Raw genomic sequence first — 57,671 nt, 5'->3', positions numbered from 1 at the left:
AGGTGTGGGTGGTGACGAAGTCCACCGGCACCTGCACCGACTTCGCATAGGCCAGGAACGGCACCACCCAGTCGGCACCCGCCGTGGCCGGACCGCCCACACGCAGCGCCGGGTCAACGGCCTTGAGCACCCGGGCCGTGTCCGCATACAGCGCGAAATAGGCCGGCTGGTCGGCCTTCTCCCAGAACCCGTCGAGGTTGGGTTCATTCCACACCTCGAAGTACCAGCTGCGGACCTCCGCCGCGCCATAGCGCTGGATCAGGTGCCGCGCGAACGCATCCACCAGCGCGCGCCAGGCGGCGGGCTCCGGATGCGAGGTGTTGCCCTTCCAGTAGAAGATGGTCTGCGGCGAGGTGGCCATCGCCGCCGGGGTGAAGCCCAGTTCGACGAAAGGCTTGATGCCGCGCGCCAGCAGGCCGTCATAGAGCCGATCGATGCCGCTGAAGTCGTAGACCGTCTGCCCGTTCTTCACTGTGACCGTGCCCAGCACATCATGGAAGATGGCGTGGAAGCGGATGAAGCGCATGCCGAGTTCATCGACCATCGTCTTGACCTGGCCCAGGCTGTCCTCGCGGCCCAGGGTGCCGGGGAAGTCCGCACCGATGGAGAGGTCGTGCGCACGGTCCATCGGCTGCGTCGCCGCCTTCAGGTCCAGCACGAAGGTCCGGGGTTGCAAAACGGGTGCGGCCGCGCCGCCGCTGGTCGCACCGAACGCGGCGGGCGCCGTGGCCGTCGCCGCCAGTGCCACCATCCAGGCGAGTGCGTGAGGTGCGCGCGACCGACGCGGCAATGGCAATCCGCCCGACACATCGCCTGTCACGCGGCTCGCAGCCCCAGCCGCGGCGTCAATGCGCCGCATGCGCGCCTCCCGCGTTGGCCGCCCTGCCCTCGCCGCCCTCGCCCTCGCCCTCATCATCGGCGCCCAGCGTCACCGGGAACGGTGCCAGCCACGCCAGCACGATCGGCGGAATCGAGAACAGCAGCACCAGGCCGAAGAACGAGGCGTACTGCTGCCCCACCGCCGCATAGACCCAGCCGCTGACGCTGCCGGTGGCCCACTTGGTCAGCGCCATCACGCCGGTGGCCATCGCATAGTGGGTCATCTTGAACGGCCCCGGAGCGATCTGCTGCATCATGTAGAGCATGTGGCCGACCGAGCCCATGCCGAAGCCGAACTTCTCGATGGCGACGATGCCGCCGATCACCCACAGGTCATTGGGCAGCGCATGGCTCAGGTAGTAATAGGTCAGATGCGGCAGGTTGAGCGCAATCGCCAGCAGGAAGAACGAGCGCCGGAGCGTCATCTTCGCTGCAATGAAGCCGCCCAGGAAGGCGCCCGCAATGAAGGCCACCGTGCCGGCGGTGCCGTAGATGTGCCCCAGCGCCGCGTTGTCCAGGCCGAGCCCGCCCACGCTGCGCGGATCCAGCAGGAACAGCGGGCCGAACTTCTCGATGAAGCCCTCGGCGAAGCGATAGAAAAACACCACCGCCAGCATCATCCAGATCGACGGTTTCTGGAACAAGGTGACCCAGGACGCCCGCAGCGCCACCATCGCGGTGGCCAGGTCCTTGCCGTGCACGGCGGCCGGTGCGCCCGGCGGCAGCACCCGCAAGTGCCACAACCCGAAGCCGCCCATCATGCCGGCCGCGCCCAGCATCACCGCCATCCAGCAATGCACCCAGCTCCAGCCCAGGGACTGGTGCAGCCAGCCAGTCAAGGAGACCAGCAGGCCGGAGGCCACCACCGCCCCCAGGTTCCAGCACATGCCCTGGAGCCCGGCGTAGCGGGCCTGCTCCCGGGGCGGCATGGTGGTCATGAAGACGCCGTCGGCGACGATGTCCTGCGTGGCCGAGGCAAAACCGGTGATCCAGAAGAACGCCAGCGACGCGCGGAAGAACCCGTCCAGCGGCAGGCAGAAGGCCACCGCGCCCAGCGAGGCCATCATCAGGAACTGCATGGTGATCACCCACCAGCGCTTGGTCCGGTAGGGCTCCAGCAGCGGGGACCACAGGGGCTTGAGCACCCACGGCAGGTACATCTGCGAGGTGTAGAGCGCGATGTCCTCGTTGGACACGCCCATGTTCTTGTAAAGGATGGCGGCCACCGCACCGACCAGCACATTGGGCAACCCCATGGCCAGATACAGCGACGGGACCCAGGCAAGCGGATGGCGTTTCATCTCGGCCTCGACAGGAGGAGTGGCGGGCGTGGCGCCATCCGGCGTCATGCCGGACGGCGCAGCGCCGGGGACGGCGGTGGTGGAGAGGTCGGCGCTCATCGCGTTCCTTTCTTGGGCGGCGCGTTCAGCGCCTGCAGGGCCGCCGACACATAGACGAGCGGCGCATTCCAGTTGATGGCGACCTCATTGCTGGCATAGCTGCAGAAGTGGTCGAGGTAGGACAGCGCCGGCGCGCTGGCGGGATAAGGCACCGGGCAGTCGGACTTGTCCTGCTGCCCCGGATTGGCGCCGCCGACGATGAAGCCGGGGATCGGCGCCGCCACGCCATCGGCCTGCGACGGCCGATGATGCGGATGCATCGGTGACACGCTGCCGAAGCCGGTGACCATGGACAGACCCAGCGGATTGCGGCCCATGACGTAATCGAACAGCGACTGGGCCGCATCCAGCGCGTCCTTTCGGGCCGGCGAACCGGCCGGCGCCAGGCGGGCCGCCTGAATCAGCATCAGCGCCTGGTTCAAGACGGTCGAGTTGCTGCCCCAGTCGAAGTCCTTGGCCTGCATCGACACGCGCCAGGCCGAGTGCCGCCATCGCCCGACCAGCTCATCGCCCAGCGTCCGCAGGCGACTCTCGATCAGGGCGCGGTCGGCCGCCGGGGTCAGCGCCGCGCGGTGCTGAGCCAGCGAGACCCAGGCCAGGCCCTTCACATCGCCCCAGGCCGGCACGGTGGCCGCGGTGCTGGCCGGTGCCATCGCCTGATAGAAGCGGTCATCCCGGGTGGTGATGTAGAGCTCGGCGGCGGCCCAGGCGAATTCATCATCGAGCTTGTCATCGCCGTACTCACCGGTGACGACATCCGGCGGCTGCCGATAGACGGCGTCCGGATGGGCCTTCGCCCACGCCCACGCCGCCTGAGCGGCCTTCAGCAGCCGGGACGAGCGGCCGGGCGATTGCGCATCGAACGGCGCCAGCACCCGGCTGGCGGTGGCCATCACCGCCGCAAAGTCCAGCGTGGCCGCAGTGCTCTTCTGCACCACGTAGCGCTCCGCATCGGCGCGGTCCGGCATGACCACGCCGTCGAACTTCAGGTTGGTGAGCTTGTGATAGACGCCGCCATCGGCGGGGTCCTGCATCGTCAGCATCCAGTCGATGTTCCAGAGCGCCTCGTTGAGCAGATCCGGCACGCCGTTGCCGCTTTCCGGCAGCCCCACCGTCAGGGACTGGAACAGCGCCGGATAGTGTTCGTAGGCGGCCAGCAAGGTGTAGACGCTGATGCCGGAGTTGACGATGTACTTGTTGTAGTCGCCGGCGTCATACCAGCCTTTGGGACTGTCGATGACGCTGCCTTCGCGCCGCTCCGGCCCCACCGCCGACGCATGCAGCCGCACCTGGGTGTCCGCATGGCCGGCGGGCCGGGCATACACCCCGGCCAGCGCCGGTGTGAGCGCGAGGCTGGCTCGATTGAAATAGAACGCCCGGATCGCGGCGGCGCTGAGCGGCAGGTACGCGTCCGCAGCGATGCGGAACACCGCCGACGAGCCCACGCCCGGCACCTGGACCCGGTAGCGACCCGGCGTCTTCAGCGCGGACAGATCCGCCAACTGCACCTCGATCTGCGCCGGCGCCCACAGGGCCGGCGCACCCAAGGCCCCCCTCAGAACCACCTGACCGGTGCGGTCATCGAGGACCTCGAACCGGCGACCGATGGTGCGGGGCTTGCCGCCGCCGGGCTGGCCGACGGGCTCGCCGCCGGACGTCGGTCGGCTGGACCCGATCGTCGGCACCACGGCCCATTTCGCTGCGCCGGGCGGGAAGCCGAGCTGATTGATCTGAATGACTGGCTGCGCGGTCAATACCGCTGCGGGCGCGGACGCGGACGCGGACGCCACCTTCGCCACAGGCACAGCAGGCGCCTGCGCCCACGCCGCGGGCAGCGCCACGGCGGCGCCCAGGCCCGCGAGCCACGCGCAAAGTCCGCTCACCGGCGAGCGGGACATCGCCGCGCCACACGGCGACAGACGCTGGCCGACCACGGCCGTGTGCCCGCCACCGCAGGTCGCGGTCGGGCCGGTTCGACGATTCCGGGAGTGCACCCGCATCGTGTTGTCTCCTGTTCGACGGCGCCTGTGTCGGCGCTCTTGATCGTGGAAAGCCGGCCGCCCCATGACGGCCGGAAAAAGTCCTCAATGCATGCGCGCATCCCTGCAGCAGGGCCGAGCGGCGCGCCCCGAGCACCGGAGGCGAGAACGGCAGAGACGGCGGTGCATGACCACCCGCCGGTCTGCGTCGCTCGCGGGACCTCGAAGCGCGCCACCCTGGATCATTGCGGCGACCAGTCCAGCGAAGCGCCCTCGGCCTGCACCGGGCTGCGCACGCCGTCGACCTCGATCGACCAATCCCGCAACAGGCCTTCATCGATCACCGCGCGGTACCGGTCGCCATGACGCTCGACCTGACCCCGTGCGGCGATCGATCCGTCCAGCGCCGGCACCACGAAGGCGGCGCTGGCGCCGTCATCGAGCGCAAACACCCGCAGCACCACACCGCGACCGTAGTCGTAGTCCGGCCGCTCCGTCTCCGCGCCCCACGGCAGCACCGAATTCGGCGCGGCATAGAGCGGCAGGCTCAGGAAGTCGTGCGTCTCGCGCCGCCAGCGACCGCCCTGCACCACCTCGCCGCTGAGCAGATGGGTCCATCGGCCGTCCGGCAGATAGACATCCACCTCGCCGCTCTCGGTGAACACCGGCGCGACCAGCAGGCCATCGCCGAGGTGATATTGGCGGTCCAGCGTCGCGCAGGCCGGATCGGCCGGATGCTGCATCACCGGGCTGCGCATCATCGGCACACCGGTCTCGGTGGCCTCGATGGCCACCGCATACAGGTAGGGCATCAGCTGGTGCTTGAGGCGGGTGAAGCGACGCAGGACGTCGCAGCTTTCCTCGTCCACCAACCATGGCACCCGGTAGGAGCTGCTGCCGTGCAGACGGCTGTGCGACGACAGCAGACCGAACTGGATCCAGCGCTTGTAGACGGCCGGCGGCGGGTTGCCCTCGAAGCCGCCGATGTCGTGGCTCCAGAACGCAAAGCCGCAGCTGGTCAGCGACAGGCCGCCGCGCAGGCTCTCGGCCATCGATTCGAAGTTGGACCAGCAGTCACCGCCCCAGTGCACCGGGAAGCGCTGACCGGAGGCATAGGTCGAGCGGGCAAACACCACCGCCTCGTCGCCCTTGACCTCCTTGAGCAGGTCGAACACGACCTCGTTGTAGCGCAGCGCATAGAGGTTGTGCATCTCGACCGGATCGGCGCCGTCGTGATAGGTCACATCCCGGTCGGGAATGCGCTCGCCGAAATCGGTCTTGAAGCAGTCCACCCCCATGGCCAGCAAACGCCGCAGATGGCCCTGGTACCAGGCCACGGCAGCGGGATTGGTGAAGTCCACGATGGCCATGCCCGGCTGCCAGAGGTCGGTCTGCCAGACCCGGCCGTCGCGGCGCTTGATGAAGTAGCCCTCGCGCGCGCCTTCGGCAAACAGTCGGGACCGCTGGGCCACATACGGATTGATCCAGAGGCTGATCTTCAGCCCCTTGTCGCGCAGCCGGGCCAGCATGCCTTGCGGGTCCGGGAAGCCGCGCGGATCCCATTCGAAGTCGCACCACTGGAACTCGCGCATCCAGAAGCAGTCGAAATGGAACACCGCCAGCGGCAGCTCGCGTCGCGCCATTTCGTCGATGAAGTGGGTGGCGGTGGCCTCGTCGTACTGGGTGGTGAACGAGGTCGTCATCCACAGGCCGAAGCTCCAGGCCGGCGGCAGTGGCGCGCGGCCGGTCAGCGCGGTCAGGCGCCGCATGACGTCCTTGGGCGTCGGACCCGCGACCACGCAATAGTCCAGGCTTTCGCCCTCGCGGCTGAACTGCACCCGCGAGGTCTTTTCGGAGGCCACCTCGAAGGAGACGGGGCCGGCCTCGTTGACCAGCACGCCGTAGCCGCGGTTGCTCAGGTAGAACGGCACGCTCTTGTAGGCCTGCTCGCAAGCGGTGCCGCCGTCCTTGTTGGTGTTCTCCACCACCTGGCCGTTCTTGATCCACGGCGTGAAGCGCTCGCCCAGGCCGTAGACATACTCGCCCACGGCCAGGCTCAGTTGTTCATGCACCTGGGTGGTCGGGCCGGGACACTGCAGATAGCCCAGCGCACGCCAATCGCTGCGGGTGAGCACCCGGTCGCCCTCGCGGAAGGTCAGGCCGTAGCCCTCGCCCTTCTTGACGTCGACCGACAGCGCCCCGCTGGTGATCGTCACCCGCGTCTCGGTCTCCTGCACCTGCAGCGCCACCGCAGTGGCGCCCGGCATCGGCACGTGCAGACGCGGCGCCTGCGAGGCGATGTAATGGGCGACGCTGACGCGGATCACGCCCTCGATCGGCGAACGCAGGGTGACGGTGAGCACCGGTCCCTGCAGGGTGTCGCCGCGATGCTTGATCGGACGTGTGGTGACCAGCAGCACCACGCTGTCCTCATGCACATCCACGGCATAGGTCTCGGTGGCGTAGTGCGCCGCCACACCGGGCTGCAACAGCCATTGCCCGTCGGTGAACTTCATGGGTCTCCTTCTTTTATCTCGCTGCAAGCCGCGTGTTTAGCGATAAATCAGCGTAACTATGGTACAAACGACGGCTCGTTGGCACGCCTTGAAGCGGTCGCGAGCATAGAGCATTCGCGGGAGCGATCATCTCCGGACAAGCGAGCATTCCGGCCTGTGAAGGCCGTCTCGTTACCCACCGTTTCGTTCGCTCAACCTCCCTGTGGCCAATCATGCCGATTTCGATATCGAAGTCCCGGAACAATTGATTGGATCTGGATCGGCGACCTGCCTAGCATGTCCGCCAACCGGGCTACCGCCCCCAGTGACCCTCGAACCGCAGAAAGACCCATGACCGAGGCAAAGAAGATCAAGCTCCGTTCGGCCGAATGGTTCGGCACGCAGGACAAGAACGGCTTCATGTACCGAAGCTGGATGAAGAACCAGGGCATTCCGGACCATGAGTTCCAGGGCAAGCCGATCATTGGCATCTGCAACACCTGGTCCGAGCTGACGCCCTGCAACGCCCACTTCCGCAAGCTGGCCGAGCATGTGAAGCGCGGCATCCTGGAAGCGGGTGGCTTTCCGGTGGAGTTCCCGGTGTTCTCCAACGGCGAGTCCAACCTGCGCCCCACCGCCATGCTGACCCGCAACCTGGCGAGCATGGACGTGGAGGAATCGATCCGCGGCAATCCGATGGATGCGGTGGTGCTGCTGGTGGGCTGCGACAAGACCACGCCCGCGCTGCTGATGGGCGCGGCCAGCGTGGACCTGCCCACCATCGTCGTGACCGGCGGTCCGATGCTCAACGGCAAGCTGGGCGGCAAGAACATCGGCTCCGGCACCGCCGTCTGGCAGTTGCATGAGCAGGTGAAGGCCGGCCAGATCTCGATGCACGACTTCATCGCTGCCGAGGCCGGCCATTCGCGCTCGGCCGGCACCTGCAACACGATGGGCACGGCCTCGACCATGGCCTGCATGGCGGAATCGCTGGGCACCTCGCTGCCGCACAACGCGGCGATTCCGGCGGTGGATGCGCGCCGCTATGTGCTGGCGCATCTGTCGGGCATGCGCATCGTCGAGATGGTCTGGGAGGACCTGAAGCTGTCCAAGGTGCTGACCCGCGAGGCCTTCGAGAACGCCATCCGCGTGAACGCGGCGATCGGCGGCTCGACCAATGCGGTCATCCATCTGAAGGCGATCGCCGGACGCGTCGGCGTGCCGCTGGAGCTGGAGGACTGGACCCGCGTCGGCCGCGGCACGCCCACCCTGGTGGACCTGCTGCCCTCGGGCCGCTTCCTGATGGAAGAGTTCTATTACGCCGGCGGCCTGCCGGGCGTGCTGCGCCGCCTGGGCGACCATGGCCTGCTGCCGCACAAGGACGCGCTGACCGTCAACGGCAAGAGCCTGTGGGAGAACTGCCACGACGCGCCGATCTATGACGAAGAGGTCATCCGCCCGATCGCCAAGCCGCTGATCGAGGACGGCGGCATCTGCGTGCTGCGCGGCAACCTGGCGCCGCGCGGCGCGGTGCTCAAACCCTCCGCCGCCACGCCGGCGCTGATGCAGCACCGCGGCCGCGCGGTGGTGTTCGAGGACTTCGAGGACTACAAGGCGCGGATCTTGGATCCGGAGCTGGTCTGCGACAAGGACTCCATCCTGGTGATGAAGAACTGCGGCCCGCGCGGTTATCCGGGCATGGCCGAGGTCGGCAACATGGGCCTGCCGCCCAAGCTGCTGGCGCAGGGCATCAAGGACATGGTCCGCATCTCCGATGCCCGCATGAGCGGCACCGCCTACGGCACCGTGGTGCTGCATGTGGCGCCCGAAGCCAAGGCCGGCGGCCCGCTGGCGGTGGTGCGCGAAGGCGACTGGATCGAACTGGACTGCGCCAACAACCGCCTGCACCTGGACATCCCCGATGCCGAACTGGCGCAACGTCTGGACGTTTGGCAGGCGGCGCAGCAGCCCGACCCGGCGGATGCCAGCGGCTACCGCAAGCTCTATGTGCAGCATGTGCTGCAAGCCGACGAAGGCTGCGACTTCGACTTCCTGCGCGGCTGTCGCGGGTCGGCGGTGCCTCGGCACTCGCACTGATCGGGCGCGTCGGACCGATTGCGGGGGTCGCACTGGTCGCACCGATTGCACCAACCGCACCAACTGCACCAATCGAACGAATCGCAGGGATCAAGCGCCAGGACCGACCCAGTGTCGGTCCTGCGCGGGGTGGCCATCGCCAAGGGGCTTCGATCTTTGCCTTCTCAGCCGCTGGGCTTTCGTCTGCAGGTCTGGGGACCTGGAGAGGCGCCCGGTTCGGCGCAGGATTCGCCAGAGGTAGACAAATAATTTGCTCGAAAAAATAACGCATGCGGCAGCTGGCAATGTTAATAATATATTCGAGCAATTTCCCGAAATTAAACTGCAAGCCATTCCAAGGATATACCATCAGCGCAAAGACTAGGAAAATCTGAAAAACGCTCAAATCCTTTATCAATTCGACGCACTTAAAGGCCGAGCGACTGCGCAATGCAAGTTTCGAAAAACGGTCTCTCACAAACCTGCTCTTGGAATCGCAACATACTGATGGATAACTCTCAGACTTCCCCATCAAATCTCCATCGGCCGATAATTCCAGGAAGCCAGAAGTCGCCAACGGCAACTCGCGGGGATCGACAGACCTTCAGGTTTCTCGCCTCAGCTCGCGATCTCGATCGCTCCATTTCTCTCCTTCAGGAAGTAACCATTTCCTAACGGCAAACTGGGCTTGGCTGGCTTTCAAAAAATCCAATAAAAACTCTTCGTTGTAGCGATAGTGCGCCGCTCTCTTCAGCGAATTGAAACGTGATTAATTGAGCATGGCAAGGTGAAATATGCTTCAATGTCGTATTTGCTTTGGGCTTGGCCTCTTTACGACGTATCCATTTGCGCGCATGGCCGCAATGAACTCCTCCCTGCGCTCAGAATGACTAGCCAAATATATCTCGCAGCAATCAAAAAACATTCTTGAGAAGTCTTCCTTCTGGTATATCACCAAAGGCAAAGGAAAATTCCATTCTCTCGGATCAGCCCAAGCAAAGTAGCTGCCTTCTCTTACGTCACCTGTGACCTCTGATGTGACTATTGAACGCTTTGCCCAGGCCCCAATTTCTGTACGTTGCTCCGTGTCAAAAGTAACTCCATGCTTAAGCAATCTAGTCATGTGATCCATAACCATTCCTGTTTTGAAGTAGCCATCAGCACCGTCGATGACGAAAGATACAGCTGCGCCGAAAGCGGCGTGCTGCTTAGGATCATATTTTGAAGACAACAAATAAAAGCTGGCCGTCATCTTTTCCAGAATTCCAATAAATAGCCGCCACTTATCCAGAGGAAAATTTGGTTGAAAGCCACCTTGCTGGATCTGTACCGCTTGTAGCGGCAAATTCCGGTTGTACTGCACCGTGATCACGCCATCGAGGCCAAATCCGTTAGACTCAACGAATTCAAGGAAATTAGCAAGAACATAAGCAATAAGGAAAGATGAGAAATTGTATACCGAGCAAAATTCCTTAAAATTGATTCTCGCGTGGTTCTTTGCCAATCCTGAAGAGGCCGCTTCTAAAGAGAGTCTTCAACCGATTTCGCCGGGAAGAGAATGTCTCGAAGTCATCTATAACATCCCCAATCTTTTTGGTGACGCAAAACACACATGCATCGTGCTCCTGCTCCTCAACAGGGAATCCGTTCAGTTGCAGCGCTGTGCGATCAATTTCTGCAACCAATTCAGGGCCAAAGTAGTTCGCCCAGGCAATGTTTGCAAGTCCACGTTTCTCCAGCCCGATTGGGGGGAGGCCATCTATGAAGTCACTTGTTGCGAATGACAAATCAGCGTCTTGGCCAAATACTCCTTCGGAAGTTTCTTTACCTGTGAAAAGATGAAGTGTTCCGTAGGTCGCCTGCAGCAGATTACAACTCTCCTTAAATAGACGAAACCAATTCACTCGTGGGTCATATTTATACTCCAGCAATAACCATGCTGGATTTACTTTTCCTTGGACATTTACCGAGCGATGCGTCATATGCCCTCGTCCTTTAATTGCTTTACTTCGCACCCATAAAACATTAGACTTTGCAACAAAGGAAACTCCTGAGGAGCAAATTTTCACCTCTGGTGCCCAGTATTTTTCGGCGGAAGATATTCCCGAGAAAATATTCTGTAATGGTTCGGAATTGCCAATTCTCTCTGGGAACAACCGCGAATCTGCCGACCCCATCATGCGAAGGAGAGCTTCCCCGATGGCCCATTTTGATGAGTCAACTTGACCGATGATTGAAATACGAACTGATTGCATACCTACATCAGCCTCAACTACTGGAGGCATTGGATTCGCTTGTCAATAAAATGTCACGCATTTGAGAACAATAATATTCGTGCACGGCATGGGCGAGCACGGCTGCAAATCAGCGAATCGGGATGATAAACTACGAAAAGCCAATAATCTATTTAAGAAGATTGCCGGAATTAAAGTTGACAGGCCATTCCGAGTATATTGGATCAGTCCATAAATCGGGAAAATCCGGGAATCGCTCGAATCCTTTATCAATCCGCCGGACGTAAATTTCAAGCGGCATCGCCGTATAATTTTCTAAGAACAAATTTTTCCAAACCAGCTTCTGGAATGCTGAAATATTAACCGAAAACTCTTCTAAATCTCCAGTCAACTTCCATCGATCGTTAATTCCAGGAAGCCAAAAGTCGCTGAATGCAACGGCCTGGGATATACAAACCCTTGCGGCCTCTCGCCTCAGCTCACAACCTTGTGCGGTCCAGTTTTTTACTTCAGGGAGCAACCATTTCCTAATGGCAAACTCGGCCTGACTTGTATCCAAAAGATTTAACGAGAAAAATTCCTTGTCGTAGCCGTAGTGCGCAGCTTCTTCTTCGCAGAATGGAAACATGATTAATTCAGCATGACAAAGTGAAATTTGCTTCAAGGTCGAATTCCTTTCGGATCTGGCATCTTCACACCGGATTTGAGCTCGGGGAACGATGTATAAGCCTTTCCGGTAGCTTTATCAATGCTCACTACAACACTCTCGGTCCATCTGTACTCTCCGGCGACACCTCTAGCTTGATTGCTTGGCGTATTTGCCAAATAACCTTCGCCAACAGGCCTTCCAAAATCAACCACAACTTGGCGGTTGGGAAAAGCTGCAGGATTGGCGGCGTATTTTTCTTCCGCCTGCTTTATCGCTTGATCCATATCGACAGAATTAAAGAATTTGGAAGCGTTTACCGGCCTACCCGGCTGTCCGGTTTGCGGATTAGTACCATTCATCGCTCGATCGTACTGATCCGACAGCTTTGTATATACCCCATGTTTTTCAATGTAATGCGGATTGCTTGTGCCATTTTGTTCATCTAATGAAACCTTATTACGCAAGGCCAACTCAGCGTCCGCGTTAGCAGGTTTAGCATACGGCTCAACACCTCCATCACGCTGAGCATTCTGTGAAATCCTCGCAAGCGCTTTAGCCTCGATTTCGGAGGCCGCCTCACTCGCCAGCTTCTTCCCAACGCCCACGCCCACTTCCAGGGTATTCCCAACCACGAAGCCGGCCACTGCGAACCCACCTTCGGTCCCCGCCTCCTTGACCTTCTCCGGATCGTTCGAACTCACCTTTTCCAAGTGGTTCAGCATGTTTCCAACCGGCGAGATGTTCATCAGCGCCGTCCGGACATCTGCGCCGGTGATGTCCATGAACTTTCCGTCGGATAGCCACTGGAAGGTCTTGGAATCGAAGCTCGGCCCGTCGCCGCTCAAGGCGCCTGAATTCAGGTAGTTGTTGATGACCTGTCTTGCGTACCCTCCAGGCACGGTCAGCATGTCCTTGTAGATGGAAACGCTTTCGCTGCCCAACGCCCAGCCCGCATCCACAAGCTTGCCCGGCGCGGCCAAGGCGCCTTGCCCGTAGTACTTCGCCGTCAGTGCCACAAGCGTCGTCTGCTGGTCAGGGTGAACCTCGACGACTTGGAACGTGCCATCGCGCTGTGGCACTCGCATATACGCCACGTCGCTGCCATCGATGAACAGATAAGTGCAAGGTCCGGCGGGCGATTCGCACCCTGGCACTGGGAACTGGGTGGTCCGCTTTGCTCCATCGGACCATGGTGTTGTCGAAGGCCGTACCGCGAGCCAAGTACCGTCGGCCTGTTCAATACCACCCGAGGGCACCTGGCCCACGAGCTTGTAGCTGTCGCTGGTCTCGTTGAGGAACTCGGTGTTGACGGTGTGGTCGAAGAACGCGGCGGTGCCGCGAGCGTCCATGCTCACGCCAGATTCACGCGACATACCGGCCAGGATCTGCTCGGCGAGCGGGTCGTTGGTCAGGTTCCCAAAGGCTGTCTGGTAGGCGCTGTCGTTTTGGAAGAGCAGTTGCTGAGTCAGCCGCTGTTCCCACTCCACTTCACTCAGCCCCCGCATCCCGGCAAGCTTTTTGGCCTGTTCCTTCACCAGCGCGGTCTGATCGGGGTGCAACTGACGATTGTTGTAATCCTGGTTCAATCCAGCCACAGCGCCGTCAACACCTCCGCCTACAGCGGCGCTGATGCCAGTGGCCAAGGCCGCCGCCGCGAGCTTCGAGAGACCCGCAGCCCATTCATTCACTCCGTTCTTGCCCGTGAGCCCGGCCTCTTCCAATGAAGCTTTCAAGCTGGTTTGAACTTTCCCCAATTCACCAGCCAACTTGGCGCTGGAAGCTGCCCCCAGCGCGCCGCCCACACCGCCGGTGACCGCACCAACGGCCGCATGTAGCGCCACACGGTAGTCGCCGCCTTCGTCCCAACGGCTGGCCTCGGCGCTAAGCTCATCAGCAGCTTTGCTCTCTCCAGCCGCTCTGGCGGCCTCCGCTTGGGTGCGTAGGTTCTTGGCCTTGTCGCCTGCAAAATCCCCCACCTCCTTCGCCGCCTGCGCCCCAAACTCCGACACGATCTGCGCATTCACCTTCACCTGCTCGGCCAGCTTCTGCCCATCCCAGCCTTGCGCCAGCTTGCCGGCTGTCGCATCGTTGGTCGCCCCCCGGTCCAGCTTGTCCAAGGCCGCTTGGCTCTGCGCATCCCCGCTGGTGATCGTCGTCACCCCCGAACTGATCGTGCTCTTGGTCGTGCTGCGCTCGTCCCCGCTGGCCTTGTACGCGCCGGCCATCCCGCCGCTCGTCCCCGCGCTCACCGTCACCGCGCTGGCGCTGTACTGGCTGCGGTTGTCGATGTCGCTGGTGGTCAGCGTCCCGGTGCTCAGGCTGTTCTTGCCCGCATCGATCGCCGCCTGGCTGCTGGTGATGGCACCGCCCTTGAGGTCGGTGTTGCCCTTCACCTCCACCTGGAACCCGCCATCTCCTGCGCGGATGCCCGCCTGCGCGCCAACCGCCGCATAGTCCGCATCCACCTTGGACTTGCTGTAGTTCGCGCTACCGCCAGCGCCGTACCCCACCGTGACGCTGCCGCCGACGGTGCTGCTCTTGCTGTCGAACTTCGCCGTGTCCTGCAGGCTCTCGATCTGCAGATCGCCGCCCACCTGCGCTTTGACGGTCGGCGCAGTGACGACCGCCCCCTGCAAGGTGGTGTCGCCGCCGGACTGCAGCGTCACGCTGGTGCCGCCCTTCAGCTCGGTGGCGGTGAAGCTCTTGTCCACGCCGTCGGAGTTGCCCTTGGTCACGCTGCCGCTGGCGGTGAACCCGACCCTGTTGAACGCGCCCAGTTGGAAGCCCACGCCCACCGAGGCACTGCTGCTCTTGTTGCCGCTGTGCTGCTCGCTGGTGTTGGTGGCCGCCACCAGGTTGATGGCGTTGTCCGCCTTGATCAGCACCTCCTGACCTGAGAGCGATCCCCCGCGCACGGTGACGTTGGACGACTGGTCCCCACCGGTGGCGACGAGGCTGAGCTTGTCGCCCGCCAGGATGGAACTGCCCGCCGCCTGATTCGATTGACTCGACTGCTGCGTGGTGCTCTTGCTGCTGCCCACCGAGATGTTGAATCGGATGCTCTGCTTCTGGGCCTCGCTGCTGAGCTGCTCGAAGTTGGCGATCTCCTTCTGGGCCTGCATGGCCTTGGAGATCGCCGTCGCCGCCGCCAGCGCCTTCATCCGGTCGTCTTCGGTCTGGGTGACATGCTCACCCGCCTTCACCGCTTCCATCGCGGTGGACACGCCCGGAATGCTCAGCGAGACCGTCACCCCGCTCTGCTTGAACTTCGTCTGCGTGTCCTGCGCCTGCTGGTTGCGCGATTCCAGGACATCAATACTCTTGCCTTGGATGCTCACATCCCCGCCCGGCGCAGCGATGTCCGATCCGACTTGCCGGTACGCGTTACCCGCGACGATGGACACATCCCCGCCCACGCTGGCCACGGTCGAGCCTGAGTTCGTCTCCTGCGTCGTCTTGGTCGTCTGCGCCAGCGACTGCTTGCCGATGCTGAAACCAATGCCGCCGCCGCTCATCAAGCCGGACTTCACCGTCTTCTTGAACTGCTCGGTCTCCAGTGTGTTGGTCGCCCCTTCGATGCTGATGTCCCGCCCCGCCTGCAGCGCAGTGCCCGTATCCGACACCACATTGGCCGCCACTAGCTTGAGGTCCTGCCCCGCCAGCACATCCACCGTATCGCCAGACACCGTGGTGCCGATGGCGGTGGTCTCATCCGACTTGTTGTAGGTCGTGGTCGTCTTCTTCTTGACGACGCTCTTCTTGGTCTTCTGGGTCATCTGTTCGATGACCTGGTTGGCCTCGCCCGCCAGCAGCGACACATCGCGGCCGGCGGCCAGCGTCACGCCGGCATCGCTGCTCTTGAGCGCCGCAGCGGTGGCCGTGAGGTCCTGACCGGCTTTGAGAACGACCACGCCCTCGCCCTGCACCGTGGTGCCGACGTCCTGTGTCAGGCTCTCCTTCTTGAAGTTGGTGGCGTTCTTGATCTCGTCACGCGAGCTGGCAATCTGCACCGTGCTCAGCGTCAAATCACGCCCGGCCTGGATGACCACTCCGCCGTCCGTCCCCTTCCCGTCTTGCCCTTGCGTGATCTGCGTCGCCTGCAGCGACACATCCCGCCCGGCCTGCACCACCATCACGCCACCGGCGCTCAGTGAGGCCACCTGATCCAGGATGGTCGCTTTTGTCGTCACATTGCCGCGCTGCGTTCTGCCGCTGGCCGTGGTGGTTTCCATCACGATGTCACGCCCCGCCGTCAGGGCCATGTCCCCCCTTGCCGACAAGGTACCGCCGACGCTGCGAAGATCGTCGCGGGCGCTGAGCGCCAGCGAAGTGCCGCGCATGTCCCCGGTGTTGGCGATGTTCTGCGCCGTGATGGCCACATCGCCGCCGCGTACCGAGCCGGTGTTGTTGAAGTCTCCGCTCAGCGCCATCTCCACCCGATTGCCGGCGATGAGCGCGCCGCTGGGCAACAGGTCCCCGTCACGCGGCACCAGATAGACCTGCGGCACCAGCACACGTTGCGTCGTGCCGTCGGCCAGCGTCACCGTCTGCTCCACCAGCCAGACCAGGTCGGTGGTGAGCTGCGTCATCTGCTCAGCCGTCAGCGCGATGCCGGGGCGCAGTTCATGCGCCTTGGCGAAGCTCGCGCCGTTGCTGAGCAACGCACGGTACATCGCCTCGTCGTCGGCATAGCCTTCCAGGAAGGTGGTGCCGGTGAGTTGGCCGATCTGCTCGCGCACCAGGCGCTGCTCGTAGAAGCCGTCGCCCAGGCGCTTCTGCGTGGTGGCCGGATCCACGGCAAGCTGCTGCAGCAAGTAGTCGCTGGAGAGCCAGTCGCGGTAGTTGGAAAAACGCGGATCGGTTTCGATCAGGTAGCGCGAGGTGGGCTCGCTGTGCAGCTTGAACAGGCTGTTCGTCGGCAGCGTGAGGCTGACGCCCACGCTGTGCGCCAAGGGCTTGCCGTTGAACGTGGCGTTGGCGCTGTTGAGCGTCACCAGCCGACCTGTGCCGGGCCGGTCCTGCGCCGTCGTCGCGCCGCCGGTGCTGACCGCTTGCGCTACGGCCGCTGCCTTGGCGCGACCGTCCGCATCTGCGCTCACCACTGCGGCGGAGGCCTCACGCAGCATCGCGATGAGGCCGGCACGGCCGGACTGCTGTGAGGCCGATGCGCTCACACCCGCCTGCCCGGACTGCGCTGGGCTTACCGCCTGCGCCGATGGCTTACCCCCCGCACGCCACGCGATGTTGACTGCCGTGTTAGCGGACGCCCCATTCGCCGCGTTGACCTGACTGGGCATCCGGGTGAAGAGCGCGCCCAGCCCGCCCCCACCGCTGGCGTTAACCGCGCTGCTGCCCTTTGCCTGCTGAGACGCCGCGGCACCACCGGTACTCACCGCACCGGATGACGTCCGCACCGAGGGCGTCACTCCGGCTGGCGCATAGGACGTCGCCGTCGTCGGCAGGGTGAGCACCAAGTCGCGCTGGGTTCCGTTCGACGGATCGGTCACGCGCACGGTGCGCGTCACGTTCTCCACCGCAGAGCCGATGATCGCCACGCCATCAGCGCCGATCACTTGGCTCATGTCGTTGGTGATGGCGCCTCCCGTCACGCTGAGCGTGCCGCCCACGATGATGCGGCCAGCTGCGCTTTGCGTGACTTCCGCCGTGGCGGTGCCGGCAGCGAGCTCGTAGCCTAGAACAAAGACGATTTGTGGGTCCGCCTGCCTGAAGTCTTCGATCGCCTGCTCGGGCGTTCTGCCGTTCAAAGCCAGCACCGCCGATCTCGGGATCAGGAAGGAAAGGCCGCCGCTCTTGGAGCGATAGTCCAGGATGATCGTGTCAGCCGGTCCGACACCACGGGCCCACATCAGATACGGATTCAGGTTCTGAATCGTCCCCGATGTCATCGACAGATCACCCCGCGCCTCGATCGTCGCGCCGCTGTTGAGCACGCTGCCGGCGTGGATCAGCATGTCGCCGCCGCTGCTGATGAAAGACTTGCTGGCCAGGTTGCCCAGGCCGGTGCCCTCGCCGGTGCTCAGCCCGTCGTAGACCGTGCGGTTGATCAGGCCGTTGCGGGTGCTGATCTCCAGCCACTGGCTCGACTCGATGGTCGCGTTCTCGTTGAGCAGGCTGTCGGCCACCAGCCGCATGCCGCCGTCTGCGTACATCAGCGCGCCGTTGCGGTTGATGAGGTCGCGGCTCAGTTGCACGTCCAGGGTGTTGCGCGCCGCGATCACTGCGGCAGCGCCCCCCTCCTTGTCGTTCACCAACTGGCCCGCCGTCAGGACGATGTCCCCACCGTAGATCCGACCGCTGCCCAGGTTGAGCAGGCGGTCAGCGGTCAGGCCGACGGCGTCCCCGTCGATGAGACCGCGGTTGGTCAGCGTGCCGCTGGCGTTGAGCAGCGTCACCGTGCCGCTGAGCTCGCCGCTGGCCTGGTTGTCGATGCTCGATGCCCCGATGGACAGCGTGCCGCCGCTGCGCAGCGTGCCCTGGTTGGTGAAGGCGCCGGAGACCGTCAGCACCGTGTTGCCAGAGGACTGCAGCTGGCTGCCGGCGCCGTAGGTGAAGTCACCCGCCAGCGTCAGACTCAGGCTGCCGCCGCTGCTGATCTGGCCCGCCACGCCGCCGGTGAGTTCACGCACGCCGACGCCCATCGCCGCACCCGACCAGATGCGGCCCGAGGCGTTGTTCAGGGCCAGCGCAGACGCCGAGGCGGCGCCCCCGTCGCCGATGGTCTGCCGGCCCACCGCACCCAGCTGCCCGTTGGCGTTGTCCAGCGACTGACCCACCGTCAATGCCAGATCGCCGCTGGCCAGCACTTGGCCCGCGCGGTTGTCCAACTGCGTCGCGATGAGGCTGACATTGCCGCCCTGCAACCCTTGCCCGGTGCCCGAGGTGTTGCTGTTGTCGATTCGGGTGCCACCTCGCAGCGTCAGCGTCTGGCCGCCGTAGATCAGCCCGCGCTGGTTGAGGACTTGCTGAGCGGTGGCATCGAGCTTCTGCGACCCGATGAGTCGACCGCCTTCGTTGTCCAGCGTCCCGGCCACCGTGGCGGTGAGCCCCGTGCCGGCGGACAGCTCCGCCCGGTTGGTGAGCTGGCTCGCGTCGATCTGCGCGCTGCCGGCCGCACTGATGCCCGCTTCATTGACCAACGCGCCGGCATTGAGCGTCAGATTGCCCCGCGCGTGGATCCCCGTGGGCGTGCCCGCTACTGCCCCGGTTGCGGACCGTGCATTGCTCAACGCCCCGCCCTGCGTGCGCAGCGTCAGGTCGCCCAGCGACTGCACCAGCCCGCCCGCGTTGTCAAAAGCTCCGCTCACCGAGCTCAGCGACTGGCTGGCCAGCATCTGGCCGTCCCGGTTGTTGAGCGCCAGGCCTCGGGTGTCCAGCGTCAGCACCGTGCCGGAAAGCTCACCCTGTTGATTGGTCACGCCCGACCCGGTCACCGACAGCCCCTGCGCCGCCTGCACCCGGCCTTGCGTGTTGTCGATGGCCCCGCCGCTGCGCAGCGTCACCGCGCTTTGCAGGCTGCCGATGCGGCCGAGCTGATTGCCGATGGCGCTGGCATCGATGGTCATTGCGCGCTGCGACATCAGGCTGCCGCTGCTGTTGAGCAGCTCCGCCGTGCTTTGCACCGTGAGCGCTCCATCCGCACCGGCCCAGCCGCTGCGGTTGTCGATGCGGCCAGCGGTCAGCGCCAGATCGCCACCGGCACGGAGCTTGCCACCCTGGTTATCAAGAGTCCCGTCCACTCGGAGCGTGGTCACACCATCGCCTTGAAGCAGACCGTTGGAGGCATTGACCAGACTGCCGCCGTGCACGTCCAGCGTGCCCGCGCTGGCCACCGTGCCGGCGCTGTTGTTGATCTGGCCAGTGACGTCGATCGTCGTGGTGCCGGTGCTCAGCAACTGGGCGCCTTGATGGTTGAGCGACGACGCGGTCAGCGTCACCCCGCTGGCTTGCGTCTGGGCCTGGCTCAGGTCGACTGCGCCCGTGGCCCGCAGCGTCAACTGTCCGTTGGTCAGCACTTGGCCCGCGTGGCCTTGCAGCGTGCCGACGCGCAGCGTGGTGGTGCCTGTAGCGGCTTGAGCGAGGCGACCCAGCGTGTTGTCCAGGGCCTGCGCGTCCAGGCTCAGCGTGGCACCGGTGGCCTGGATCTGGCCGGATCGGTTGTTGAGCGTGCCGCCGACCACGGCCGTGAAGGCCCCCGTCGATCCGGTCTGCGTCACCCCACCGCCGACGTTGCGCCAATCCTGGGCACGAATGTCGACGCTCGATCCGCTGAGTTGAGCGCCATCGGTGACGAGGACGCCCTGCGCGCTGGTGAGCGCCAGTGCCCCGGCGCTGGCCAGCACGGCACGGTCCAGTTGAAGTGTTCCCCCTGACGCGGTCAACGTCGCTTGAGCGCTTTGAAGACGGCTGTCCTGCAATTGCAGCGAGGCACCTGAGAGCGTCATCGCGCCCGCAGCGAGCATCGAGCCGCTGTTCTGCAGCGCCTGCTGCGCTCGCACCGTCAGATCGCCGCTGGCGGCCAGCGTGTTGTCAGGCTTCAGGCCGGCCACCAACGTGCCGGTGCCGGACAGCGCATCAACCTCCACGGTCAGCGCGCCCTGCGCCGCTACGGTCCCGGTGTGCTGCAAGGTGCCGCCGACCTGCACCGAGCCAATGCCCTGCGTGTAGATCAGGCCGCTGTTCTGCGCGTTGCCGGTGACAGTCAATCCCACCGCGCCGACGGATTGCAGCGTACCGGCGTTGGCCAACTCGCCGCTGGTGAGGGTCAGCGCCCCCTGCGCTGACACCAGCCCCTGCCCACCGTTGCTGAAGGTCGTTGTTGTGAGCTCGATGGCCCGCGCGCCGATCTGCCCGTCTCGGTTATCCAGCGCGCCGGCTTGCAGATGCAGATCCGCACTGCTGTGCAGGACGCCGCCGGTGTTGTCTGCGCTGCCGGTGATCTGGAGTCGGGCATCGCCGACGCTGATGAGCTGGCCGGCTTGATGCTGCAAGCTGCCGGCGTTGAGCGTCACCGTGGCCGCCTGGGTCTTGGAGCCGTTGAGCAACGCGTTGCCGACCACATCGAGAGCGAGCGCACCCGCGCTCAGCACCTGACCTTGTGCGCCGCTGAGATCGCCCACCTCCACGTGCAAGGCGCCGCTGCCCGCGTGGGTCAGGTTGCCGCGCGTGTTGACCAGCTCGGTCGCCCGCAGCGTCAAGTCCTGCGCGTTGGCGGCAATGACGCCGTCGGTGTTGTCGATGCGACCCTGCAACGTCGCGCCGAGGCTGCCTGTGGCGGAGGTCTGCGCCAGTTGGCCGCCGATGTGGGTCCAGTCGGTCGCGCGAAGCTGCACCGTGCTGCCGCTGAGCGTGGCACCACTGGTGGTGAGGCCACCTGCGCTGTCGAGCGTCAGCGTGCCTGCAGTGACCACCTGCGCTCGGTCCAGGCGCAGCTCGCTGGTCTGAGCGCTCTGCGAGTTCTGAGCGCCTAGAGCGTTTCGGGCGATCAAATCAATCTGCTGCGCCAGCACCCGGCTGTCCTGCAATTGCAGCGAGCCCGCCGTGGCGCTCAGGCGACCGGCCGCCGTCAACTGCCCGCTGTGTTGCAGCGAGTCGGTGGCGCGCAGCGTCAGGTCCCCGGTGCTGGCCCAGGTGCTGTCGGACTTCAACCCCGCAGCGATGAGCCCGCTGCTGGCGATGCGGTCCGCCTGAAGCTCCACCGCGCCCAGCGCAGCGAGCGTGCCTGTGTGGGTCAGCGTGGTACCGGCATGCACCGACAACGGACCTTGGGCATAGACCTGACCGCTGTTGGTGACGGCACCTGTGGCGCTGAGCGCCATCGCCGCGCCAGCCTGCAGCGAGCCAGCGTTGGCGAGCTGTGCGACATCAACGCTCAACCCTTGCCGAGCCGCGATGAGGCCCTGCGCGCCGTTGTTCACGCTGCCACCCGCGAGATGCACGCTGGCCCCGTCGATCTGCCCGTTGCCGTTCTCCAGCACCCCGGCCTGCAGCTGCACGTCGCCGCCGCTTTGCAGCAGTCCGCCGACGTTGTTGACGGCATTGGCGACCGAGACCTCCAAGCCGGACACGCCGATCAACTCGCCGCCCTGGTGGTTGAGGCTGCCTGCCGTCACCGAGACGCGCTGACCTTGCGTCTTCGCTTGCGAAAAGTCCGCCGCACCGGTCACCGTCAGCGTCAGCGCGCCGTTGGTGAGCAACGAGCCGCTGGCGCCATTGAGCGTGGTCGCATCCACCGCAAGGTGACCTGTGCCCGCATGCACGATGGCGCCCTGCGCGTTGTCGAGCGTCTGCGCCCGCACGGCCGCGTTCGTGGCATTGGCCTGAATCTGCCCGGCGGCGTTGTCCAGTAGGCCTGCCACCTGGATGTCCAAGCGTCCGGCGGCTGACGTCTGGGCGATCTCGCCACCCGCGTTGCGCCAGTCGGTGGCGGTGATGGTCACGTCGCTGCCGCTGAGCTTGGCGTCCTCGGTATGGAGCGTGCTCTGGCTGGACAGCGCCAACAAGCCGGCCGTGGCGATGGTCGTGCGGCTCAACTGAAGCTCGCCCGTACGCGCGCCGATCGTGAGTTGCGCGGCCTGCAACTGGGTGCCGCGCAAGTCCACCGTCTCGCCGTCCAGGGTGAGGCGGCCGCCCGCCAGCGCCGCGCCGCTGTGCTGCAGCGCTTGCGTGGCATGCAGCGTCAGATCGCCTTGCGCGCCGATCGTGTTGTCCGCGAGCAGGCCGGCGGCCAATGTGCCGCTGCTATAGATGCGCGTGGCGTCCACCGACAGCGCGCCTTGCGACGCCATGGTGCCGCTGTGGCGCAGCGTCGCGGCCTGCACTTGCAGTTGGGCTGGGGCCTGACCTTGTTGCTGACCCTGCGCCCGCATCAGCCCGCTGTTGTCCAACACCCCGGTGGTGCGCACCAGCAGATCGCCGTTGGCCTGGATGCTGCCGGCGTTGGTGAGCTGCACGCCGTCCAGGCGCAGCGTGCCGGCGGTAGCAGCGATCACGCCGGCGCCCGCGTTGTCCAGCGTCATCGCCTGGATCTGCATGGATCGTGCAGTCACCTGGCCGTCGCGGTTGAACAGCGACTGGGCGTTCAGATCGAGCAGCCCGCCGGCGCTGAGCAGCCCGTCCTGGTTCTGCAACTGGCCCGTCTGCACTCGCATGGCGGCGCCGCTGGTGGAGAGCACGCCACCGGTGTTGTCCAGCGACTGCGCGCTGACCGACGCCGCGCGGCTGTTGGTCTGGATCACGCCGCCACGGTTGTCCAACTGGCCTGCCAGCGCCACCGTCCACGCGCCGTCACCGCTCACCGCCACCGTGCCGCCCGCATTGCGCCAGTCCGTCGCCTGCAGCAACAACGACCCACTGCGCAGCGTCGCACCCTCGGTGATGAGGAATTGCGTGGACTGCAACGTCACGCCATGCCCGACCGAGATCTGGCTGCGGCTGAGGTCCAACTGCTGAGCGCTGAGCGCAGCGTCGGCCGCCAGCACTTGGCCTTGCACTGCGGCTTCGTTCGCAACCACGGTCAGCGTGCCGCGCTCCGCGATGCGACCGTCGGTGAGCAGACCGGCGGCCATCGTCGATGTCGACGACGCTCTCAGTGCACGTCCAGCCTGCGCCGAGGCATCGCCTTGCGATCCGAAGAGACCAGTGATGGACAGATCAGTCCCGGACGTCGCGCGCAGCGAGGCGCCTCCGTAAACCGATCCGCCGAAGGTGGCAGAGTCGACCGTCGCGAGCGTCGCCGATGTTCCTGCGCGCAGCGCACCCTGGCTGTTAACCGTCCGCGCATCGACCGTGAGATCCCGCGCGGCCACGATGCTCGATGCGCCAGCCGCGCCCTTCCCTTCGCTGTCTTGAACCAGCCCGCCTTGCAGCCTCAACTGCACATCCTGCCCGCTGACGAGCCCACCGTGCTCCTGACTCAGCGAGGCCGCTTGAATCGACACCGCATCCCGCGCCGCGATCATCCCCGCCCGATTGCTCAGCGCACCTTGACCGGAGAGACTCAACCCGCCTTGCGCCGCCTGGAGCTGACCGCCATCGTTCTGGATGGACGAGCGCACCTGCACGGCGAGCCCCGCATCCGCCAGCACCTGCCCGCCACGGTTGTCGAGGCTGTCCGCGCTCAGCGACGTGGCACCGCTGCTGCGCACCACCGCCTGACGCAGCGACAGTGCGCCCTCAGACTGCAGCTGCACGCTGCGGCCCAGCACGTCCGCGCTGTCGAGCTGCAGCCGGCCGGCCGACACCTCCAACGCGCCGTTGGTGCTGAGGGCGGCGCCTCGCAGATCGGCGTCCACCGCGCTCAGGCGCATCGCGCCGCTGCCGTAGTGCTCCAGACGGGCTTGCACGCCGCTCAGTTGGCCGGCCGAGAGCACGAACTCCCGCCCATTGCTGGCGATGCGGCCGCCATCGGTCATCAGGTTGCCGCTCACCGACACCGACAGCGCCTCGCTGCCCAGATGCAGCCACTCGCCTCGGGTGTTGTCCAGATCGGTCGCTGCGATCAGCAGTTGTTGCCCAACGAGGGACGCGCCCTGCGTGCTCAACAGACCGCCGGAGCGAAGGTCCAGCGTCCCGGTCGAGAAGAGCTGCGCGTTGTCGGCGCGCAGCGCCGCCGCGGACAGCTGAATGCGCGCCGCCTGGAACTGCGCACCCGTGGCATCGAACGAGTCGCCGGACGCCTGCAGCGCCGCACCGGCCAGCACTTGGCCGGCCTGGCGCGACAGGCCCTCGGCCGTCAGCGTGAGGTTGCCCGCGCCGGCAGTGAGTGTGCCGTCGTCATTGAGGCCTGCGGCCGTGACGCTGCCCGCTTCGCCCTGCAGTTGCCCGCCGCTGAGGGTGGCCGAGCCCTTGGCCGCCAGCCAGCCAGCGTTGCGCACGCCCTGCGACATCCGCACCGTGAGCGCCGCCTCGCCGTTGGCGGGTGCGGCGTCCTGCGCATAGACGGTGCCGGTGTTGTCCAGCCAGCCCTGCGCATTGAGCGTGAGCTGCCCGGCGATCAGTTGCCCGGCCTGGCGCACCCCCAGGCCATCCTCGGTGCCGACCAGCGTGATTCGCTGCGCATAGATCCCGCCCAGGGCGGTGCTGTCCAGCGCGTAGCGAGGCCGCTCGCCGGTGGGCGCCAGGGCCTCACCTCCCGCATTCAGGTTGGCACCCATCACCTGCGTGCCGGTGCCGATGCGCACGTCCTTGGCCCACAGGCCCGCATTGATCTCCACGGCGCGGGCCAGGAGCGCGGTGTAGTCGGTCTGGCTCGCGTCCAACCCCTGACCGTCGATGCGGATCAGGCCGCCCTGCACGCCGAAGCCGGTGAGGCTGCCGTCCGCGCCCCAGCGCGCAGTGCCGGTGGTCAGCGTGGCGCTGCTGGCGTTGATGAAGCCTGCGCCATCGACCACGATGCCGGCCGGGTTGGCGATGACCACCTCGGCCCGGCGTCCGCCCACCTCCACGAAGCCCTTGAGCTGGCTTGGGTTGCTGCTGTTGACCTCGTTGAGGATGACCCGCGCCTCGCCCTTGGCCAGCCACGGATTGCCCTGCACCCAGCCGCCGAGCTGCGTGCTGGTCTCCCCCCGCGAGTTGTTGAGGATGACGCCCGACGGGTTGACGTCGAACTGGCTGTAGGTGTTGCGCGAGACCCCCGCCGCACTCGGCGTCTGGATGTTGACCAGCGGCGTGCCATTGGGCGCAGTGAGCACCGTGGGCTGCTGGTTCTTGGGCGCGGTGGCGTCGGGCTTGATCTGCGCTTGCGCGTCGGGCGAGAGCGTCAGCGCCGCAGTCAGCGCCATCGACATGGCCATGGCCGCCACCAAGCCCAGCAGCGCCGGCGGGCCACGAGACACCGCAGGCACCGACGCCTCGGAGGTCAGCGCCCGGCGCGATGGGCCGTCACTCTCGCCCGCGGCGCCCTTGCCCTGGCTGCGCACCGTCTCGGCCACCGCCATCAACTGGCCGCGTTGCTGGTTGAAAACGATTCGGTATTGAAGGCGGTTCATCGCGACAGACTCAGGTTGAACGTGCACCCAAGACCGCGCATCACGCCGCGACGCTTCATCACGATCCGGACCGCGCCGAACCGGCAACCCCGCTATCTCCAGGAACGTGTCGAGCAGTCGACAGGTCCGAGAGACCGGTGGCTTTGCGTCACCGGTTCACACCGGTTTTGCCCTGGGCCGCCAGGCCGCCGATACACCGACCGCCTCGCAAGAAGCCATCGATGCTATCGAGCAGCAAACCCGGAAATTGATCTGTTTAAAGGTGATTGACGCCGTCAATCCCGATGCATTAACCCGGCCGAAGAGCGGGCTTGGCGACCGCCTCACTGCCGGCCATCGATGCGAGAGAACCTCGATGGGGACGCGAATCGCCGCAAGGGCTCGATGGAGGGGCAAGAACCAAAATGAGATGTCGCCCGCAAATCTCATTCCCCCGATCGAGCGCGCTCGATCCCTCGTGAGTTCACCCCTGAGGGGGAAGTGAAATCTTGAGCAATCCCAGGTGGGTCGACCCCAACGGCGCGTACACACGCCACAGCGTTGAAAGAATGCGACGCCCGCCGTCGCTCGACCGCGGGCGGCTCAACAAATGAGTCAGTCGACCATGATCGACCAAATGCCTAAAGGCCCAATGGTCCATGGGCCGGATAGCCGGATAGCCGGATAGCCGGAATCCGAGATCCGAGATCCGAGATCCGATAGCAGATAGCAGATAGCCAAGGGCAAAGGGCCCGCTGGAGCGCTCCCGCGCTCAATCGCCTTGCTGGCGCGACAACAGATGGGCGGCCAGACGCAGGCGCATCTGCTTTTCCAGCGCATCGGACGGCACATCCGGCTTCGGGCCGCTGAAGGCGCCGGCGATGTTGCGCACCACCTGCACCGGCGTCATCACCAGGCCCCAAGGGAAGCCCCACCAGCCCAGGACCAGCGAGAACGCCGCATCGCCCAGCTTGCGCTTGTTGCCGCAGCGTTGGCAGCTGATGATCGGCCGGCTGGACCATTGGGTCATCAGCACGGCGGACCAGACACGGTGCGAGGTATGCACATCCACCGGCCCCTGGCCGCTGCATTGCGGGCAGTTGCCGCGGTGGACCAAGGTGACGTGGTAGCGGACATCCGCATCGCTCAATTGCGCAGCCGCCTGCGCCATGGCGCCGTTGGCCATGCAGGTGTTGTTGCAGTAGCGCCGGTCGCCTTGCGACTTGCCGCCGAAAAGAATGGTGGTGTCGCAATACGCGCAACGAGCCATGGTGCGGTTCTCCCTGTCTGAACGGGGTCGTCTCGACCCTCCGGCCGGGAGTGTCCGCGAGCCCGCCGCCCTCAGGCCGAACCCTTGCAGCTCAGGCGCGACAAGTCTGTTCCGTCAACGACCGCCATCGGGAATTCCGCACAAAGCACTCACATGGATCAGGTCTGTCCCCCCAAGGAAGGATGGTCGGTGCGCCCGGACCACGATTCCTGGCGACCCGCATCCTGGGTCGCGCCCGGCCACCGGACGCGCCGTCCCGTCGCTCGCAGCACGACCAGGATCAGCAGGCCCGCGATCATCAGGACGAGGGATGAGACTTCCGGGACCACGGCCATGAACCACACCCCGGGCGATGCCGACAGCGACCCCGACCGCACATTCCAGGTCTCGAGCTCGCCAGAAATCGAATCGCGGGTGTTGGAGGTGCTCAGGCTCAGTTGCTCGAAACGTCCGGTCGGCGCGATGGTCAGTTGGTCGATCGAGAGGCTCCAGACCGTGGGCAACGCGAACATGCCGGTCGCACCGATGGAGAAGCTGCCAACGGTTTGAACCGAGCCGCCGCAGCAGGGATCGCCCGGTCCGGGAAACGTCAGGGTCTGTCCGGGACCGCCGCTGGCGGGCAGCAGCGTGAGCGAAAAGCGCAGGATGTCGTCCTGGGTGGCGCCAGCTGCCAGGATCTCGGAGGTCCAGATGTCGGCCCGGATCCGGTACGGCGCGACGACCAGGTCATTGGGAGGATCCTCCCGGATCAGGCGGGTCTGGACATCGAACAGCTGCCCGACGTAGGAGTAACGAAACTCCAGTGCATGCGCGGGCGTGGACGCCAGGAGCAACAGCCCCCAGGCAGCCAGCGCCGCCAGGGCGGCCCGCAGGCCACGGGCGCGTCCCGGTGAAAACATGAATCCGGTCATGAGCGGCCTCCTTGGGGTCTTGTTGAAGTCTTGCTGAAGTCTTGCTGAAGTCTGGTCGACGCACGGCGGCGCCGCACTGACGATAGGCCGCCGCTCCGGCGCCTTCCAGTGCATGACCCCGGCATCCGGGGCGCGGTCCGGGTTTGCGCGGCGGCGGGCACGCCAGCGCAGCTCCCACGCCGCAGGCAACACGGCGGGCGGCGGACTCGCACCTTGGCCGAACGTCCGCCCGTCGTGGACGGCCCCTGCGATGCGTGGCACCTGGGAACAACCCGAATATCAATCCCGACGCTCCGATACCGATCTCGACATCACCCCATCCTCAAATGTGATTGGTTGCACGGAACGTCCGTGCCTACGATGCCAGCCACCTCTCGAGGCTTGTCCGGCGTCCTGTCGGGCATGACCTCCCATACCAAGTCGAATGAGGAGACAAGCATGTTGAAGACTCGCCGCCATCTTCTGGGCGCGACCGCGCTCGCCCTGACGCTCGGCCCGGTGCTGAGCGTTCACGCTGCCGATGCACCCTTGGTGCTGGGCTTCAGCCAGGTGGGTGCCGAAAGTGAATGGCGCACCGCCAACACCGCCTCGATCAAGGACGCCGCCAAGCAGGCCGGCATCACGCTGAAATTCGCCGATGCGCAGCAAAAGCAGGAGAACCAGGTCAAGGCGATCCGCAGCTTCATTGCGCAGAAGGTGGATGTGATCGCGTTCTCGCCGGTGGTGGAGTCCGGCTGGGACACGGTGCTGCGCGAAGCCAAGAACGCCAAGATCCCGGTGATCCTGACCGACCGCGCGGTGAACGTGACCGACCCGTCGCTGTATGTGACCTTCATCGGCTCGGACTTCGTCGAGGAAGGCCGCAAGGCCGGCCGCTGGGTGCTGGACTGGGCCAAGAAGACGGTGCCCCAGGGCGAGGTCAACATCGTGGAGCTGCAAGGCACCGTGGGCTCGGCGCCGGCGATCGATCGCAAGAAGGGCTTCGAGGAAATCATCAAGGCCGATCCGCGCATCAAGATCGTGCGCTCGCAGTCGGGCGACTTCACCCGTGCCAAGGGCAAGGAAGTGATGGAGGCCTTCCTCAAGGCCAAGGACAAGAAGATCCACCTGCTCTATGCGCACAACGATGACATGGCCATCGGCGCCATCCAGGCGATCGAGGAAGCCGGTCTGAAGCCGGTGAAGGACATCGCGATCGTGTCGATCGACGGCGTGCGCGGCGCCTTCGAGGCGATGGTGGCCGGCAAGCTGAATGTGACCATCGAATGCAATCCGCTGCTGGGACCGCAGCTGATGCAACTGGCCAAGGATGTGAAGGCCGGCAAGACCCTGCCCAAGCGGATCACGACCGAAGAAGGCGTGTTCACGGCGGACGTCGCCGCGCAGGAACTGCCCAAGCGCAAGTACTGAGCACAGAGCCCGCGAGGCGGCCGACCCGGCCGCCGACCGGGTCGAGAGGACACGGGGTGCGACGTTGAAACGGGAAAGCGCAGATTCGCCGCTGCTGGTGCTGGAGCACATCGACAAGGGATTTCCTGGCGTGCAGGCCTTGTCCGGTGTGGGCCTGCGCCTGTTCGGCGGCGAGATCCATGCGCTGATGGGCCAGAACGGCGCGGGCAAGTCCACGCTGATCAAGGTGCTGACCGGCCTGTATGCGCCGGACGCCGGGCGCATCCGGCTGAGCGGCCAGGACATCGCCCCGCGCAGCACGGCGGAGGCTCAGGACCTGGGCATCAGCACCGTCTATCAGGAGGTGAACCTCTGCCCCAACCTGTCGGTGGCGGAGAACCTGTTCATCGGCCGCTATCCGCGATGCTTCGGCCAGATCGACTGGAAGCGGATGCGCGAGCGGTCGCGGGTGCTGCTTGCGGAGCTGGAACTCGACATCGATGTGGATGCGCCGCTGGCGCGGTATTCGCTCTCGGTGCAGCAGATGGTGGCGATCGCGCGGGCGCTGAACATCTCGGCCCAGGTGCTGATCCTGGACGAGCCCACCTCCAGCCTGGACGAGGCCGCGGTGCAGCATCTGTTCCGGGTGATGCGCCGGCTGCGTGACCAGGGCATGGCCATCCTGTTCGTGACCCATTTTCTGGAGCAGGTGTATGCGGTGTCCGACCGCATCACGGTGATGCGCAACGGCCGCACCGAAGGCGAATACCACGCGGCCGAACTCGGTCGCCTGGAGCTGGTGCAGCGGATGGTCGGGCCGCATGTGGCGTCGGGCGCCGAGCGCACCGACGCCTGCGCCGCCGAGGGTCCGCCGGTGCTGCGCACCCATGGGTTGGCGCGTCGCGGTGTCTTGCAGCCCTTGGATCTGGAAATCCGTCGCGGCGAGGTGATGGGCCTGTGCGGCCTGCTGGGATCGGGCCGCACCGAGACCGCACGGCTGCTGTTCGGCGCCGACACCGCCGACGCCGGTGAGATCGAGATCAATGGCCGGCGACAGCGCATGGCCTCGCCCCGACAGGCCATCGCCGAAGGCCTGGCCTTCTGCTCCGAGGACCGGAAGGTCGAGGGCGCGGTGCTGGCGCTGTCGGTGCGGGAGAACATCATCCTCGCGCTGCAGGCCCGTCAGGGCTGGTGGCGCGCGATGCCGTTGCGTCGGCAGCGCGCCCTGGCGGAGGACTATGTCCGCCGCCTCGGCATCAAGACCGCCGACATCGACACGCCGATCGGCCTGCTCTCCGGCGGCAATCAACAGAAGGCCCTGCTGGCGCGCTGGCTGCTGACGCGACCGCAGTTGCTGATCCTGGACGAACCGACCCGCGGCATCGACGTGCGCGCCAAGGAAGAAATCATGGATGAGGTCCGCCGCCTGTGTGCGGTGCGGGAAGACCCGGCGACGCCCGGGACGAATTGGCGACAAGCCACGCCCGGCGCGAGCGAATCCGCCTCCGCCATCGCCGAGCCCGCAGTCTCGGCGGAGGATCGCCGGATGGCGGTGCTCTTCATTTCGTCCGAGCTGCCCGAGGTCCTGCGCTGCAGCGACCGGTTGATGGTGATGCGGGAGCGCCGCGCCGGCGGTGTGTATTCACGCGGCGAACTGGATGACCAATCGGTGCTGGAAGTGATTGCAGGCGATGGCGGAGCCCGACGTGATTGAGTCGCTGCCCTTGCGTGTGGAGCCGCCTCCCGGCCCGCTGGCGCGCCTGCTGCGCGGTGCGCGACGCGGCTGGGCCGTGGGTCGCGCCCATCCACTGCTGCGGCCGGTGGCGGCATTGCTGATGTTGTTGATCGTGGATGCGATCTGCCTGCCCGGCTTCTGGCATCTGGAAATCAAGGACGGCCACCTCTATGGACCGCTGATCGACATCCTCAACCGCGCGGCGCCATTGATGCTGGCGTCGCTGGGCATGAGCCTGGTGATCGCCACGCGGGGGATTGATGTGTCGGTCGGCGCGGTGGTGGCGATTGCGGCCACGGTGGCGGCGATGCTGGTCAACGCCGGCCAGCCGATGACGGTGGCCTATGCGGCGGCGCTGGGCGCCGCGCTGCTGTGCGGCGCCTGGAATGGTGTGCTGGTGGCGGGGCTGAAGCTGCAGCCGATCATCGCGACCTTGATTCTGATGGTCGCGGGTCGGGGATTGGCGCAACTGCTGGCGGACGGGCAGATCCTGACCGTCTACCAACCCAGCTTCTTCGTGCTGGGCGGCGGCTACTGGCTGGGCCTGCCGATCTCGCTGTGGGTGGTGGCGGCAGTGGCCGTGACCACCACGACGCTGCTGCGCAAGACGGCATTGGGACTGTTCGTGCAGGCGGTCGGACTGAATCCGGTCGCCTCGCGACTGGCCGGTCTGCGCACCGGCACGCTGATCTTCGGCACCTATGTGTTTGCGGCGACCTGTGCGGGACTGGCCGGTCTGATGATCGCCTCCAACATCAAGAGCGCCGACGCCAACAACGCGGGCCTGCTGCTGGAACTGGATGCGATCCTGGCGGTGACCCTGGGCGGGGCGTCGTTGGCGGGGGGCAAGTACCACCTGGCGGGCAGCCTCGTCGGTGCGCTGATCATCCAGACCCTGACCACCACGATCTATTCGCTGGGCGTGCCGCCCGAAATCAACATGGTGGTGAAGGCGATGGTGGTGTTCCTGCTGTGCATCTTGCAATCGAGCGAGCTGCAGCCGATGGCGCGCCGCGCGCTGCAGGCGATCCGTCCCACCAAGCGGCCACCACCCGGAGGCCCGCGATGAACCGTTGGCTGCATCACCCGGCCTTCAGCGCCCAGGTCACCGTGGCCTTGCTGCTGCTGTTGCTGATCGCGGGCGGGATCCGCTATCCGGGCTTCGCGGCACCGCAGGTCATGCTCAATTTGCTGATCGACAACGCCTACCTGCTGGTGCTGGCGGTGGGCATGAGCCTGGTGATCCTGTCCGGCGGGATCGACCTGTCGGTGGGCGCGGTGCTGGCCCTGTCGACCACGGTTGCGGCCTGGCTGCTGCAGCAGGCGCAGTGGTCGGCGCCCGCCGTGATGGTGGTGGTGCTGGCCGGGGGCGCCTTGTTCGGCATGCTGCAGGGCGCACTGATCCACTTCTTCCGGCTGCAGCCCTTCATCGTGACGCTGGCCGGGATGTTCCTGGCTCGGGGCCTGTGCTATGTGATCAGCGTGGACTCGATCACCATCAGCGAAGCGAGCTTTGTCGAGATCTCCCAGACGCAGTGGTCGGTGCCGGGCGGCTTTGTGTCGCCGAGTGCGGTCATTGCCGTCGTGGTGCTGGGTGTGGGCATCTGGCTGGCGCACCGCAGCCCGTTCGGTCGCGCGGTCTATGCCTTGGGCGGCAATGAGCAGTCCGCCTTGATGATGGGGCTGCCGGTCGGCCGCACCAAGCTGCTGGTCTACGGCTTCAGCGGGTTCTGCGCCGCGCTGGCGGGGCTGCTGTTCGGGTTCTACATGCTGTCGGGCTACGGCCTGCATGCGCAGGGTGCCGAGCTGGACGCCATCGCCGCCGTGGTGATCGGCGGCACGATGCTCAGCGGCGGCTACGGCTATGTGGCGGGCGCGCTCTCAGGCGTGTTGGTGCTGGGGGTGATACAGACGCTGATCGCCTTCGACGGCACCCTCAGTTCCTGGTGGACCAAGATCGTCATCGGCGCCCTGCTCTTCCTGTTCTGCGTGGTGCAGCGCCTGCTGTCGCGGCCGGTGTCGCCCACGGCGTGAGAGGGCCGCGGCCCAGGCGGGCGGGCCGAATGACCGAATGACCGAATGACCGAATGACCGAATTGTCGAGTGGTCCAGTGGTCCAATGGTCAGGTCGCCCGACCTCAGCCGACTTCCTTCGCGACGCTGCGGACCTGCTCCAGCAAGGCCCGCGCCCCCGGCGACAGCAGATGCCCTTCCCGCGTGATGATGCCGAACGCATCCATCGCGCAGGGCAGCTCGATCGGCAGGATGGCCAGCGCATTCAGCGAGGCGTAGTAGCGGGCCACTTCCAACGGCATGACATGCAAGGCGTCGGTGTGCTGAAGCAAGGCGGTGATGACCAGCAAGGCGGTGGTGTCCACCACATCGGAAGGCGGCGCCAGCGCCGCCCGGCGGAACATCAGCTCCCAGCGGTGCCGCAGAACACTCCCGGGCGGCGGCAGGATCCAGGGCTGGGTGGCCAGGTCGGCCAGGCTCAGGTCCCGGCGCAACAGCAGCGGGTGACCGAGTCGCGCCACCGCGCACGCCGGCTCGCCGGTGAGCTCCTCATAGTGCAGCCCGCCGGCGCCGTCCTCCTCGATGATGCGGCCGATCATGAAGTCGAGCTCGCCGCGCTGCAGCAGGTTCAGAAGTACCTTGCTGGTGTCCATCTGCACGCCGATGCGCAGCAGCGGCGCCGTCGACTTGATGCGGGCGATGGCCTTGGGCAGCATCGACATGCCGGGGGTCATGATCACGCCGACGTCCACCTGCCCGGTCAGCCCCTTCTTCAGCGCCACGATGTCCTCATGCGCAGCGGCCAGGCTGGTCAAGGCCATGCGGGCATGGCGGATCATGGTCTCGCCGAAGAGCGTCGGCTCCATGCCGCGCGGCAGGCGCTCGAACAGCTTCACCTCCAGCATGTCCTCCAGGTCCTTGAGCTGCTTGGAGGCCGCGGGCTGGGTCATGCACAAGGCCTCGGAGGCCCGATGGATGTTGCGGTGGTCGTCCAGCGCGATCAGCAGCAGCAACTGGCGGGTCTTGAGCCGCGCACGCAGGAACCAGTTGGGATTGGGAGCGTCGTTCATTCAGGCCAGGTCCACGATGCCTTGTGTGGAGAGCACGCTGCTGAGGTCATCGCCGGTTTCCTGCAACTGCACCAGCGTCGCCTGACGCGCACCGAGCGGGTCGCGATCACGGATCGCGGTCAGGATGGCCTTGTGGCGGGGCAGCGAGAGTTCATGGGTGTTGGGCAGCTGGCTGCTGAGGATGATGGATTCCCGCAGCGCCAGCGACAGCATGTTGCCGATGTAGGCCATCAGGTCATTGCCGGTGGCCTCGGCGATCTGGCGATGGAAGGCCAGGTCGGGCTCCAGCAACTGCTCGACATCGGTGGCCGCTTCCATGCCGGCGAACGCGGCTTCGATCTGGCGCACCTGCTCCTCGGTGGCGGCCTTGGCGGCCAGCGCGGCGGCTGCCGGCTCGAAGATCCGCCGCACTTCCATCAGGGTGTTCAGGAATTCCTGCTGCGGCTTGGTCTGGATCAACCAGTACAGCACGTCCGGATCCAGCAGGTGCCATTCATTGCGCGGCCGCACGATGGCGCCGGCGCGCTGCCGCGACACCACCAGGCCCTTGGCCACCAGCACCCGCACCGCCTCGCGAAGCACCGGTCGGCTGACCTCGTAGCGCTCCAGCAGTTGGGGCTCCGGCGGCAGACGATCGCCCGGCTTGAGCTCGCCGGCCACGATCGCCAGGCCGAGCTCGCTCACGATGCGGCCATGCATGCTCTTGGCCGCAGGCGGCGTTCGACGATAGGTGGAATGATCGGCGCGGGTTTTCATCGGGCGGCAGGCTATCACGGGAAGCTGACCTCGAAGCCCCACCGAGGCGGGCAAGCCGGCCTCGGTGGACCCATGCGTGTAACGCTTGCACCGGACCCTCCCGCAGCGCGCCGAACGCCGGCAAGCCACATCGGCGTGCCACCCAACGGCCTGCACCCGTAGGTGGCCGCTGGGTTCGTTCAGTCGGGGCGGATCGGGTCGGCGGTGCCGGTTCAGCCCGGGAAGGTGTAGGCCGTCTTGACCGTGGTGTAGAACTCCCGGGCATAGGTCCCCTGCTCGCGCGAGCCGTAGCTGGAACCCTTGCTCCCGCCGAACGGCACGTGATAGTCCACGCCGGCCGTGGGCAGGTTGATCATGACCATCCCGGCTTCCGCATGCAGCTTGAAGTGGGAGGCGTACTTGAGGGATTGGGTGCAGATGCCGGCCGAGAGTCCGAATTCGGTGTCGTTGGCCACCGCCAGCGCCTCGTCGTAATCCTTCACCCGCACCACGTTGGCGACCGGGCCGAAGACCTCTTCGCGGCTGATCGTCATCTCGTTGGTGGTGTTGGTGATCAGCGCGGGCATCTGATAGAAGCCCATGGTGGCGCGCTCGACCACCTCGCCACCCCACACCAGCGTGCCGCCTTCCTTTTTGGCGATGTCGACATAGCGCAGGTTCTGATCGAGCTGGCGCTGATCCACCACCGGACCGATGTCGGTGCCGGCCTTGAGTGCATGGTCGATGGTCAGGGTCTTGAGCTTGGCCACCACCGCATCGATAAACCGGTCATGGATGCCCTCGGTCACGATCACGCGGCTGGAGGCGGTGCAGCGCTGGCCGGTGGAGAAATAGGCGCTTTGCACGGCCGCATTCACGGCGACATTCAGGTCAGCGTCATCCAGCACGATCAGCGGATTCTTGCCGCCCATCTCGGCCTGCACCTTGGCCTGGCGAGCGGCGCAGGCGGCAATGATGCGGCGCCCGGTGGCCACCGAGCCGGTGAAGCTCAGCGCCTTCACCCGGCGCGAATCCACCAATGTTTGGCCGACCTGCGAGCCCGAGCCCATCACCAGGTTGAACACGCCCTTGGGCAAGGCGGTGCGCGACAGGATCTCGGCAATCGTCCAGGCGCAGCCCGGCACCAGCTCGGCGGGCTTGAACACCACGCAGTTGCCGTAGGCCAGCGCGGGGGCGATCTTCCAGGCCGGGATCGCAATCGGGAAATTCCACGGCGCGATCAAGCCCACCACGCCCACCGGCTGGCGCAGCACATCCACCGACACGCCCGGCCGCACCGAGGCCAGCACCTCGCCGCCGCAGCGCAGGGCTTCGGCCGCGAAGAACTTGAAGATCATGGCCGCCCGGTGGGTTTCGCCCATGCCCTCCGCCAGGGTCTTGCCCTCTTCCCGTGACAGCAGGCGACCGATCTCCTCGCGTCGCGCCAGGATCTCATTGCCGACCGCATCCAGCACATCGAAGCGCTGTTGCGGCGTGCTGGCCGCCCAGCCCGGGAACGCGGCCTGGGCGGCCGCGATTGCGGTCTCGGTCTGTGCGGCATCGGCCTGCGCATACAGGCCGATCACATCACTGGTGTCGGATGGGTTGATGTTGGGGCGCTGGTCCACGCCCGCCACCCACTCGCCGTTGATGAAGTTCTTGAAGGATTGCGTCATGTCTGGGCCTCGAGACGGCTGAAGCCCCGCAGCGGGGGCGATGGAACACGAATTGGGCGCCTGCCGGGGATCGGGGTCGGAGCACTCGGCTGGCTGCGATGGCGCGTTGGCGGCGCCGGCGGAGAGGCTGGCCAAGAAAGGGCCAAGGAAAAGGCCAACGAACGGGCCAACGAAAGGGCTCAAGGCGGGCGCCGTTGCCGGCGGCGCGCCTGCGTTCAGCGCGCCCAGCGAAGGACGAGCGGATCCAGCCGGCGTGCGGCATCCAGCAGTCCGGCACGGACGGCCGGATTCATCGTCGGGAACGGATGGCGCGGCGCATCGCAGTCGATCACGCCGCCCTCCTTCATCAGGGCTTTGGCGGTCAGGATGCCGCCCTGGCGGTTCTCGAAATTGATCAGCGGCAACCAGCGACCGTATTCGGTCACGGCGGTCTCGCGGTCGCCGGCGGCGTAGGCATCGACGATGCGACGGATGCCGTCCGGATAGGCGCCGCCGGTCATCGCGCCGGTCGCGCCGGCATCCAGGTCGGCCAGCAACGTGATGGCTTCTTCGCCGTCCCAGGGGCCTTCGATGGCGTCACCGCCCAGCGCGATCAGCTCTCGCAGCTTGCTCGCGGCACCGGCGGTCTCGATCTTGAAGTAGCGAACCTGCTCGATCTCCTGCGCCATGCGGGCCAGGAACGGCGGCGGCAGCGGCGTGCCGGACATCGGCGCGTCCTGGATCATGATGGGAATGTCGATGGCGTCGGACAGCCGCGCATAGAACGCATGGATGCCGGCCTCGCCGACCCGCAAGGTCGCCCCGTGGTACGGCGGCATGACCATCACCATCGACGCACCGAGCGCCTGCGCCTCGCGGCTGCGGTCGATGCAGATCTGGGTGCTGTAGTGGGTGGTGGTGACAATCACCGGCACCCGGCCATTCACATGGGTGAGGATGGTGCGGGTGAGGACGGCACGCTCCTCGTCGCTCAGCACGAACTGCTCGGAGAAGTTGGCGAGGATGCACAGGCCGTTGGAGCCGGCATCGATCATGAAATCGATGCAGCGCTTCTGGCTTTCCAGGTCCAGTCCGCCCTGCTCGTTGAAGGTGGTCGGAACGACCGGGAACACGCCCTTGTAGGGCCGCGGAAAGCGTCGGCTCATTGCTTGTCTCCAAATGGGGCGACGCGTGTCGGGCCCGGGGGGCCAATGCCCCGGTGGTCCAGGGTCCGTCGCATCATGGATCGGATTAAAGTATTACTTTATCAAGCCACGAATTGGTGAAAACCCTGAATCGATCGGGTTTGCCATCCCAATTAGTCTGACTAATAGAATCGGCAGCGAGAGCGTCCGCCGCAGAACGCATCTGCACCGAGAGAATCCGCACCCGGAGGTCGCCCAGACCTTCGTGGCGGCCTCGGTGCCGGACTCGCCACCGGACCTCCACGCCGACAACAACGGAGACAAGACATGACCCTCAGCGCAAGCTATCCCAGCCTGCGGGACCAACGCGTGCTCATCACCGGTGGGGCCACCGGCATCGGCGCGACCTTGGTGGAAGCCTTCGCCGCGCAGGGCGCGCGGGTGGGCTTCATCGACATCGCCGCCGAGGCCGGCCAGGCGCTGGCCGCGCGCACGCCGGGCAGCGCCTTCGTGGCGGCGGACCTGACCGACATCGCGCAGTTGCGCGCCGCCATCGATCAGCTGCGGACCACCCTGGGCGGCCCGTTCCGCGCGCTGCTGAACAATGCCGCGAACGACAAGCGCCATGCACTGGAGACGGTCACCCCCGAGCTCTGGGATGCGGCGATTGCCGTCAACATCCGCCACCAGTTCTTCGCCGCGCAGGCGCTGGTGCCCGACATGAAGCAGCTCGGCGGCGGCTCGATCATCAACTTCGGGTCCTTCAGCTGGATGCTGATGCAAGGCGGCATGGCGGCCTACACCACCTCCAAGGCCGGCGTGCAGGGGCTGACGCGCTCGCTCGCCCGCGACCTCGGGCCGTTCAACATCCGCGTCAACACGCTGGTGCCGGGTTGGGTGATGACCGAGAAGCAGCTCCAGCTCTGGGTCAATGACGAGACCAAGAAGGAGATCGACGCCAACCAGTGCCTCAAGCGCCCGCTGATGCCGGAGCACATTGCGGCGATGGCCCTGTTCCTGGCCGCCGACGACAGCGCCATGTGCAGCGCGCAGGACTTCATCGTGGACGGAGGCTGGGCATGAGTGGCGCCGCCTCGACGGCCCGCGTCCATGTCGATTGCCGGGAGCGGCTCGGCGAATGCGCCCTGTGGTGCGATCGCGAGCAGGCGCTGTTCTGGACCGACATCGACAGCCACCGTCTGTCGCGCTGGCGTGCGGCCGACGGCGCCCTCACCCACTGGACCATGCCCGAGCCGCTCGGCAGCTTCGCGCTGTGCGATGAACCGGGTGAACTGCTGCTGGGCCTGGGCTCGGGCGTGGCGCTGTTCGACCTGGAGACCGGCGAGATCGGCCCGCTGACGCCGGTCGAGGCCGATGAGCCCCGCACCCGCATCAACGACGGCCGCTGCGATCCGCAGGGCCGGTTCATCTTCGGCATGTTCAATCCGCACGGGGCGGCGGTCGGGGGCTATTACCGCGCGCAGATGGCGGGCGTGGGATTCGGGCGCGGGCTGAAGGTGGAGCGGCTGCCGCTGCCGGCTGCGATCGTCGGCAATTCGCTGAACTTCAGCCCGGATGGCCGCACGCTCTACTACACCGATTCGCCCACCCGCACGATCTGGGCGCTGGACTACCACCCCGATGGCCAGCTCGGCGAGCGCCGCGTCTTCGCCCAGTTGCCGATGGACGGCGGTGAGCCGGACGGGGCGGCGGTCGATACCGACGGCGGCCTGTGGTCCTCGATCTGGGGCGACGGCTGCGTGATCCGCTTCGATGCCCAGGGCCGTGAAACCCTGCGCCTGAGCCTGCCGGCCTCGCAGCCGACCTGTCCGGTCTTCGGCGGCCCGGCACTGGACCGCCTGTTCGTCACCACCGCGCGCAAGCAATGCGAGCACGAGCCGCTGGCCGGCGCCGTGTTCGAGCTGGATCCGCACGGCCATCGCGGCCGTCCGGCCCATCGGTTCGCCACCCGCTGAGGTCTCGCCCATGACACCGATCCAACGTCGCGCGTACGGCCATCTGCCGGACGGTCGCCTGGTTCATGAATACACGATGGACACCGGCCGCGGCCTGCGGCTGTCCGCCCTGTCCCTGGGCGGTCTGGTCACCCGGATCGAGGTGCCGGATGCGCGCGGCCGCCTCGCCAACGTCGTGCTCAACCTGCCGACGCTGACCGATTACCTGCTGCGCAATCCGCACTTCGGCGTGATCGTCGGCCGCTACGGCAACCGCATCGCCGATGGCGCGTTTCGACTGGACAACGAACGTCACGTCCTCAGCACCAACGACGGCACCAACTGCCTGCACGGCGGCGTGGCGGGCTTTGGCAAGGTGCTGTGGCAGGCGGAACCGGAAGGCGACGATGTGCTGTGCTTGCGGCTGGACAGCCCGCACGGCGACCAGGGCTTTCCGGGCCGGCTGCGGGCGACGGTCCGCTACCGGCTGGTCGGCGGCCAGGATTGGCTGATCGAGTACGAGGCCACCACCGACCGCCCGACGGTAGTCAACCTCACCCACCACGACTACTTCAACCTGGCCGGCCACGGCTCGGTGCTGGGCCATGAACTGCAGTTGGCCGCCAGCCGCTACTGCGAGGTCAACGACGCGATGATCCCGACGGCCATCGCCGACGTGACCGGCACGCCGTTCGATTTCCGCGACGGGCAAGTCATCGAAGCGCGCCTGCGCCAAGGCCATCCGCAGCTGCAGCGGGCCAAGGGCTACGACCACCACTGGCTGCTGGACGCGCCGGTGGACGGCGACCTGCGTCCGGCAGCGCGCCTGCGCGATCCCGTGTCCGGCCGCACCCTGGAGATCCTGACCACCGAGCCCGGTCTGCAGTTCTATTCCGGCAACTTTCTCGACGGCAGCCTCACCGGCGCGGACGGCCAGCTCTACCGCCAGGGCGACGGGCTCTGCCTGGAAACGCAGCATGCCCCCAATTCACCCAACCAGGCGCCGAGCGTGGATTGGCCGTCGACCGTGCTGCGGCCGGGCGAGGTGTATCGCAGCCGCACCCTGCACCGATTCGGGACATCCGAGGCCTGAAATCCCGGCCAAACCCACCGCTCGTCTCGAAAAAGCGCCCCTCCGACCCGCCCGAGTTACCTAAGTCACCACCCCGAAGCCGCCCCGCTGGCTATTCTTCCGCCCAATCAACAAATAGGTTTGGACGGCCATGGGAATCGGTTTCAGAGTGTCGGGAAGATCGGTGATGGCGGCGCTCGCCGCGGCGGCGATCGTGGCGCTGGCGCTCACCGGCTGCTCCATGATGGGCATGGGCGGCCCCAAGCCGACCCAGGTGAGCGGCGCCATCGTCGCCTCCGCCAAGATCAATCCGAGCGTCAATCAGCGGCCCTCGCCGCTGCTGGTGCGGGTGTATGAACTCAAGACGGCCACGGCGTTCAATTCCGCCGACTTCGTCTCGCTCTACCAGCGCGACCAGGCCGAACTGGGCGCCGAGGTGGTCACCCGCGAGGAACTGACCCTGGCCCCCGGCGAATCCCGCCCCTACAACAAGACGCTGCAGCCGGAGACCCGCTTCATCGCGGTGTTTGCCGCCTACCGCGATCTGGAGCGGGCGAACTGGCGTGCCGTCACGGCCGTGCAGGTCGGCCAGAAGCAGAAGATCACCATCAAGGCCGACGAACTGTCGGTGAGCGCGACCGTCGAAAAACCGTGAGCTGGCACAGCAAGGTCATCTGGTCGCAGGGCATGTTCCTGCTGCCCCATCACTTCCAGCAGGAAACCCGTTACCTGGAGCACCTGGTGGACATGCGGGTGCGTGCGCTCGCGCCGCACGGCTGGGGCTTCACCGAGCTGGTGCTCGATGAATCGCTGCTGTCCATCGGCCGCCTGGGCGTGCTGCGCGCCAGCGGCGTGCTGCCGGACGGCACGCCTTTCCAGATGCCGCAGGGCGACGCCGCCCTGGCGCCGCTGGAGGTGCCGGCCGACCTGAAGGGCGAGATCGTCTACCTGGCCGCGCCGATCGCCCGGCCCGGCACCAACCAGGTCGCGTTCAGCGGCAGCGACGGCAGCGAGCTGCATCGCTATCACGTGATCGACCACGAGCTGCGCGACGTCACCAACGCCGGCGATGAACCGGAACCGGTGCAGACCGGCGCGCTCAGCCTGCGCCTGCTGCCCGCCCGCGAACTGCACGACGGCTATGCCGCACTGGGCGTGGCCCGGGTGGCGGAACGCCGCGCCGATCAGCAAGTGGTGCTGGACACGTCCTACATCGCCCCCCAGTCCCGGCTGGACGCCAGCGGCCAGTTGGCCGCCATGGCCTCGCTGCTCAGCGGTCTGGTGCGGCAACGAGCGCAACTGCTGGCCTCGCGCATGGGGCAGATGGGCAACGGCGTGTCCGAACTGGCCGATTTCCTGATGCTGCAGGCGCTCAACCGCGCCGATCCGCTGTTCCGCCAGCATGCGGCCTCGCCGCATGTCCATCCGGAGCAACTGCATCGGGACTGCCTGCAACTGGCCGGTGATCTGGCGACCTTCGTCAGCGATTCCCGCCTGGCCACCGAATACCCGCTGTATCGCCATGACGACCTGCGCGGCAGCTTCGCGCCGTTGCTGGAGGACCTGCGCCGGATGCTGTCGGTGGTGCTGGAGCGCAATGCGCTGCAGATCGACCTGATCGACCGCACCCACGGCGTGCGCACAGCGGTGGTGGGCGATCCGGAACTGCTGCGCAGCGCCAGCTTCGTGCTGGCTGTCAATGCCCAGCTCGCGGCCGAACAACTGCGTCAGCGCTTCCCGGCCCAGTCCAAGCTGGGGCCGGTAGACAAGATCCGCGACCTGGTGAACCTGCAACTGCCCGGCATCGCGCTGCGCTCCCTGCCGGTGGCGCCGCGCCAACTGCCGTTCCACGCCGGCTTCCACTATTTCGAGCTGGACCGCGGCGGCGAGCTGTGGAAGCAGCTCGAACGCAGCGGCAGCCTGGCCTTGCATGTGGCGGGGGACTTCCCCGGCCTGGAACTTGAGCTGTGGGCCATCCGGCAGTAGCGACCGATTCGGCTGTCGGCGCGTGGCTTGTGGCCACCGGCGCCGGGCTGTTCCTTAGAACGATTCGACAGTAACCCTCGGGAGCCGGCATGGACCCCTCCGCGCTCAATGACCCCTTCGCGGGCTTCGACGACCAGCGCACCTTCATCAAGCCTCGTCCCGGTGGCGCCGGTGGCGCTGGGGCGCCCCGTCCGCAGCCCTCCGGCGACGGACACGGCGACGCCGACGCGGCCGAGGCCGCGCAAGGCCTGAACCCGCTGCTCTCGCTGGCCAACCGCCTGCTGCTGCTGGTGCCGCAACTGCGCGGCACCCGCCGCGTGGACGATCCCGGCGCGCTGCGCAATCAACTGGCCCAAGGCGTGCGCGACTTCGCCACCCAGGCCACCAGCGCCGGCATCCCGCCCGAGCGGATCATGGCCACCCGCTATGTGCTGTGCACCATGATCGACGAGGCCGCCGCCGACACCCCCTGGGGCGGCTCCGGCGTCTGGGCGCGACACAGCCTGCTGTCGATGTTCCACAACGAAACCTGGGGCGGCGAGAAGGTGTTCCAGCTGATGGCCCGCCTGGCCGAAAAGCCGGATGCCAACCGCGATCTGCTGGAGGTGATCTATGCCGCGCTGACGCTCGGCTTCGAAGGTCGCTACCGGGTGATCGACAACGGACGCGCTCAACTGGAAGCGGTGCGCGATCGCCTGGCGCAGATCCTGAAACAGCAGCGCGGCGACTATGCGCCTGCCCTCGCCCAACACTGGCAAGTGGAAGCGCTCCAGCAGCGCCGCCACATCGGCTGGCTGCCGCTGGCCGCCACTGCCGCTGTGACCGCCCTGCTGCTGGCGGCGGTGTATCTGGGCTTCACCCTGTCCCTGGCGGAACGGTCCGATCCGGTGTTCGGCCAGATCCAGTCGCTGCGCCTGACGCCGCCGGTCGTGGCGCCACCGCCACCGGCCGCCAAGCCCCGTCTGGCGCAGTTCCTGCAGTCCGACATCAAGGCCGGCCTGGTCACCGTGCGTGACGAGGTCGACCGCAGCGTGGTGACCCTGCGCGGCGACGGCCTGTTCGCCCCGGCCAGTTCCGCGCTGGCTCCGGAGCGCGAGCCGCTGATGGTGCGCATTGCCGAGGCCTTGTCGCAGGTGCAGGGCACGGTGGTGGTCACCGGCCACAGCGACAACACGCCGATCCGCACGGCGCGCTTCCCGTCCAACTGGCATCTGTCGGAAGAACGGGCGCACACGGTGCGTGAGCTGCTGGTGGCGCATCAAGTGGCGCCGGAGCGGGTGCGATCCGAGGGCCGCGCCGATGGCGAGCCACTCGCGCCCAACGACAGCCCGGCCAACCGCGCCCTGAATCGGCGCGTCGAAATCAGTCTGATGATCATGGGCCGACCCGATGCCACGGTGTCGACATCGGCCAGCGGAGCGGCACGATGAAGCGGATTCTGGGTTGGATCTTCAACCGGTGGGTGCTGCTGGCGGTGATGTTGCTGGCCGTCGCGCTGGTGATCTGGATCGTGGGGCCGCTGGTCGCGATCGGCGAGCGCCGTCCGCTGGAAACCGAGGCCTCGCGCTGGATCACCATCGGCGTGCTGGTGCTGATCGTGGCGGGCCTGGTGGTCTGGAGCCGCTGGCGTGCCAAGCGCGGCAATGCGGCGGTCGTCAACCAGCTGATTCAGGCACCGGCCGGTGACGCGCCCGAGCGCGAAACCCCGGACATGATCGCGGTGCGCGAGCGTTTCCAGCAGGCGATGCTGACGCTGCAGCGGGCCCGCTTCGGCGCGGGCGGCAAGGTCAAGGGCCTGGCCGCGCGCTTTGGCGGCCGCTATCTCTATGAGCTGCCCTGGTACCTGATCATCGGCGCACCGGGCTCCGGCAAGACCACCGCGCTGCGCCACAGCGGCCTGCAATTCCCGCTCGCCGATCAGATGGGCGACCTGGCGATCCGCGGCGTCGGCGGCACCCGTCATTGCGACTGGTGGTTCACCGACCAGGCGGTGCTGATCGACACCGCCGGCCGCTTCACCACCCAGGACAGCGATCCGGGCAACGACAAGGCCACCTGGGGCGGCTTCCTGCAGATGCTGCGGCGCTCGCGTCCGCGTCAGCCGCTCAACGGGGCGCTGGTCACCGTGTCGGTGTCCGACCTGCTGGCGCGCAGCCCGTCCGAACGCGCCCAGCATGCCGCCACCGTGCGCGCCCGGGTGCAGGAGCTGCACAAGGACCTGGACATCCGTTTCCCGATCTACCTGCTGGTGACCAAGGCCGACCTGCTGGCCGGCTTCATGGACTACTTCGCCACGGTGGACAAGGACCAGCGCGCCGCGCCCTGGGGCTTCACCTTCCCGCGTGAGACCAAGGAGCCGCTGGCCGGATTCGGCGGTGAGTTCGATGCCCTGGCCCAGCGGCTGCTGGACGGCCTGATCGACCGACTGCAGGCCGAGCGCGATCCGCAGCGTCGTGCCCGCATCTACGGCTTCCCGGCCCAGTTCGCCAGCCTGCGGCAGGTGCTGGCCGAGTTCCTGGAAGGCGTGTTCGCGCCCTCCCCGTACGAAGCCCAACCGCTGCTGCGCGGCGTCTATTTCGTCAGCGGCACCCAGGAAGGCACGCCGATCGACCGGGTGCTGGGCTCGGTGGCGCGCAGCTATCGGCTGGAGAACGCGGTGCTGGCGCCCAACCAGTCCAGCGGCCGCAGCTATTTCCTGAACCGTCTGCTGAGCGAGGTCGTCTTCGCCGAAGCCGGCCTGGGCGGCACCAACCGCCGCTGGGAACGCCAGCGCAACGGCCTGGCCATTGCCGGCTATGCAGCGGTCGCGGTGGTGGGCCTGGGGCTGATCTCGGCCTGGACGCTGAGCTACTACAACAACCGGCGCTATGTGGCGGATGTGTCGGCCCGGACCGAACAGGTGCGCGAGCTGCTGCAGTCCACGCCCAACCGGGCCACGCCGGACATCCTGCCGATCGCACCGGCGCTGGAAGCCACGCGGGCCTTGGCCAGCGTCGGCGGCGAGACGCCGTGGTCCCTGCGCCTGGGCCTGTTCCAGGGCAAGAAGCTGGACAGCGCGGCCCGTGCGGCCTATCAGCGCATGCTGGCCGATGCGCTGCTGCCGCGGCTGATGCTCCGCCTGGAAGAGCAGTTGCGCCAAGGCGCGCAGACGCCGGAAACGCTGTATGAGGCGCTGAAGGCCTACGTCATGCTGCATGACCCGGCCCACTTCGATGCACAGGCGCTGAAGCAGCATGTGCAGACCGATTGGGAAGTCTCCCGCCGCGAACTCACGCCGGAGCAACGTGCCGCGCTGAGCCAGCATCTGGAGGCCCTGCTGGCCCAAGGCGGTGTGGCTTCGCCGCTGCCGCAGGACGACGCCCTGCTCAAGGCCACCCGCAACCAGTTGGCCACCCTGCCGCTGCCGCAACGGGTCTACAACCGCCTGAAGGCCCAGGGCCTGGGCGGCGACTTCCCTGAGTTCACCATCAGCCGCGCGGCCGGTCACAACGCCGCGCTGGTGTTCACCCGCGCCAGCGGTGCGCCGCTGACCTCGGGCGTGCCCGGTCTCTATTCGCGGGACGGCTATCTGCGCGGCTTCCAGCCCATGGTGGGCCAGGCGGCGGAGCAGCTCGCCTCCGAGCAATCGTGGGTGCTGGGTGTGCCGGATGCGCCGAAGGACGCCGCCGCCCTGGTGCGCGCCAACGGGCCGCTGGTGGACGAGGTCCGTCGCCTGTACCTGACCGACTACGCCTCCACCTGGGAAGGCTTCCTCAACGATGTCCGTCTGTTGCCGATGACCTCGGTGACGCAATCGGTCGAGCGTTCGCGCCTGCTGTCCGCACCGGACAGCCCGCTGCCCCCGCTGCTCAAGGCCGTCTCCCGCGAGACGACGCTGGGCAGCGGCGGCAATGCGATGGAACAGGCTCAGCAACGGGCCGGCGACCTGATCCAGCAATCGCGCGACAAGATCGCCAACGTGTTCGCCGGCAAGCCCGGCACCGCGGATCCGAACGCGGCGAATGCGCAGCGGCTGGAGGCGATCGTCGACGACCGGTTCGTGGGCCTGCGCCAGCTCGTCACCCCGCCCCCTGGGGGCGGCAAGTCCCCGCTGGACGACACGCTCTCGCTGATCGGCGAGGCCAACCTGATGCTCAATGCGGCCGAGACCGCGCTCAAGGGCGGCTCCGCACCGCCGCCGTCGCCGGTGCCCAACCGACTGAAGGCGGAAGCGGCGCGCATGCCGCTGCCGCTGCGCACCATGCTGGATGACCTGTCGAACAGCAGCTCCCGGGTGTCGCAGGGCGCCATGCGCCAGACGCTGGGCCAGGAGGTGCGCTCGCAGGTGGGTGAGTTCTGCCAGCAGGCGGTGGCGGGCCGGTATCCGCTGGATCGCAATTCGTCGCGCGACGCCACGCAGGCGGACTTCGCCACGCTCTTCGGCCCGAACGGGAAGATCGATCAACTGTTCCAGCAAAAGCTCGCGCCGTATGTCGACACCACCACGCGGCCGTGGAAGTTCCGTGCGGTGGAAGGCACGCCGCTGGGCGCCGATGCCGGCACGCTGCCGCAGTTCCAACGCGCGGCGGTGATCAAGGAGACCTTCTTCCCGGGCGGCGGATCGCCGTCGCTGCGGCTGGACTTCAAGCCGGTGGAGATGGACACCACCATCCAGCAGTTCATCCTGGATGTGGACGGCCAGATCGTGCGCTATGCCCATGGGCCGCAGATTCCGATGTCGGTGCAATGGCCGGGTCCGCGCGGCAGTTCGCAGGTGCGGGTGCAGGTCAGCCCGGCCAGTGCGAACGGCTCTTCGGGCATGGTCAACGATGGGCCGTGGGCGCTGTTCCGGCTCTTCGACCGGGTGAAGATGGAAAGCACCAATGCGCCGGAGCGATTCCGGGTGACGTTTGATGTGGATGGTCGGAAGGCCGTCTTCGAGGTCACGGCCAGCAGCGTGCGCAATCCGTTCCGGCTGCCGGAGCTGAACCAGTTCTCCTGCCCCAACAGCCTTTGATCGACCACGATGGCCCTCACCGCCTCTGATTCCGCCCCGGGCCAGGCCGACGCGCCCGGTTGGTACGGCAAGCTGTCCGCCCTGGGTGATTTCGCCCAGCGACGGCTGCCGGCCCACTGGGTGCGCCACTGCGACCCCTGGCTGGCCGGGCTGATGCGGGACATCCCGCTCGCCCTCGGCCCGCAATGGCTGGACATCTACCTCACCGCGCCGGTGCTGCGCTTCGCCTGGGCGCCGGGCGTGGTCGACATGAAGTGGTGGTTCGGCGTGCTGATGCCGAGCTGCGACAACGTGGGCCGGTACTTCCCGCTCGTCATCGCCCAGCCGCGCACCCAGCCGCCGGTGGACCGACAGGGCCTGGAGCACCTGGACCGCTGGACGACCGTGCTGGCCCGCGCGGCGCTGCACACGCTGGACGACGCGGCGACGGTGGAGAGCTTCGAGCAATTGCTGGAATCCGCACCCGCCTGGCCGGCCAGCGGCGCCGGGGCCATCCCGGTGCCGGACGCCGCCAACCGCTGGCAGAGCTTCAACGTGCCGGCGACGGCGCTTTCGACCTCCATCTCCATGCTCGCCGCCGGTGAGCTGCTGGAACGGCTGGCGGGCTGCACTTTGTGGTCCGCGCCGCCAGCGCCCTCCTACCCGGCGCAGATCCAGTGGGGACCGGGTCTGCCTTCGGTGGACCTGTTCGCCACGATGCTCAAGGCTGGCCGAGGCGCCTGACCAAGCCGCTCCGCCGCTGCGGCGCGGGCCGATCGCCCCTGGGCGATAGCCGTCCGGGAGCCTGACTTGTCGCCGCTACAGTCCGCGACGTTCAAGTCAGCCTCTCCCTGGAATTGCTCAACTCATTCTTGTCTTCGGACGACGCTTCAAAGCCATCGGTCCTCTGTTCGCGCCGCCTCCTCCGGTGGGTGAGTTCCGCGCCTTGTGCGCTGGCATCGGTCGTACTCCTGGGCGCTGTCCTGGGGCCGATGGCCAGCGCCGCCGTTGCGGCGACCTTGCGCGGCGAGGTGGTCGGTCTGGCGGATGGCGACACGGTGACCGTGCTGGATGCATCGAAGACGACGCACAAGATCCGCCTTGCCGGCATTGATGCGCCGGAGAAGCGCCAGCCTTTCGGCGAGCGCGCGCGGCAGAACCTGTCGACGCTGGTGTTCCGCAAGCAGGTGACGGTGGAGTGGTCGACCCAGGACCGCTATGGACGCATCGTGGGGAAGGTGCTGGTCAATGGCGAAGATGCCGGGCTCGCGCAGATCCGCAGCGGGCTGGCGTGGCATTACAAGGCCTATCAGCGGCAGCAGGCGGCGCCGGATCGGGTGATCTATGCGGATGCGGAATCGGCGGCGCGGCAGGCGCGGCGCGGGTTGTGGAGCGAGGCGGCGGCTGTGGCGCCGTGGGAGTTCAGGCGGGAGCGGCGTGAGGCGGGAGCCAGGACGGCGAGCGGATCCTGAGACGTCGTCGCCAGCTCGCGTCGATCACTGGCTTGGCGTGGACGTCCCGCTCTGAGGGGCCGATCCATTCCTGAATGAAGTGGCGATCGACGCGTCGAGCTTGATGCGCTTCGGGCCTTCGTCATCGCTCTGATCGTCATCGTCGTCCTCGAACACGTCGTCGTCCTCGTCGTCCAACTTGCGTGTCTTGGATTGCTTGTCGAGGAAGTTACGGATCCCGGCTTGACAGCCGCGCACCTCGCCGCTGTGGACGAAGTTGACGAGGTTGCCGACGCGGCCCTGGGCATACCCTCGGTGCCAGTCCGCATGTCCGACGCCGTGCGCACCCGTGCCCGCTGCGGCGCCGACACTTGCCGCGAGTACGCCGGCCAAGTAGTCGGCATGCCCGACGGCCTGACCGCCAACACCCGCTGTGCCATTGGCCCGGGCAGCCTGCATTCCTGCCACGTAATGGTTGAAGCCCACCGCATGCCCACCCACGCCAGCCGAGCCACTGGCCCTTGCGGTGGCCACTCCGGCCCAGTAGTCCGCATGGCCCGCTGCACCACCCCGCGTTGCCGGCGCGGGATCGCCCCGTCGCGCCGCCGCGACGCCCTCCTGATAGTGGCGGTGGCCTCTCGCATGCCGTGCACTGTCGAGTGCGGGACCGCCCGCCGCCGCAGCTTTCACGCCCTCCTGATAGGCCAAGCCGCCGGCACGCTGGTGGTAGTCCTTGATCCTGATCTTGTTGCTGAAGGTGTCCTGCAGCAGCCCACTTTGCGCATTGAAAACCACGGTGAGCGGATCGTCGCGTGAGATGGGGCCGATGGCATGGTCGTCGCTGGCAGCGACCTTGATGGTGATCTGATTCAGCACCGGCGTATTGACGCCATGCGTCGTCGTCTCGTACCGAGCGAAGAGCTGGCCGGGCTTGGTGTCCGCCCAGTGGCGAATCTGGTTCTCGAAGGGAATCATGGCCGAGTTCGCGATCCAGGTGCCTGTCCCCAGATTCGAGATCAGATTGCGTCCTCCGTTCTGCACGCCGCGGATGTGCAGCCACTCGTAGTCCTGATTCAGCGCCAAGTTGAACCCCAGCACCTTCTTCGCATACGCCGCCATGCCCAGAGCGTTCCACTTATCCATGGCCTGGTCCTGGGTGCCGGCGCGCATGCCCACGCGATCTACTTTGGCCCAGTCCTGCACCGAGCGATCGGTCACCAGCTTGGCGTAGGACTGGTTGATCGCCGCGTCATTGGCGGGGATGGCGGCCAAGTTGGCGAAACTGCGGCCGTTCAACACGTAATTGCCTTCGGTGGCGCTGGTGGTCCTGGCCGTGCGGGTTGCCTTGGACACATAGAAATACTGACCGTCCTTTCCTTCCACCGTCACGGCATTGTCCCCGGCGGTCGTGGACGCCAATGAATAGTGGGGGTCGGTCAGTTCTCTGAACTCAACGCCTTTGAACCGTCCCTTTCCGGACAGGTCCTTCTTGCTGATGTCCAACGATTCTCGAACTGAATTCTTGTCAACGCCGTGCTGGTTGTTCATGGTGACGGTGCCCGAGGCCACCGGCGCGCGCTCCCCAAACCCGGGTTTCTTGAAGGTGAGCCGGCCCCATTTTTCGTTCGTGTGGCCCAGCACGGTCACCAGGACGGATTGGACGTCTCCCGCGCACTCGTCATAGGTGCAGTTGGTTTCCTTGTCTTCTTCCACCCAGACCAGCTTCAGTTTCGAGAGCGCGTCGGTCACCGCCGCGTCCGCCGCGGTATCCCTTCGCTGCTTTCTCCAGGTGTCCATGGCGTCGCGAACTGACCTTTGGTTTGATGCGACGACCGGTAGTTGGGAGCCCGCCAGGATCAAGTCACGGATGTTGCTCAACTGATCGCGGTTGGCGAACAGCAGGTTTTTCCCATTGGGGGACTGCTTGAGGAACGCGAATTCGTGGCCGCTGTCGTCGTCCATGTACGCGCCCTTCCCTTGCCCGCGCACGATGACCCGTTGGGCGACGGATGCGGATGGCGAGCCAGTGTTCCTGGAATGGGATTGGGGCTGCGCAGCGGCTTGTTGCTGCGATGGACGGGTTCTTTGCACGACAGCAGGATCGGCCGCCGCGCCAAACGCCGCATCTATGGCGCGACGCTGCGCCAGCATGCGGGGTGAGGCATCAATCGCTGCTTGCAATGGATTGGATGGAGACGGCGCCAGTGTCTTTTCGCTGGCGATTAAGGCAGCGGCTGGCTGCGGGGTCTTGGTCCGCAAGGTCGCTGCTGACGTGTCCGCAAACGGCTTCATGGGAGAGACGACCTGCCTGGAACTTGTTGAATGGGATTGAGCGATCGATTGGGGCGAATTTGATCAGGCCCTCTTCCCTTTTTAGCGCGCCCGCGTGTGGGTGTCTCTCAGCAGAATGCTGATTCTTGGATTTCGGGGGAAGACGCAGGAATGGCCGGCGACGGAGGCACCGTTCGCCGGCCTCGTTTGAAGACAACCGGAGGCAGAGACAACCTCAAATCCGTTCGCATATGGCGTAGGCCATGCGCAGGGCTCCTATTGGGCCGGGCGGAGCTTCCGGTTCAGGCTGGAAGCTGTCAGCCGTAAGTGACCGCTTTGCGATACCTCCGTGTCAGACTGCAAGTTCAACCCTTGCTCATCAACGAGCGAGTTGCTGGCGGAGCCAACGGGCCGCGGAGATATTGGAGGCTTCTGCTGCGCGATCAAATCAGGCACTGGCCTGCGGCTTCGTTGCCTTCAGTGGCAACGGCAAGAGCACGTCATGCGTCGACTTGGCCGCGGGCGTCGGCGTCGCTGAGAGCCCTACCTCTTTGAATCCTCTTTCCAGCAACTGGGGTCGAAGTTCTTTCAAAGAGTTGTGCGGCACGGCCACCCAGAGCAGGTTACGGGTCCGCGTAGCCGCGACGTAGCCAATGCGGCCCAACTCGGTCGCGACGCCCCCTAGTAGTGCCTGCGCGTGCTCCTTGGTGGTCACGTACAGGACGGCGTCCAGGCTTTCTCCCTTGGCCTTGTGTACGGTGTCGATTCGCAGAGCCGTGGCGCCGCCATCAGCCAGGTCCGCAGCGCTGGTAAGTGGCGTGCTCGGCAACGCCTTCTTGGAAAGCTTATTGCCGAGGTTGGCGACCCGCTTGAGGCCGAATTTCGTATCCAGATTGACCAGCAAGACCTTGATGCGTGCCAGCAGATGGGCGTGCCATTGCGCATCGGCCACTAGGGACGCCGACGGCAGGCCGGTGGCTGGGTCACGTGTGAAGGCCCAGATAACTTTGCGCAGTTCCCGGTCATCCGGCTTGTTTGACGGTTGGGTGATCTGGCTCACAAGGCCGTGGGGTGCGTTATCCAACAGCGCGACCACCGCGACAGCGACGCGTTGGAACGCCTTCAGGAAATCCTTGCGCCGGTCACGCAACACTGCGGCGGCGGCGAACAACCTGACCAGGCCTTGGCCGGCCGGCGCCTCGTCGCCACGAAGCGTTCCGGCCAACTTCTTGGCACGGCACAAGACGGCGGATCGCTTGATGTCTGCGCCGGCGGCTGACATGGCGCCCTGGAATGAAGAGATGAGCTGGGGGTACTGGTCGCCCTTGTAGCCGGTGAAGAAGGCACCATGCGGCGTGGCGGGCGCGCTCCGCTCAGCGACGTCGTCGCGGCCGCAAAGGCAATTGGCCAGGTCCACGATACTGGGGGCAGACCGGAAGTTCCTCTTCAGCGAGTGCTGCAGGACGCCGGCGCGCTGGTGGTATTCGATGAGGAACTTGCCGTCGGCGCCCGCGAACTCGTAGATGCCCTGGTTGGGGTCGCCGATCAACGTCACGCACGAGCCGGCGCCAATCAGCAGCTCAAGAATGGCTTGATGGACAGACCCGATGTCCTGCGCCTCGTCGATCACGATGTGCGGGTAGCGGCGCGACAGTGCCGCCAGCAGTTTCGGCTGCTCCTTCAGTGTCCGGTAAGCCCAGTAGCGCCCGAGGTCGTGGGTGTACGCACCTGTGCGGCCCAACTTCGCGATGAGGTTGCGGGCGACGGATGAGTCGACAATGACGACCTGGTCGTTGAACATGTAGAAGAAGACCTCTTTTCCGTTCAAAAACGCTAGGTTCAGCGCCTTGATCGACTGAGGAAATGACGACGTCGGGAACTTGAAGCCTTCAAGGAAGGCTTCATCGCCAGTCACGAGGAACGCCGCCCGCGGGGACTTCATGGTCCGGTGGCCGTGCGGACGGATGACGTTGGTGGTGATGAAGCCGTCCAGCGTGTCGATGTCGACCCGCGATCGGCCGGCGCCGGACGGCAGACTGCTCGCCAGATCGTCATAGGCCTCGCGGAAGGTGTCGACGGCCACATTGGAAAACGACAGCAGCGCCACGCGGCCACGTGCCTCGCCAAGGTTGTGCCGCATCCGCACAACTCGATGAACGGCAGTCTTGGTCTTGCCGCTACCGGCGCAAGCGATGACGCACAGCGGCACCATCGGCGCATCGACGACGTCCTGCTGTTCAGGTGTGAGGCCGCTCATGGCGCCGGTGCCGCAACTTTGCAAACATGCTTGATGGCAGCCTGGATGTAAGCCGGCACCCTGAAGGGCACCGTCTTGTCTGAAATGACCTGCGCCAGCGACTGGGCGAAGCTGCCTTTCTGGACGTTGCTCTGCTTGCGCTCGAACATGCCGCAGAACAACGCCTTGGCCTGGGCCGCATCACCGACCTCCGCGGCGACCCTGGTTGTCAGGGATTTCGCGATCCTCGGCCGCAGCTCCCCTAATGCCTTGAGCATGGCGGCGCGGTTCTCGGGTTCCAACGCCAAGTCGTACTCGAAGGTCTTGAGGCCATGGAACACCTTGACGTGGTCATCCTCGCAGGTCTTCATCTTGGCGGTGTTGGCCGAGACGATGATGGTGTCTCCAGGCGCGGGATAGACTGGTACGGCGTCCTCGTCCTCTTCGTCTTCAGAGTCGCCAGCTGCGGCTGGTGGCGTTGCTAGCGGAGTGGCCAAAGCGAATGGCGCCGCGGATGCTGGTGCGGAGGGAGTTTTAGGTGCCACAGGGTCGGCATCGGTCAGGACCGCCACCGGGATCTTTAGCGCGTTGTCCCCGAAGAGGGGCAGGAATGAATCGAAGTTCAGTCCCTCGACGCTGATCAGGCTCACGCCATGCTGGCGCAGGTTGCAGTCCATGCGCGTGGCCAGAGCGTCAACCATCATGAGTTCGGCAGCGCCCTCGACGAAAATGACCCGGCGGGCGAAGAAGAGTTCGGCCCGCGTGACGTCAAGGTAGCGTTCCAGCTTCTCGCGCTTGCCTTTGTCGAAAGTAATGCTGCGGGGAAGGAAGGTCTCAACCGCGTTGCCGGTGTCCACGAGGCACACCAGGCTATCCAGGTCGGCAATGCTCGCGAAGTTCTGCGAGTGGCTGGTCACGAAGAGCTGGACGGGCTTCTCGCCGTCGACGGCCTGGATGGACTGCAGGTACTGCAGCAGCACGGCCTGGAGCTGCGGATGCAGATGCGCCTCCGGCTCTTCAACGATCAGTCCCCGGTAACGGGAGTCCGGGTTCTTGGTCAGCTCACTCAGCACAACGGACATATAGATCAGGTTGTTGAAGCCCAACCCGTTCTGCTCGATCTCGAAGGCGTCCACGACCAACGACAACCGGGACTTCAAGCTCTTGAAGTCGCTGGCGCTCAAACCGACTTCCAGCAGCTGCGCGAGCTGCGTGCCCAGCATCATCTTGTGCCGAGTGTCGATGGCGTTCTGTGTGTTGACGATAGGCAGGTGCGTCTTCAGCTCTTTGTCGAGATCCTGCAGCGCTTTGTCGATGCCTTTGACGCCGTCTTCCTCCGCGAGCAGTTGCAGGAGTCGCGCAAGCTGGCTGGTCCTGCCGGGCTTGAGACCTTGCGACGCATCGCGCAGCGGCGGCAAGTACACGCCCCTCAAGTTTTCCATCATGTCCGCGGTCAGGCCGACATCCTCATGCTCGCCGCACCAGCGCTTGGCGCGCAGGCGGCCGCCCTTGTCAGGGTCCGAGTAACGGATCTTGATGTGCGCGTCTAGATTGCCCGCAGGGTCAGGCACGAGGGCGGCCAGGAAGTCAGCTTCATCGTCAGCGTCGAGGCCACTGAACACGTACTCGAAGACAATGTCGCCAAACGGCGTGCCGCTCTTGGGACGATGCACGTCCTCTTCGCCGAGGCGTGGGTAAGGCTCGTCATGACCAGCCAACAGCGCGCGCAAGGCATCGACCACGGCCGTCTTGCCGACGTTGTTGCCGCCGACCAGGACGTTAAGGCCGGCTTGAAATGACAGCTCCGCATGCGCAAGCTTGCGAAAGTTCTTGATGACCAGCTTGGCCAGGTACATTGCTCTCTCCCTGCCTGAAGGATCTCTGCCTTGCAGTGCATCTCATATCGACCGCGGCCTGCGGCCGCCTGGCTCAGTTGCGTTTGACAGGCGCGGGCGCTGGAGTAGGTGCCAGCGTTGGCGCGGGCGCTTGAGCGACGGGGACCTGCTCGGGTCGCATGCTCCCCGCGCCGGTGAAGTTCTTCTGCAGCAGTCCGGTTTGCTGACTGGTCTTGGTTGCCATGGCTACCTTTTCTTGGATTGGCCAACCTTTGTTTTGGTTGGATTGAGGTCTCCCGCACCGTCGAAGCAGGAGGTGGCCTTGTCGGCCGTGACATGCCGGCCGGCTTTCTTGGCCGTAGCCCCGCGTTTCGCCGGCTTCGAGGTCAGGCTCGGCGTCGATCCCGCGCGCCTGGAATCGATTTTGGACGGTACCTTCTTGCTCATGCTTATTTCCCGAACAGGATGAATGCCAGACCAGCGGCAAGAAGGAAGGCGATGCCCAGGAAGAAGCAGATAAGACTGACCAGATGCATGCGCTGGACCAGGCCATTAGCCGCCTGATGGTCTTCTTCGCATATCAACTTCAGCGCCAACTTGCCATTGGCGTGAAAGACCCAGATGCAGGCGGCGGTGGCCAGTCCGAACAAGATGGCGGAAGCGAGAAGCCAGCCGGGGATCCAGGTACGAATCTCCTTATTCGCGCTAAACAGTAATGTCAGCGCCAAGCCAACACCGGCGCTGGCCAGCGTGAAGACCGACTTGGTTTGCTCCAGAGCGGTGGCGAACCAGCCCTGATGCAGCGCCTCGACATAGGCGGTCTGCCTGATGACGAGTTTCTCCTGGCCACTCAGAGCTGGCGGCGGCGGGACGAAAGTTGCGGGCGGCACTGCGGGTCGCCGAAACTTCGGCGTTATCTTTGCTCTCATGGCACGATGTTCAGCGCTCCTCCGTACATCAAATGTTAGCTGACTGACGCGAAGGAGTTGTACATGCTGTTCGAGTCGACGTCTAACGACTCAGCCGAACGCAATCGCTGAACGGCCGCTTTAGGGCACCGAGTTCAGCGCGTCGAAAGACCGTTTCCGCTGCAGAGCAGCCGGTCACCAACCGACGTTAGACCCAGGCTGAAGGCCGCCAGTTCAATGCGTCCGCCAGCAATGCATCAACCCCGCCATGACCGCTCCGATCACCCTGACCCCTATCTCCCCCGCAGATGCCCACCTGCTCGACAACCTCTGGCAGTTCTACGAACTGGAATCATCGGCGTGGTCCCAAGAAGAGATCGATTCAGAAGGCCGTTTCAATTCGCTGTCGGCGTTCCTGGACCGCTTGCGCGATCCGTATGCCGTTGCCGAGGGCTACTTCATCCGCCATGGCGTCCGCGTCGTCGGGTTTGTACTCGTCGGGCTACAGCAGCTACATGGACAGGCGATCAAGGAGCTGGCCGATCTTTACGTGCTACCCAAATATCGCGGCTTGGGTATCGCCAGCCAGGTGATCCACCAGACGATCATGGCCTCAGACAGTCCTTGGCTCATTGGCGTGTTTCGCGCTGACGTCCACGCACAGCGCTTCTGGGAACGCGCCTTTCAAAGGTTGCCCTTCTCTTCGGTGCGAGAGTTGCTTCCACCGGAATATCCGGACCTGCGCGAGTTCGTCGTCAACGAAGGTCCTGCGAAGGCGGACTGCTGAGATCAAGCGCCCCAACACCCCAACCGGCCAGGATCGCCTCCAACCGCTCCCCCACCCCGCCATGCCCACCCCTTTCGACCCCGCCGCCTTCGCCCAACGCCAACTCGACGCCTACAACGCCCGAGACCTGGACCGCTTCGTCGCCGAATACACCGAGGATGTGGAGGTCTACGTCCTGACGAACCCGCAGCCGACGATCGTCGGCCGCGAGGCGCTGAAGCGGCACTACCGGGACAACCGATTCAACCTCCCCGAGCTGCACGCCCAGCTCGTGAACCGCATGGTGTTCGGCAACAAGGTGATCGACCACGAACTGGTCACCGGCGTGCCCGAGGCCCCGGTGCAGGTGGCGGCCATCTACGAGGTCACCGAACAGGGCATCTCGAAGGTCTGGTTCGTTCGCGGATAAGGCGTCTCACGACGCCCCACCTCACGCCTCACAGCGGCATGCGCCGCGTGCTCTCATCGTCATCATCCTCAACCGGCGCGGTCTCCTGAGCCACGGCCGGTCGGGCCACCGTCGGCAGCTCCGAGTCCTTCGGCGCCCCCACGGATTCGCCCACCCACACAGCGAT

Annotated in this window: 36 protein-coding genes and 1 riboswitch (2 of these 37 only partly in view); of the genes, 16 read left to right on the top strand and 20 right to left on the bottom strand. The window is 65.8% G+C overall.

Annotated features, from left to right (window positions below):
* The 4 genes from N4261_RS12795 to yicI form a co-directional block, all read right to left on the bottom strand.
* On the bottom strand, window positions 1–751 hold the 5' end (the start) of the coding sequence (locus N4261_RS12795; RefSeq protein ID WP_261760518.1) for a GH39 family glycosyl hydrolase. The gene continues 917 nt to the left of window position 1, outside the view; 751 of the gene's 1,668 nt are visible here — the first part of the coding sequence; it begins with the start codon at window positions 749–751; its stop codon lies beyond the left edge, outside the window.
* A 94-nt stretch (window positions 752–845) separates the two neighbouring features.
* Window positions 846–2,279, bottom strand: a complete 1,434-nt coding sequence (locus tag N4261_RS12790) for an MFS transporter (RefSeq protein ID WP_261760517.1) — start codon at window positions 2,277–2,279, stop codon at window positions 846–848.
* A complete protein-coding gene (locus N4261_RS12785; RefSeq protein WP_261760516.1) occupies window positions 2,276–4,279 on the bottom strand; it encodes a glycoside hydrolase family 9 protein in 2,004 nt (667 codons plus the stop codon). Before N4261_RS12785 ends, N4261_RS12790 begins: the two co-directional genes overlap by 4 nt.
* 221 nt (window positions 4,280–4,500) lie before the next feature.
* Complete coding sequence (gene yicI / locus N4261_RS12780) at window positions 4,501–6,774, bottom strand: alpha-xylosidase (protein WP_261760515.1); 2,274 nt, start codon at window positions 6,772–6,774, stop codon at window positions 4,501–4,503.
* Window positions 6,775–7,104: 330 nt separating this feature from the next.
* Between yicI and N4261_RS12775 the strand changes: the two genes are divergently transcribed.
* Window positions 7,105–8,850 carry an IlvD/Edd family dehydratase gene (locus N4261_RS12775; protein WP_261760514.1) on the top strand — a complete coding sequence of 582 codons (1,746 nt, stop codon included), beginning with the start codon at window positions 7,105–7,107 and terminating at the stop codon, window positions 8,848–8,850.
* A 778-nt stretch (window positions 8,851–9,628) separates the two neighbouring features.
* On the opposite strand, the gene N4261_RS12770 is transcribed toward N4261_RS12775, so the two are convergent.
* The 6 genes from N4261_RS12770 to N4261_RS12745 all read right to left on the bottom strand — a co-directional run bounded on the left by N4261_RS12770 (window position 9,629) and on the right by N4261_RS12745 (window position 27,878).
* Window positions 9,629–10,333 (bottom strand): hypothetical protein, encoded by a 705-nt coding sequence (locus tag N4261_RS12770; protein ID WP_261760513.1) that lies wholly within the window; start codon window positions 10,331–10,333, stop codon window positions 9,629–9,631.
* On the bottom strand, window positions 10,302–11,114 hold the full coding sequence (locus N4261_RS12765; RefSeq protein WP_261760512.1) for a hypothetical protein: 813 nt from the start codon (window positions 11,112–11,114) through the stop codon (window positions 10,302–10,304). Before N4261_RS12765 ends, N4261_RS12770 begins: the two co-directional genes overlap by 32 nt.
* Window positions 11,115–11,232: 118 nt before the next feature.
* Window positions 11,233–11,727 (bottom strand): hypothetical protein, encoded by a 495-nt coding sequence (locus tag N4261_RS12760; RefSeq protein WP_261760511.1) that lies wholly within the window; start codon window positions 11,725–11,727, stop codon window positions 11,233–11,235.
* The gene (locus tag N4261_RS12755) at window positions 11,724–25,718 is read right to left on the bottom strand and encodes a two-partner secretion domain-containing protein (protein WP_261760510.1); all 13,995 of its coding nucleotides are present in this window, start codon (window positions 25,716–25,718) and stop codon (window positions 11,724–11,726) included. The genes N4261_RS12760 and N4261_RS12755 overlap by 4 nt, the downstream gene beginning before the upstream one ends.
* Window positions 25,719–25,797: 79 nt before the next feature.
* A riboswitch (cyclic di-GMP riboswitch) is annotated at window positions 25,798–25,900 on the bottom strand.
* A gap of 569 nt (window positions 25,901–26,469) precedes the next feature.
* The gene (locus N4261_RS12750) at window positions 26,470–26,967 is read right to left on the bottom strand and encodes a hypothetical protein (RefSeq protein WP_261760509.1); all 498 of its coding nucleotides are present in this window, start codon (window positions 26,965–26,967) and stop codon (window positions 26,470–26,472) included.
* A gap of 158 nt (window positions 26,968–27,125) precedes the next feature.
* Complete coding sequence (locus N4261_RS12745; RefSeq protein ID WP_261760508.1) at window positions 27,126–27,878, bottom strand: hypothetical protein; 753 nt, start codon at window positions 27,876–27,878, stop codon at window positions 27,126–27,128.
* A 438-nt stretch (window positions 27,879–28,316) separates the two neighbouring features.
* On the opposite strand from N4261_RS12745, the gene N4261_RS12740 reads away from it, so the two are divergent.
* From N4261_RS12740 to yjfF, 4 genes are all read left to right on the top strand, one after another.
* The gene (locus N4261_RS12740) at window positions 28,317–29,288 is read left to right on the top strand and encodes an ABC transporter substrate-binding protein (protein WP_261760507.1); all 972 of its coding nucleotides are present in this window, start codon (window positions 28,317–28,319) and stop codon (window positions 29,286–29,288) included.
* A gap of 64 nt (window positions 29,289–29,352) precedes the next feature.
* On the top strand, window positions 29,353–30,981 hold the full coding sequence (locus N4261_RS12735; RefSeq protein WP_261760506.1) for a sugar ABC transporter ATP-binding protein: 1,629 nt from the start codon (window positions 29,353–29,355) through the stop codon (window positions 30,979–30,981).
* A gap of 121 nt (window positions 30,982–31,102) precedes the next feature.
* Window positions 31,103–32,071 (top strand): ABC transporter permease, encoded by a 969-nt coding sequence (locus tag N4261_RS12730; RefSeq protein WP_261760697.1) that lies wholly within the window; start codon window positions 31,103–31,105, stop codon window positions 32,069–32,071.
* Complete coding sequence (yjfF, locus tag N4261_RS12725; protein ID WP_261760505.1) at window positions 32,068–33,036, top strand: galactofuranose ABC transporter, permease protein YjfF; 969 nt, start codon at window positions 32,068–32,070, stop codon at window positions 33,034–33,036. The genes N4261_RS12730 and yjfF overlap by 4 nt, the downstream gene beginning before the upstream one ends.
* Window positions 33,037–33,140: 104 nt before the next feature.
* Here the strand turns inward: yjfF and N4261_RS12720 are convergent, their stop codons facing one another.
* From N4261_RS12720 to N4261_RS12705, 4 genes are all read right to left on the bottom strand, one after another.
* Entirely contained in the window at window positions 33,141–34,085 is a 945-nt protein-coding gene (locus N4261_RS12720) for a LysR family transcriptional regulator (RefSeq protein ID WP_261760504.1), read from the bottom strand.
* A complete protein-coding gene (locus tag N4261_RS12715) occupies window positions 34,086–34,841 on the bottom strand; it encodes a FadR/GntR family transcriptional regulator (RefSeq protein WP_261760503.1) in 756 nt (251 codons plus the stop codon).
* A 212-nt stretch (window positions 34,842–35,053) separates the two neighbouring features.
* Window positions 35,054–36,496 (bottom strand): aldehyde dehydrogenase family protein, encoded by a 1,443-nt coding sequence (locus tag N4261_RS12710; RefSeq protein ID WP_261760502.1) that lies wholly within the window; start codon window positions 36,494–36,496, stop codon window positions 35,054–35,056.
* 215 nt (window positions 36,497–36,711) lie between these two features.
* A complete protein-coding gene (locus N4261_RS12705; RefSeq protein WP_261760501.1) occupies window positions 36,712–37,641 on the bottom strand; it encodes a dihydrodipicolinate synthase family protein in 930 nt (309 codons plus the stop codon).
* A 306-nt stretch (window positions 37,642–37,947) separates the two neighbouring features.
* On the opposite strand from N4261_RS12705, the gene N4261_RS12700 reads away from it, so the two are divergent.
* From N4261_RS12700 to N4261_RS12660, 9 genes are all read left to right on the top strand, one after another.
* A complete protein-coding gene (locus N4261_RS12700) occupies window positions 37,948–38,703 on the top strand; it encodes an SDR family NAD(P)-dependent oxidoreductase (protein ID WP_261760500.1) in 756 nt (251 codons plus the stop codon).
* Window positions 38,700–39,596 (top strand): SMP-30/gluconolactonase/LRE family protein, encoded by an 897-nt coding sequence (locus N4261_RS12695; RefSeq protein WP_261760499.1) that lies wholly within the window; start codon window positions 38,700–38,702, stop codon window positions 39,594–39,596. Before N4261_RS12700 ends, N4261_RS12695 begins: the two co-directional genes overlap by 4 nt.
* A 10-nt stretch (window positions 39,597–39,606) precedes the next feature.
* The gene (locus N4261_RS12690; RefSeq protein WP_261760498.1) at window positions 39,607–40,668 is read left to right on the top strand and encodes an aldose epimerase family protein; all 1,062 of its coding nucleotides are present in this window, start codon (window positions 39,607–39,609) and stop codon (window positions 40,666–40,668) included.
* A gap of 166 nt (window positions 40,669–40,834) precedes the next feature.
* Window positions 40,835–41,302 carry a type VI secretion system lipoprotein TssJ gene (tssJ, locus tag N4261_RS12685; RefSeq protein ID WP_261760497.1) on the top strand — a complete coding sequence of 156 codons (468 nt, stop codon included), beginning with the start codon at window positions 40,835–40,837 and terminating at the stop codon, window positions 41,300–41,302.
* Window positions 41,299–42,633 (top strand): type VI secretion system baseplate subunit TssK, encoded by a 1,335-nt coding sequence (gene tssK / locus N4261_RS12680; RefSeq protein ID WP_261760496.1) that lies wholly within the window; start codon window positions 41,299–41,301, stop codon window positions 42,631–42,633. The genes tssJ and tssK overlap by 4 nt, the downstream gene beginning before the upstream one ends.
* 89 nt (window positions 42,634–42,722) lie before the next feature.
* On the top strand, window positions 42,723–44,063 hold the full coding sequence (locus N4261_RS12675) for a DotU family type VI secretion system protein (RefSeq protein WP_261760495.1): 1,341 nt from the start codon (window positions 42,723–42,725) through the stop codon (window positions 44,061–44,063).
* On the top strand, window positions 44,060–47,629 hold the full coding sequence (gene tssM / locus N4261_RS12670; RefSeq protein WP_261760494.1) for a type VI secretion system membrane subunit TssM: 3,570 nt from the start codon (window positions 44,060–44,062) through the stop codon (window positions 47,627–47,629). The genes N4261_RS12675 and tssM overlap by 4 nt, the downstream gene beginning before the upstream one ends.
* 9 nt (window positions 47,630–47,638) lie before the next feature.
* A complete protein-coding gene (gene tagF, locus N4261_RS12665) occupies window positions 47,639–48,352 on the top strand; it encodes a type VI secretion system-associated protein TagF (protein WP_261760493.1) in 714 nt (237 codons plus the stop codon).
* Window positions 48,353–48,600: 248 nt separating this feature from the next.
* The gene (locus N4261_RS12660) at window positions 48,601–49,080 is read left to right on the top strand and encodes a thermonuclease family protein (RefSeq protein WP_261760492.1); all 480 of its coding nucleotides are present in this window, start codon (window positions 48,601–48,603) and stop codon (window positions 49,078–49,080) included.
* Window positions 49,081–49,104: 24 nt separating this feature from the next.
* On the opposite strand, the gene N4261_RS12655 is transcribed toward N4261_RS12660, so the two are convergent.
* The 5 genes from N4261_RS12655 to N4261_RS12635 form a co-directional block, all read right to left on the bottom strand.
* Window positions 49,105–51,351 carry a hypothetical protein gene (locus N4261_RS12655; RefSeq protein WP_261760491.1) on the bottom strand — a complete coding sequence of 749 codons (2,247 nt, stop codon included), beginning with the start codon at window positions 51,349–51,351 and terminating at the stop codon, window positions 49,105–49,107.
* A 427-nt stretch (window positions 51,352–51,778) separates the two neighbouring features.
* Window positions 51,779–53,587, bottom strand: a complete 1,809-nt coding sequence (locus tag N4261_RS12650) for a UvrD-helicase domain-containing protein (protein WP_261760490.1) — start codon at window positions 53,585–53,587, stop codon at window positions 51,779–51,781.
* Entirely contained in the window at window positions 53,584–55,422 is a 1,839-nt protein-coding gene (locus tag N4261_RS12645; RefSeq protein WP_261760489.1) for an ATP-dependent nuclease, read from the bottom strand. Before N4261_RS12645 ends, N4261_RS12650 begins: the two co-directional genes overlap by 4 nt.
* A gap of 225 nt (window positions 55,423–55,647) precedes the next feature.
* A complete protein-coding gene (locus N4261_RS12640) occupies window positions 55,648–55,848 on the bottom strand; it encodes a hypothetical protein (protein ID WP_261760488.1) in 201 nt (66 codons plus the stop codon).
* A gap of 2 nt (window positions 55,849–55,850) precedes the next feature.
* The gene (locus N4261_RS12635) at window positions 55,851–56,330 is read right to left on the bottom strand and encodes a hypothetical protein (RefSeq protein ID WP_261760487.1); all 480 of its coding nucleotides are present in this window, start codon (window positions 56,328–56,330) and stop codon (window positions 55,851–55,853) included.
* A gap of 247 nt (window positions 56,331–56,577) precedes the next feature.
* Here N4261_RS12635 and N4261_RS12630 point away from each other — a divergent pair, with 247 nt between their 5' ends.
* Both N4261_RS12630 and N4261_RS12625 read left to right on the top strand, forming a co-directional pair.
* Window positions 56,578–57,096: a GNAT family N-acetyltransferase gene (locus N4261_RS12630; RefSeq protein ID WP_261760486.1), complete on the top strand. Its 519-nt coding sequence runs from the start codon at window positions 56,578–56,580 to the stop codon at window positions 57,094–57,096.
* A gap of 61 nt (window positions 57,097–57,157) precedes the next feature.
* Complete coding sequence (locus tag N4261_RS12625; protein ID WP_261760485.1) at window positions 57,158–57,505, top strand: nuclear transport factor 2 family protein; 348 nt, start codon at window positions 57,158–57,160, stop codon at window positions 57,503–57,505.
* Between the two features lie 28 nt (window positions 57,506–57,533).
* Here N4261_RS12625 and N4261_RS12620 read toward each other — a convergent pair whose 3' ends face one another.
* Window positions 57,534–57,671: the final stretch of a PP2C family protein-serine/threonine phosphatase gene (locus N4261_RS12620; RefSeq protein WP_261760484.1), read on the bottom strand. 714 nt of this gene lie beyond the right edge of the window; the window shows 138 of its 852 coding nt (coding positions 715–852); its start codon lies off the right edge, out of view; the stop codon is at window positions 57,534–57,536.

The sequence above is a fragment of the Roseateles amylovorans genome (assembly GCF_025398155.2).
In the GTDB taxonomy this organism is placed as follows: Bacteria; Pseudomonadota; Gammaproteobacteria; order Burkholderiales; family Burkholderiaceae_C; genus Roseateles; species Roseateles amylovorans.
This window is presented reverse-complemented; position numbering and strand designations above follow the sequence as displayed.

What these genes read in the sequence shown, in the direction of transcription:
- tssM (WP_261760494.1), top strand. Translation starts at nt 44,060, where the DNA reads ATGAAGCGGATTCTGGGTTGGATCTTCAACCGGTGGGTGCTGCTGGCG.
- N4261_RS12645 (WP_261760489.1), bottom strand. Translation starts at nt 55,422, where the DNA reads ATGTACCTGGCCAAGCTGGTCATCAAGAACTTTCGCAAGCTTGCGCAT.
- N4261_RS12755 (WP_261760510.1), bottom strand. Translation starts at nt 25,718, where the DNA reads ATGAACCGCCTTCAATACCGAATCGTTTTCAACCAGCAACGCGGCCAG.
- N4261_RS12675 (WP_261760495.1), top strand. Translation starts at nt 42,723, where the DNA reads ATGGACCCCTCCGCGCTCAATGACCCCTTCGCGGGCTTCGACGACCAG.
- yjfF (WP_261760505.1), top strand. Translation starts at nt 32,068, where the DNA reads ATGAACCGTTGGCTGCATCACCCGGCCTTCAGCGCCCAGGTCACCGTG.
- N4261_RS12700 (WP_261760500.1), top strand. Translation starts at nt 37,948, where the DNA reads ATGACCCTCAGCGCAAGCTATCCCAGCCTGCGGGACCAACGCGTGCTC.
- N4261_RS12775 (WP_261760514.1), top strand. Translation starts at nt 7,105, where the DNA reads ATGACCGAGGCAAAGAAGATCAAGCTCCGTTCGGCCGAATGGTTCGGC.
- N4261_RS12740 (WP_261760507.1), top strand. Translation starts at nt 28,317, where the DNA reads ATGTTGAAGACTCGCCGCCATCTTCTGGGCGCGACCGCGCTCGCCCTG.
- N4261_RS12705 (WP_261760501.1), bottom strand. Translation starts at nt 37,641, where the DNA reads ATGAGCCGACGCTTTCCGCGGCCCTACAAGGGCGTGTTCCCGGTCGTT.
- N4261_RS12695 (WP_261760499.1), top strand. Translation starts at nt 38,700, where the DNA reads ATGAGTGGCGCCGCCTCGACGGCCCGCGTCCATGTCGATTGCCGGGAG.
- N4261_RS12710 (WP_261760502.1), bottom strand. Translation starts at nt 36,496, where the DNA reads ATGACGCAATCCTTCAAGAACTTCATCAACGGCGAGTGGGTGGCGGGC.
- yicI (WP_261760515.1), bottom strand. Translation starts at nt 6,774, where the DNA reads ATGAAGTTCACCGACGGGCAATGGCTGTTGCAGCCCGGTGTGGCGGCG.
- N4261_RS12715 (WP_261760503.1), bottom strand. Translation starts at nt 34,841, where the DNA reads ATGAAAACCCGCGCCGATCATTCCACCTATCGTCGAACGCCGCCTGCG.
- tssJ (WP_261760497.1), top strand. Translation starts at nt 40,835, where the DNA reads ATGGCGGCGCTCGCCGCGGCGGCGATCGTGGCGCTGGCGCTCACCGGC.
- N4261_RS12720 (WP_261760504.1), bottom strand. Translation starts at nt 34,085, where the DNA reads ATGAACGACGCTCCCAATCCCAACTGGTTCCTGCGTGCGCGGCTCAAG.
- N4261_RS12785 (WP_261760516.1), bottom strand. Translation starts at nt 4,279, where the DNA reads ATGCGGGTGCACTCCCGGAATCGTCGAACCGGCCCGACCGCGACCTGC.
- tagF (WP_261760493.1), top strand. Translation starts at nt 47,639, where the DNA reads ATGGCCCTCACCGCCTCTGATTCCGCCCCGGGCCAGGCCGACGCGCCC.
- N4261_RS12660 (WP_261760492.1), top strand. Translation starts at nt 48,601, where the DNA reads ATGGCCAGCGCCGCCGTTGCGGCGACCTTGCGCGGCGAGGTGGTCGGT.
- N4261_RS12750 (WP_261760509.1), bottom strand. Translation starts at nt 26,967, where the DNA reads ATGGCTCGTTGCGCGTATTGCGACACCACCATTCTTTTCGGCGGCAAG.
- N4261_RS12640 (WP_261760488.1), bottom strand. Translation starts at nt 55,848, where the DNA reads ATGAGCAAGAAGGTACCGTCCAAAATCGATTCCAGGCGCGCGGGATCG.
- N4261_RS12790 (WP_261760517.1), bottom strand. Translation starts at nt 2,279, where the DNA reads ATGAGCGCCGACCTCTCCACCACCGCCGTCCCCGGCGCTGCGCCGTCC.
- N4261_RS12765 (WP_261760512.1), bottom strand. Translation starts at nt 11,114, where the DNA reads ATGCCTCCAGTAGTTGAGGCTGATGTAGGTATGCAATCAGTTCGTATT.
- N4261_RS12635 (WP_261760487.1), bottom strand. Translation starts at nt 56,330, where the DNA reads ATGAGAGCAAAGATAACGCCGAAGTTTCGGCGACCCGCAGTGCCGCCC.
- N4261_RS12690 (WP_261760498.1), top strand. Translation starts at nt 39,607, where the DNA reads ATGACACCGATCCAACGTCGCGCGTACGGCCATCTGCCGGACGGTCGC.
- N4261_RS12655 (WP_261760491.1), bottom strand. Translation starts at nt 51,351, where the DNA reads ATGAAGCCGTTTGCGGACACGTCAGCAGCGACCTTGCGGACCAAGACC.
- N4261_RS12630 (WP_261760486.1), top strand. Translation starts at nt 56,578, where the DNA reads ATGACCGCTCCGATCACCCTGACCCCTATCTCCCCCGCAGATGCCCAC.
- N4261_RS12625 (WP_261760485.1), top strand. Translation starts at nt 57,158, where the DNA reads ATGCCCACCCCTTTCGACCCCGCCGCCTTCGCCCAACGCCAACTCGAC.
- N4261_RS12745 (WP_261760508.1), bottom strand. Translation starts at nt 27,878, where the DNA reads ATGACCGGATTCATGTTTTCACCGGGACGCGCCCGTGGCCTGCGGGCC.
- N4261_RS12650 (WP_261760490.1), bottom strand. Translation starts at nt 53,587, where the DNA reads ATGAGCGGCCTCACACCTGAACAGCAGGACGTCGTCGATGCGCCGATG.
- N4261_RS12730 (WP_261760697.1), top strand. Translation starts at nt 31,103, where the DNA reads ATGTTGTTGATCGTGGATGCGATCTGCCTGCCCGGCTTCTGGCATCTG.